This window comes from Desulfosarcina ovata subsp. ovata (assembly GCF_009689005.1).
In the GTDB taxonomy this organism is placed as follows: domain Bacteria; phylum Desulfobacterota; class Desulfobacteria; order Desulfobacterales; family Desulfosarcinaceae; genus Desulfosarcina; species Desulfosarcina ovata.
In genome coordinates this window covers 6870515-6928185 of record NZ_AP021879.1, presented here as the reverse complement: position 1 = coordinate 6928185, position 57671 = coordinate 6870515, and the positions used below count along the sequence as shown (strand labels likewise).

The following is a 57671-nucleotide window of genomic DNA, read 5'->3' as shown; positions in this document are numbered from 1 at the left end:
GGTTTTCTGTCGTCAGCATCGGCGAGCTTCTTTCTGGATTTAAAGGCGGCCGCCGTGAAGCCCAAAACAGGGGTGAATTGAATTTATTCTTAGATTCTCCACGCGTTGTTGTTCATGGTATTGATGCAGGCACAGCGGATTTTTATGCATCCGTTCTCAATAACCTCAAGGCTGCGGGCACTCCCATCCCCACCAATGATATCTGGATTGCAGCCGTGGCGTTCCAGCATGGCTATAAGGTTTTTACCAAAGACAGGCATTTCGATTTCATCCAAGGGCTTGTGCAGTTATAAAGCACTCCGTGAACATCAGGCTATGTTATCGATTTTTTCAACCGGCAGCGGTTGATTATTTTGCGATGAAAATTGATGATGTCTTTAATGGAAACATGCTTTTAACGTAGTGGGTTTAACGATCTTGGTAAACGCATAAAATCATGCCCGTCCCCCACGTCCCCCAAGCTCATGGTGGATGCAGGCATACTGGTGTTCGCCCCCTATAAGGATAGCCGGCGATTCGTGCGGGAATTGATGGCCGACTGGTCCTCTTTCGAGTGCTATGCCAAATCCGCTACCAATAATAAGGGTGCGCGCCCACGCCCCTTTGTTTACCATAAAGTTTTAACGTGTGGATAGGACCGGATTTTTTTATCGGCCGTCAGGATCGTAAAGTTGTTCAGGCGTGCAGTCGCTGCGATGATTCGATCAGCGGGGTCTGCGTGAAAAGCCTCCGGCAGAGAGTAAGCCTCTTCCATGATTTCAAGGCTTATGTTTTGAACCTGCCAGCAATTCAGGTCGATATAGTGCCTGAACCAATTTTTCCAGTGACGATCAATGACGATACGCTCCCTCTCAACCGCACAGGCAATCTCCGCCGCGCTGATCACCGAAACGTATACTTCAGATTCTTCGGCAGCCAAAAGCAGTCTCGCATTCTTGGAAATAGCAAGTGGTTCTGATACGGCCCAAATAATGCAGCAGGTGTCCAGCAGGATCTTCATTTTTTCAACATATCCCAGCTTTCTTCAGGGATCATCGGTTCGGTCAGGTCGCCTTTCACCTCAACGGTCCCCAAGCCGCATCCAAGTTGGGTGCAGTTCCCTGTCTTCTTGGGACCGTGAGGAACCAGCATGGCAATCGGGACGTTGCGCTTGCAGATTTCAACCGCTTCGCCCTGCTCCACCAAGCTGATGAATTTGCTGAGATGATCCTTCAGTTCGCCGATATTTGTTGTTTTCATAGCCAACATATAGGCCAAGAACTTGGCCATGTCAAGCGTCAATCCGAAGCAAATCTCGGTAAAACCGAGTTGGAGGTTGTTGCCGAGGAAATAGAGAAGGGAAATGAAATAGTGAAGGCTTTTCGGATTTGAAAATTGGCATGAATAACCCGCTGTTCCCCTTCAACCGCTAATTGATAACTGTTTATTGATGGGAAACCGAATATCTGAAGAATGTCCCCGAGTCCCGTTGAGGTAAGGTGCTCTGAAGGTAAGTAATCATAATGAATAAATCATCCAAAATATTCATCGCCGGGGCCGCCGGCATGGTCGGCAGCGCCATTGTTCGCAAGCTATTGTCCATGGGCTATACCAATCTTTGTGGCAGCTATCATTCCCGAAAACCCGGTGGAGACAAGTTGCTGACCGGCAGTCTCGAAGCATTGCAATCGGTAAAACTGGACCTGACAAACCAATCTGCCGTAGAGCGTTTTTTTGCCGACGAGAAACCGGCATATGTTTTTCTCGCGGCGGCCCGTGTGGGCGGTATCCATGCCAACAACACCTACCCGGCCCAGTTCATTTACGATAATCTGACCATTCAGGGTAATGTCATCCATGCGGCATATCAGGCCGGTGTGGAACGTCTGTTGTTTTTGGGGTCGTCTTGCATCTATCCCAAAATGGCACCCCAGCCGATGAAGGAGGAACATTTTCTCACCGGTCTGATAGAGCCTACCAACGAGCCTTACGCCATTGCCAAAATTGCCGGCATCAAGATGTGCGAATCATACAACCGGCAGTACGGTACTCGCTTCATGGCGGTGATGCCCACCAACCTTTACGGCATCAACGACAATTTCAACCTCGAGAATTCCCATGTGCTGCCGGCCCTGATCCGTAAATTCCATCTGGCAAAGCTTGCCTTTGAAAGCGATTGGGATGGCATTCAGAAAGACGAGGCCTGCTTCGGAACCATACCGGACGACATCAAAGCGTCCCTTGGAATTCATGGTGTCTCCGGCCCAACCTCCACTTCGTCCTCAGCACTCAGGCCTCAGCACTCGCCCGACCTTCCGCCCGCGGCAGTTACCATCTGGGGCACCGGCTCCCCCAAGCGTGAATTTCTGGATGTGGACGATATGGCTGGCGCCTGTGTCCATATTATGAACCTTGATGAGAAGACCGCCGCGGACGAACTCCTGAATTACCCGCGGCCCTGTTTCGTCAACTTGGGTACCGGTGTTGACTGTACCATCCATGCACTGGCAAGCACCGTACGGGATGTGGTCGGATACAAGGGCGAGATCGTTTACGACCGCACCAAACCGGATGGCACGCCGCAGAAACTGTTGGATGTGTCGCGCCTGTCCGGGTTGGGCTGGCGGGCATCGATCAATTTGGTAGATGGTATTCGACGCACCTACCAATGGTATCTGGGGCAGTACTGATAATTGATGTCCGACGGTTGCCAGGATGTCGACGGTTTGGGGAAGATCGATGGAAACTGAACGATTGTGCCGACCCGGCAATCGATTTTCTTAACCGGTAGCGGTTGATAATTTTGCGTTGAAAATCAATTTTCCTCTTTATCCATAGTGAATATAAATAATTAAGATGCGCCCCCTCGCCCCTCCCACCAAATCATAATCCCCTTCAATTTAATGCCACGCTAACAACTCTTGCGTATATGATTCGGGTCCTTGCCCATCTTGTTGTCCGAGCTGGAGGTGTAATTCAGGCGGCGGAGCTATATTTAAGCTCAACGTCCAAAGGTTGAAGCTGAAACCGGATTGATTGTTGGCGGATAAACTAACTGAACCCAGGCAACCCAACGAATCGAACCAATGAAACTAAACCCTGACATCGTACCCTTCGATCCGATCATCACCCAACAGGATCGCCATGTGATGAATGCCCATAAAAGTGGTCTGGTCTGGTTTTCCGGCCTTTCCGGCAGCGGCAAATCCACCCTGGCGCACCAGGTCGAGGCGAAACTCTACCAGAAGGGTGTTCGCAGCTACGTGCTGGACGGCGACAACGTCCGTAGTGGACTCAACGCCGACCTGAGCCTCAGCCCGGAAGGCCGCAAAGAGAACGTACGGCGCATCGCCGAGGTGGCCAAACTCATGGTGGATGCGGGAATCCTCGTATTCGCCGCCTTTATCGCCCCTTACGAGGAAAGCCGGCGATTTGTTCGCGAATTGATGGCCGATTGGCCCTATTTCGAATGCTATGTCAAATGTTCCCTTGAAGTCTGCGAGCAGCGCGATCCCAAGGGGCTGTATCGCCGTGCCCGACAGGGAGAAATTAAAAACATGACCGGCATCCAGGCACCCTTCGAAGAACCACAACATCCGAATCTTGTGGTTGAAACGGATCAATGTGAATTGAACTCCTGTGTCGATCAGGTGATTGATTTTCTCAATCGGCAGCGGTTGATCATTTTGCGGTGAAAAACCGTTTTTCGCTTTAGCCACCAAAGAATAATCAATATTTAAGATGTGCCCCCTACTTCCTCTTAATTTGTCAACAACTTCCCCGACTTTCTAAGCCATTGCGGATCATCAATAACAGCTAACCATGGATAAAATGAAACATAAAGCAATGATTCAGGCAGGTTTACTACTGGCACTCTTCATCCTCTGCTTCTGGGGGACGCTGGAAGGGGTCGTTCACACTTGGATGGCCAACGATGATTATTCGTATGGATTCCTGATACCAATAATGGCCGGCTACTTCATCTGGGAGGACCGCAAGCAGTTGCAGAAAATCCGGGTTTGTCCAGATTTCCGTGCATTGCCGTTTCTGCTTTTCTTTCTGGTATTTGCCATTTACGGCATCCTGGGCTCCAGCTACTCTGCCGTAAGACCGAGTATTCCCTTTATCCTCATTTTCATAACCCTGCTTTGCTTCGGGATGGACGCTTTGAAAAAGTTGTGGCTCCCTTTAGGATTCCTCATCTTTATGATGCCAATTCCTGGCGTAATGAATCGCTATTTAGGCGGGCCCTTGAAGCTCTTTTCTTCGAAAATTGGAGCCGAGATCATTCGGTTGTGGGGAATCAGCGTACACACCGCCGGCAATATCATTGATTTAGGATTCACGCAACTGCAGGTGGTGGATGCATGCAGCGGCTTGCGGTTTCTTTTCCCCCTCATCGCCTTAGGTGTGGCCTATGCTTATTTTTTCCAGAAATCTCCCTGGAAGAGAGGGATTTCGGTACTGGCCACCATTCCTATTTCCGTCCTGACCAATGGACTGAGGGTAGGTTTGACAGGAATCCTGACCGAGGCCTGGGGGTCGAAAGCGGCTGAAGGATTTTTCCATGCCTTTGAAGGCTGGGCCATTTTCATGGTCGCATTTTTGTTCCTGTTTGCATTTGGATGGTTGCTGCGCTTTTTGCCCGATAGTGACTGGCCATTTAAAAAGAATGAAGATTCACAAAGCCCAAAGCAAGGGCCCCAAACCATAAAAAACAACACGGCCGCATTTATCACTGCCTGCACCCTACTAATTGTTGTAGGCGGACTTTCCTGGAGTACCAGCGCGTTGCCCGCGATTACAATCAAAGGGGGCTTGGAGTCTTTTCCACTGAAAATTAAGGACTGGCAAGGCCATCAGGATTTGATTAGCAAAGATATTGTGATCGCTTCCGGTGCGGAAGAGTCTTTCCATGCCAGTTATAAAAATAGCAGGGGTGAAGTAGTGCATCTTTACTTGGGGTATCGGAGCACACCTTTTTTGGAGAATGAGAACTTCTTCCACACGCCGGAATCCTGCTTTCCTTCTTCTGGCTGGAAAATTCTTGAGAAAAGCACATACGACTTCAAACAACCTCTAAATTTCGGTGATATGTGTGCGACCCGCATGGTAGCGGAAAAAATGGGCAGCAGAGACCTCATCTTTTTCTGGTTCCAAACCAACAGAGAGGCAACCCACAGCAAAAACATAAACCGGTTGCACCTCGCATTACATGCCTTGAAAAGGGACAATACCCATGATCTCTATGTTCGGCTCATTACCCCCGTAATCAATGGGCGTGAAAATGAAGGTGAAGAGGTTCTTGAGAGGTTTGCCAAAGATTTTTCGGAGGCTTGGGAGACTTTTTTCAAAAAGAACAGAATTATCGGAAGCAACTCTTAAATACAATTCTGCTTGTAGCTAAAACTATAATAATTGATATTAAGCAAAGCCAACCGTGTTTAAAATGCACTGTGTCTATCTGCAACGTCCACATACCGAAACTTTGCTCCAAACGACATCGAATAAGCAAAAACCTCGCACTCGGTTGACTTAGTCCACAACACCCCCGACGCGCAGCGCGAACGCAATGTCGTGCGCTTACTATGATTGCAGCAAGCGAAACGTTTGTATAATTTTTCAACAACGTCCCCATATTCCCTACTATGATTGCAGCAAGCGAAACGTTTGTATAATTTTTCAACAACGTCCCCATATTCCCTATGAACAAAAGATTAAATCATCTTGATGTCGCAAAAGGGATTGGAATTATTTTGGTTGTCTACGGCCATGCGGCAGTACAATTGGCAGGGTCTCCTGTATATGAAAAATATTTTGCGACTTCGAGTAAAGTTATTTTCTCTTTTGTGATGCCATTATTTTTTATCATATCAGGAGCCTTCCAGCGTATTAAGTTAAGTTCGAAGACCTTTGACAGAAAAGAGTATTTAGAAAAAATCACAAAATCAATATTAATGCCATTTTACACTTTATCTGTGGTGTTCATGCTCGTAAATTTTGTGGTCCATAACATTATTGATGTGCCATCAGTAAAAGAAATGGTATACGCTTTGTTGGTTGAACAATCGAATGGTGATTTACTTCCATCAGGTGTTCTATGGTTTTTGTTCACTTTGTATTTATTCCAAATGGCAACTTATATTTTCAATAAAAAGCTGAATATAAATGTGTTTTACATTATCATTATTGCGATAATTATTAAGTCTGAACTAAACATTCTTGGTGATAGTCATTTCTTGGCCTTTGACAGATTTTCTAAGTATTTCTTATATTATATCTTTGGGTATTCTTTCTACGAAATAATTGCCATTACTCCTGCTAAGGGAACCCCCTATCTATTCGCACTTTTACTAACTTATTTGGCTGGGTTTTACATTAGCAGTACAGTCCATCCCGATGGATTAGCACGCTATCTTTCCATGGTAATTGATACATTAGGTATTTGCGGGATCGCACTTTCATTGCTTATCATAGGATGGTCTTATGTGGTTTCCTCAAAAGTTTCTAAAAATACTGTTGTGAAGGTACTTTCTTATTATGGAGCTTTTTCAATTATGGTTTATGTTTTTCATATGCCTACCTTTACAATTATGAAAAAGACTGCTTCTTTGATGGGGGTAGGTTCGAATTTTTTATATCATTTACTTTTATTTATACCTGGTATTTTGCTGCCGTTATATTTTGGGAAATTATTGTCTTACAATAAAGTAAGTTATATGATGTTATTAGGCCGATCTCCAAAATAATATGCAGGCAAGTCTATTATTTGGATTAGTATTAGCGACCTCTCCGCAAGCAGCGAGGTGTCAGGACCGTAAAAGGATTTAATCAATTTAACGCCGCAGCGTAGCGGGGTATTATACTCGCGCTTTGAAATTAAGATGCCAAAAACATCTAAATGGTACACTAACAAAAAAGATGAATACGACGATAGCAACATTAATATGCTTTGTAATAGTGCTTGTTATGGGGGCAATGTGGAAAAACCCTGTAAATGTAATATGTTGTTATTTATTTTGTAGGCCGCTTGTCCAACCTTTTGCGGAGATGGGGTATACTCTTTTTGCATTAGTACCATTAACGTCAGTGTTTTCAATATACATAATTTTTTATGGATTGGTGCATTTAATAGCAAATTTCAATCTTCTGCGCACCAGAAATACATTTTTGCTTTTCTTTTTGTTTTTTTGCATGGTGTTCAGCACATTATTTTCAATAAATTATTTCGTATCCATTTCCTTTCTCATTAAATTTCTCTCATACATTTTTTTATACTTGATAGTATTTAGTAGCATAAAAAAGGATTCTGATTTGCATAGAATACTTTATGCTATCCTTATCAGCGCGACCGTTGTGATGCTCTACGGGTACTATCAATATTTCATTAGCGGTGTGAATGACTTGGATGGACGAAAGCGTATAGCAAGCTTGCTCGGCCAATATAACGCATATGGGGAATACCTGGCAATTGCAATTTGCGGTACTATTATTTTATTCTCATCAAAATCGAAATTGAAAAAACGGTATTTCATTTATCCGATCTTTATATCTCTGCTGATTTCTCTTTTTTTATCACTTAACAGAGGTTCTTGGATAGCAATTTTTCTTTCCTTATTGCTTGGCGCTTTCCTATTTAGAAAACACATAAATGTAAAGTGGGTTGTTTGCGGAATCATTATTATTTCAATCGCATTTTCTGGACTTATTATTAGTAGATTTTCCGAGTTAAGTGAAAGTGGCAAGTTCCATAGCAAAAATACTTTTTTCGGCCGCATGGAGCATTGGGGCAATGCATTGCCATTAATTATAGCCCGCCCTTTACGCGGGTATGGTACTGGAACATCTTATTTGGTAATGGGCGAATATGGAAATAAAATAATGGCAATGCACAATGACTACTTGTTGCTGTTTCTTGAGTCAGGTGTAATTGCCCTCTTGTTTTACTTGACATTTCTTTTAAGGAATCTTCTATATTTTATAAGGTATCGGAGCAATATTCCAGAGTTAAATTTTGCAGTATTTACCTGCTGTACATATTTACTTATAATATCAGTGGTTCAAAACATTTTAAACAATGTAACTGTTTTTCCAATGTATCTATGCATAGTAGCATCAGGAATCAAATTGAATATGCTATATATCGAAAACCGCGATAGCAGGAGGATTCACCTCAAGAGTTAACTTGTAAAATACAACCGGTCCCTTAACAAGATTTTCCTCGTATATCATAATCGATAGTTGTTTTTGTAATATGAATGAATTGAACAAAAAATTGAAAAGCTTAATGAATAAGAATAATATTATACCTATGGGTGCCTTAGTAGCCATTGTTTTCATCATTCTTACATTTTTATTTTGGGAGAATTACAGGAAAAATCATCGAGCACAAATTATTTCTATGAAATATCCTAATGTTTCGTCTGTCTCCCATGAAAATCTTTCCTCAACAAAGTGGATTGAGAATAAAACGGGGATTGATTTTGTATGGATTCCATCTGCCCCGTTTGACGGCGATAGGGGAGAGAGTAAAAAAAATGATATTAATGAACTATATATAATGTCACATGAGGTAACCATAAAACAGTTTAGATTCTTTATAAATTATACGAATTATAAAACCACTGCCGAGGTGAAAGGTTGGTCTCTTTTATATGATAAAAGTAAAGGAAAATGGGTTAAGAAAAAGGAAGTGACATGGAAATCACCGGGATTTGAATCCGACGAGAGTCATCCGGTGGTGCACGTTTCTTATCACGATGCATGTTCTATGGCTAAATGGCTTTCAAATATTTATTCTGCAAGCTGTCTATTTCGTTTACCGACAGAAGCTGAGTGGACAAATGTATGCTGCTCTGGTTTTGAAAACATACCGGATTTCAGCAAAGATAATATATGCGATTACGCAAATGTCCATGATTTCCGGTCTCTTCAAGATAACGGGCTGTCATTTCCTAATTTTAATTGTGATGATGGGTTTCCTCTTACTGCTCCGATAAAATCATTTAAACCTAATTTGTTTGGGATTTACGATATGATCGGTAATGTATGGGAATGGACTTTAGATGATTATTCTAAGTATATATTATATCCTATCTCCTCCGTGAAAAATCCGCTTGTTACGTCGTCTGTAAACTCTCAAAGCGTTTTGCGTGGCGGAGGGTGGCCAAGCACTCCTAAGGGTGCGAGTTGTGATTATCGCCTGCATAGAGAAAAAGATAGAACTAACTGCGACTTGGGTTTTAGACTGGTTATGATACCACTAACAGAATTTCCCGTAGTCCCTGTTAAGTAGTAAATATAAAATTTAATAAGACTATGCTTTATTTTACGCAAAAAGTTATTCGGTTCGATAAAAACAGGTGCTGTAATTGTGGCGCGTGTATAGCTATATGCGAAAAAAAAGCTATTTCAGCGATAATAGATGAAAGGGGACTTGCAACAATTGCAGTTTCAAAAGATAGATGTATTTTGTGTTTGAAATGCGTCGCAGTGTGCCCGGCTCACCAACTTCCAAAATTAAAGATAGGAGAGGGGATTTGGAACGGGATAAAGGATTCCGGTTTTGCCTGGCATGCGGATCATCAAGTTCGGAGAGATGCTTCTTCTGGAGGTGCGACCAGGACGATTTTGTCCGGGTGTCTGAAGGATAAGAAATGTGAAGCTGTTTATACGTTGATGAGAAGATCGCGTTACCCATGGGCAGAAGGCGAGTTGATGGAAGGGGAGCTTGATATTTCACAAGTGGCGCCGTCCATGTATCTTCCGATCCTCGCAATGAAAAATCTGCGGCCAAAACAAAATGTAGAATCGATCGCGATTGTGGGAACGACCTGTCAACTCCTGGCGGCCTCCAAATTGTTAAAAGGCCGTGTTGACAAAATTATCCGCATTGCGATCTTTTGCAAACAGCAAAAGCACCTCGGATTTACGCATTTTATTAAAAAACGTTTGCGAATAAACACAAACGAACCTGTTGCCGAGGTGGAATACAGAGGCTCGGGCTGGCCGGGCAAGATGTCAATCAATAAGCACTCTTTAGATTATGAAATGGCAGCTGCCATTCCTTTTGGTAAACGTTTGTGGTGTCTTCCGGCCTGCAATTTTTGCCCAAGTCCCTTTGGTTACAAAGCAGATCTCACGCTTGCAGATCCGTGGGGCATTGAACCCTCTGAAGGATCCGGTAAAACAATGGCAATCGCCTGGACAAGTCTTGGTCAAGAACTGTTAAGAAACACGCTGAACCTTGAGTTTAAGCCAGGGCTGGATATCTCAAGCATTAAAGGCTCCATCGACTGGAAAAGCCTCCTGCGGAAAAATGAACTGACCAAATATTACTTGGGGGAAAAAGTACCGATTGCGCTACAGATTGCGGGCCTTTCTGAAAAAGTCCAAACCCGATTCCTGGAACAAGTTTTATCGTCTATCAGATTGCCGGCACTCCTATATAAAGTTATTGCCCACCTGCCTAACCTTCAAAGCATTATTAGCGCACCCAAATCGGTTAATGAATAAATTTAGCTCAGCTATATTTAAGAATCGGATATTATCCGGTCAATCCGTAAAAAATTATCTGTCGGTCCTTTTAGGTATTGGTTCTGCCAGGATCATAGCATTGTTCAACAACGTGCTTATTGCGCGATTTCTGGGCGCTGAGAAATATGGTCAATTCAGCCTTTTTTATGTAATCATGTTGTTTGCCTGGATCGTTCCGCAATCATTGGATACAACTTTTGTGAAATTTGCCAAGGGGCAAACAACATCGGGGGCGATGTCCAATTATTGGCGGGCAAATGTGCAACTCAAGGTGATCTTCTGCCTATCCATTATTTTGATTTCTTACCCGACTGGCCATTTGCTTGCAGATGTGTTCTTCCAGAAGCCCCAGACCGCATGGTTGATAAGTTATGGTCTGGTTTGCGGGGCGCTTCTGTCGATCATGAACAGCGTGGCGAGCTATTTTCAGGTACGTGAAAAATTTGGTTTTTTTGCCGTGATGCAAGGCCTTTATACAGCAACCGTTTGCATCGGCCTGCTCATTTTATTTTGGATCACAAGTATCCGAAATATTGCCTTTGTCGTATATCTTTACACCGCAATTTCAGGGATGATCGGCGCGGCAAGCCTCGCCATGTTACTTGGGACAATTCCAAATTTCTCTATAATCGAACCTGGCATAATCAGAAATATTATTCAATTCGGGAAGTGGATTTTTTTAACGGCGATCGTTTTTTATGCCTTTCCGCGGATAGATGGGATGGTTTTAACTAGATACCTGAGCATAGAAGCCCTTGGTCATTATAGCGTCGCGTCTCAATTAACAATGGCAATAACAGTTGTTACCGGATCACTGAGTGCTGTGTTTTTACCGAAAGCAATGTCGGTTTCCTTGGAACGGGGATCTTTAGCTTCCTACATCAAGGATGCAGTCCGGCCGGTTAGTCTTATACTGGTGTGTATAGTGCTTCTCGAATTCTTCGCTCCTCTCTTGGTTAAAATAGTTTACGGCCCTCAATACACCAACGCAATCCTGCCGTTGCGAATCTTGTTGATTGGGTACATTTTCAGTTCGATTTATTTGCCGCTTTCATTTCTTTATTACACCATTGATTTGCCACAAATTCGTTTTTTTCTTGAAGCAGGGAAGATGTGCATAGTTGTTATCCTGCTGGTACAACTGACACCATTGTGGGACCTGATCGGGACGGCGATCTCTATGTCCATAGCAATGGCTTCAAACGCACTTTTTTCAGGGGTTCTTATTATTTTGTTATTGCGGAATCGAAAACTGCACAGTCGTCATCAATTTGTACCGGCAGATACGGTTGGAAATAAACCATGATAAAAGTTTTGATTGCAGAAGACATACCAAGCCATAACAAGGGGGAAGCCGCACTTTTTTACGGCTTGAAAGAGTCTCTTCGGCCTTACGCGGATACCGATGTCCGCCTGTTCTCCTTGAATCCTGAAATCGACACTCCTAATTATGCTGGAGACGCGGTTGTAGTGAATGCCCAAGGGGTGGTACCGGAACACATTCTGGACGGATATGGCAGCACTCTCAAAAAAATATACAACTACATTAATTTCATCGGAAAACACTTTGCGTTTGGTGTTTTGCATAAATTGTTAAAGAACAAGGCCTTTTGGTTCATGCGGAGCCCCGTCTGGAGGGCGTATGTTGAGGCCGATATCATATTAATGTCACATGATAGTTTCTATACGCCGCTTTATCATGGCATCCAGGCGCTGCTGTTTGAATCGTTAAAAAAGCAGGCGATCATATATGCTGCGACCATAAAACCGGGAGTAAGAAACAGAAAAAATATCAAGGCAAGAATATTGAATTTTTGGAGCTGTTTTACGCTTAAAAGAGTAAAGTACATCACACTCCGGGAAGGCCAATCAAAAACCTATTTGGCAGACATTGGCGTTTTAAACTCCGGCACGCCGGTGACTGTTTATCCTGATTTGGCGTTTCTTGTTAAGCCGATTCCATCAGAAGATGCCTGGGCACTATTGGAAACGGAAGGAATTCCCGAGAATCGACCCTTAGTTGGGATGGCAGTCAGTCAGAGAAAACTCGACTTCGCATTTCCGGGGAGAAAAATGATGAACCGGCGCAAAGAAGCATTGGCGCCAATTGTCGAAACTGTAAACTTTTTAACGGACAAGCTTCATGCAACGGTTGTCTTCATCCCCCACTCCATTGGGCCAACGGAGGTATTGGATGACCGTATTACCGCAAAAATGATAAAAGACAAGGCTCTGAGTCCCGAAAGGATTCATATTGTAAGTAACGAGTATTCATCCCATGAACTTAAAGGCATGGCAGCATGTCTGGACATGACCATCGGCACCCGTCTCCATTTTACAATTGACGCAGTATGCTCGGCAGTCCCCTCATTGCTGATAACTCATGACGGCGACTTCCGATGTCACGGGATAATCGGCGAGATGATGGGAATGCAGGACTATGTCTACAACATTGATAACATCGAGACGGGTGTTTTAATTAATAAAATTTCTTCGCTTTGGCGAAACAGGGAACAGGTGGCTGAAGAACTGAAAAGCAGAATTGTGAAAATTGAAAAAGAGACTTATCTCCATGGTAAAACAGCGATCGGCCTGATAAACGATATTGAGGGCGGGATTCCATCATGAAAATATTAATTATAGAGGCTTATTCCGCTGCCAATATCGGCTCTGGCGCACTTGTTGAAAATAGCGTTCGACTTCTTAAGAAAAATTTTCCTGGAGTTGCTATTGAAGTCTTGGCGCAAACGCCAGAGTCAATCCATAAATTGACGAAATTACCATGTTATCATGAACTTATCTCTCTTCCACTGAACCAAACGCGGTTACGACAGTTGCTTTGGCTTGCAAGAACGAGTTTTTGGATGATGGTTAATTGTCTCGCGGTTGTCTTAAGGAGGCCCCATATTCATGTGCCAGAGACTCTCTATACATTTAACAATAAAACACTTACCGCCATAAAAAAGGTGAAAGAGTCAGACATTATCGTCAGTGTCGGTGCAGAGCGTATAAACGATAACTTTTATAAGGCGATTCTTTTTTCTTTGTACATGTTGTGGATGGTTAAAAGCTACAATAAGTTTCTGATACTATTTCCGCAAACAATAGGGCCCTTCCATTTCAGACTGACTCGCTATTTATCCAAAATAGTTCTTAATAAATGCGACGTTATATATCTAAGAGACAGAAAGTCGAACGAAACTCTCGAAGATCTCGGTGTTACAAAACCCGTGATAGTTGACACTTGCGATGTGGCAGTGCTGCAGGACGCCATATCGGAAAAAAATTCATGGCGACTATTAAACCAGTACGGTTTGAAAAAAGAAGCTCAACCGTTACTTGGGATGTCTGTCATGCAATGGGACTACATCAAGGCCCAAGGGGAAAGTGGTTACGATGATTATAAAAAAGCAATCGCCACAGTTGCTGATCAATACATCGAAGAGAAAGGCGTGCAAATTCTTTTCATTGCCACCAACGTATTAACGGAGGGATGTCGTGAGGATGACTTGGCGACCGCAAAGGAAATAGCTGACCTCATGAGAAATAAGAAGGGCCTCACTATTTTAGAACGGCTGTATACCCCATCAGAGTTAAAGGGAATAATGGGGCTTCTTGAACTTTGCCTTGTAACCCGTATGCATGCATGTATATTTTCGACGGGGATATTTACCCCTACAGTATCCATTAATTATCAGTTTAAGCTTCGGGAATATATGAAGCTTGTTGGACTAGGAGACTACACTGTAGATATAGACATGGTCTCCACTGAGAATGTGAAAGACATTATTGATCGTGGCTGGAAAGATCGGGCTTCCCATAGAAAAATTCTTGAGGACAAAATCAATTATTGGCGCAACAACCTTGAGGGCTCGATGAGCCAATTGCCGTTTCTTTATGCCCAACATCAATAAAGCATGTAGATTCTATATCTCTTCGGGATTGATAGATCACCCACAAAATTATTTACCTCGATGAAAAGGCGAGTTTTTATAAAAATCGGCACCTCCTTTCTGTTGTCCATGATGTTTCCGTTGCGTCTGCTTGCTGCAAATTCCAAAGTGAATGCAGTGGACAATTTTTGGGCCAGCATTCCCCTCTCCACAGGCAGGATGAAAGAACTAAACATGGCTGGGGGTGATGGCTTCCAATATGTTCATGCTTTAGCTTATGCGCCTAGCAAACCAAACATTGCCTATCTCAGTACTGACCAGTCAGGTGTCTGGAGGTCAACAGATGGTGGAAAAAGCTGGGCTCCGAAATTCAGGGGCTTTTTTGCCTATGGTGCCCGATCAATTGCGGTTGACCCGTATAACCCTGAAACCGTAATAGCCGCGGGGTTTCTCGGCTATGACCGCCAACGGGGTATGAAATACCCCAAACGCTATCAGGGAATTATCCTGACCACGGATGGTGGAGAGAGTTGGAAAATGGTCAGGAGAACAGATTTCTTTAAACAGGTATCTAAAGGAGATTTAATTCTTTTTCAGCCGCCGACAAATGAAAGAGGCCTGCAAAGCCGTTGTCTGAGGGTATGGTGCGCTTCCGCAAGTGAAGGCCTTTTGGAGAGCAGGGACGGCGGTGAAAGCTGGCATCAAACGCAATGCCACGATACCGAAATTCATGACATGGCGCTGTCAATGGATAGAGAGGGGGCAATTTTACTCGCTTCCAGGAAGGGTCTCTTCAGATACCTTAACGATACGATGACGCCTATCGGGGCAGGACTTCCTGCCCCCCCCCGATCAATTGGAAACAGCCCCGCTGCACCTCAATTTGTTTATGCTGCTATGGGGAAGAAAGGTGTTGCGGTTTCCGAGGATTATGGAAAGAGTTTTAGAAAATTGCCCTCGGCTTATCTATGGTCTACCGACATAACTGATATCTATGTCAGCCCGGTGAACGCGAAGAAAATTTACATCAGGGCCGACAAAAGCGGACAACCGCCCTGCTCAAGTGATGACGGTGGGTATACATGGAAAAAGCCTGGCTCTATTGATCCAGAAAATGTGCTTGGGAAGCCGGGATTTTATTTTTCCAGCCCATTTGCGCCCCACCCTACCAAGCCTGAGACCTGCCTGCATGTTACCAATGGCCGAGCCCGAATTATTCGGACAGAAAATGGTGGTGAATCCTGGCATTTTTCCGGATCAGGTTTCACCGGCGCACGGATGGTGGATATTATTTTTCTTGCGCCGGGCCGCATGATCTTTTGCCTGACGGATCATGGTTTATGGGAAACCCGTGACAATTGCCTGACTTTCAGGGAGGTGAGAACCCCTCGGATAGATGGTGCAAAGAGTGTCTCGTCGGCCAGCGCAAGGGGGAAGCATATAGTTATGGGCTTTGGTCAGTGGGGTAAAAAAGGGCTTTTGGTAAGTCATAATTACGGAAAGTCTTTCTCGGAAACTTCCCAATTAAGAGATCGGTTCTATTTTGTCTGCTTTCACCCCACTATTTCAGAACTGGTCTATGCCGGCCCCTTTTTAAGTGTAAATGGAGGGAGCACCTGGCGGCGCATGTCCCAAACCGCGCGAGCTTTATCTACTGACGGAAAAACATTGTATGCGATATGGGAAGCCACTGGCAAACAATGCGAAATTTTATCTTCCATAGACCACGGTGAATCATACCGCCCAAGGGTTAAACTTGATATCCCCGAGAGAGCCATTTTGGATATAAAAATAACGCCCCGAGGCGTCGTATTGCTTGCGACAACAAGGGGCGTATATCGAATTGAAGAGCAGTCAGCTGCACATCGTGATTATCGCCATGGTTTGCGACGGGATTTTTTCGGAACCATGTACACGCAATGCATCAATTATGCACCTGACAACCCCGATCTGGTTTTTGCCGGTCGCCGCGCCTTGGGTTATGGAAACGGGAATGGGGTATTCATGTCCATAGACAATGGTAAAATTTGGCGGGAGGCAAATTTTAATCTGTCGCCCGGCATGACGGTGTTTTCGATAAAATTCGATCCATTTGCGAGCTTTGTATACATTGGCACTTCATATGGAACATACCGAATGGGTTATCGAGAAAAGCCCCAAGCCTTAATTTAGTGTCTAAAATTTCCGTCCTGGTTAGCCTGTTTCTTAAACCGGCCTCAATATTTGCGCTATGAAAATTGTAATTATTAACTCCTACCATCACTTAAGAGGCGGTGACTGCCGATTAGCTTTCGATATGGCGGAATTGTTAAAGAATAGAGGGCATGAAATCCATTTTTTCGCAATGCAAGGAGAAAAGAACATTCCCTGCCTTGATGAACAGTATTTCATAAGCCATATCGACTATAGAGAGTCTCTTAGAAATAAGAGTGTTATCAACACTGTTAAGGTGGTTTCGCGCTCCATTTTTTCAAAAGAGGCCAAACGCAATATTGCTAAACTAATAGATGATATTCGGCCTGACATTGCGCACCTCCACTCTGTTCGTCATCACCTGACCAAATCCTTTCTGCCGGAAATATCTAAACAAGCTATCCCTGTAGTATGGACGCTGCATGACTATAAGGAATTATGCCCCAATACGAATTTCCACGACGGGAAGCAGATTTGTGAAAAGTGTACGGGCAGGCATTTTTTCAACGTGGTTCGGAATAGGTGTAAAAAAGGATCTATGGGCGCCTCGATTGTCACTTATCTTGAGACAGTGTTCAACTCTCGCCCCATCTATGAAAGCTGCATCGATAAATACATCTCCCCCAGCCAGTTTTTAAGAAACAAGTTTGTCGATGCGGGGTACGATCCTAAAAAGTTTCTTCACTTGCCCAATTTTTTGGATGTTGAAAATTTCACACCCCACTACGAGTTTGAAAGCTATCTGCTTTACTTAGGACGTTTAGAAGATATCAAAGGCGTTGGAACATTAATCGATGCATTTATCAGGCTGAAAGGCAGCCTGAACGGCATGCATTTGAAAATTGCCGGGACTGGCAGCTTAGAATCCGAGCTGCAGGCGCGTATCGAGAAATCTGGTGTTCCAAATATCGAACTCCTTGGGTATTTGCAGGGGCATGCACTTGAAAAGGTCATTCAAAATGCGAAGGCAATTGTCATCCCCTCCGAGTGGTATGAAAATTATCCCTATTCGGCACTGGAAGCCATGGCATACGGAAAGCCGGTGATTGCCTCAAAAATCGGGGGAATTTCGGAAATTGTGGATGACGGCGACACAGGTTTGTTGTTTGAACCTTTCATGCCAGAGGAGTTGGCTGGCACTATCGCCAGATTTGACAAAATGCCGCTTTCAGCAATCAAAGCCATGGGCAGGAGGGCGAGAAAAAAGGTAGAGGCGGTTAATAATCCGGAAAGGTTTATTGAAGCAACCCTTGATCTTTACAAAGTATTAATTGAAGCCAAAAAGAACAAAAAAATTGAAAAGTGAAACGTCATGGAATGTGCAGTCATAACCACCTACCGGTGTAACGCCAAATGCGGGATGTGTGACACCTGGAAATATCCCAGCAAGGCCAGTGAGGAGTTCGATCCGAAGATCCTCGAGAAAATCCCCCCCGGCATGACCCGGCTGAATATCACGGGCGGCGAGCCGATGCTGAGAAAGGATATCGGAGACATCGTCCGAATCCTGGACAAAAAGTCGGATCGGCTTGAAATCAGCACTAACGGCTATTTCACGGATCGTATTGAAAGCGTAGCCAGAAAGTTCCCGGATATTACGGTTCGTGTCAGTGTTGAAGGGCTCCCTGCCCTCAATGACCGGCTTCGCGGGATTAAAAACGGATTTGACCGGGCCTTGAGAACAGTCCTACGCCTTAAGAGGATGGGCGTAAAGGATATCGGATTTGCCATGACGATCTCCGGCGACAATTGTCATGATTTGATGGATTTTCATACGCTGGTGAGCGCACTGGATGTTGAATTCGCCAACGCGATCATTCACAATTCGTTCTATTTTCATAAAAACGACAACAAAATTGAAAATGCCGATGAGGTTCAGGACGCCATCATCCGATTCATGGAGGCCCTGCTTCAATCGCCTCGCAGGAATATCAAGCGGCGGTTGAAGGACTGGTTCAGGGCCTACATCAACCTGGGGCTCCTGATGCATCTGAAGGGTGAAGAGCGGCCCATCGCCTGCGGCGCAGCAACGGATACCTTTTTCCTGGATCCGTGGGGCCAGGTGCTTGCCTGCAATGGATCATCGGAGCCCATGATCATGGGAAATCTGGTGGATCAATCCTTTGAAGAAATCTGGAACAGCGAACAGGCAGAAAAAATCCGCAGGCAGGTGAGCGACTGCAAACAAAACTGCTGGATGACCGGCACGGCCGTTCCTGCGATGCGGAAAAAACCGTGGCGGCCCATAAAATGGGTGCTGGAAAACAAATTGAGGTTGTATCGAGGGCAAGAGATATGTCTTTGAAAGGGCATAGGGCGGAGAGCATGGCGCAGAGGGCGAAGGGCAGAGCGTGGAGGATATAGAACTTTTTTCCAATAAGCGGGCATTGAGAAGATGAAGATTGCGATTCTGGGGACAAAAGGCGTACCCGGTCACCATGGTGTGGAGGTGGTCGTTGATTCACTCCTGCCGCATTTGTCCAATCTTGGGTACGAGATCACGGTATACGGATACGACACCTACACCGAAGAGATGTCCGATTACGCCGGAGCACAGGTCAAGGTCGTTCCCGGTTCTTCGTCGGGCAGCCTGGAGATGATCAGCCACATGTGGAACGCTTCAGCTGCCACGAACAAAGAGGCATTTGACATCGTCCATATTCACAGCACCGACCCCTGTTTGCTGGCCTGGAAACCAAAGGCCCGATTCGGCACCATCGCTACCTCTCATGGTCAAGCCTATCTGAGGAAGAAATGGGGCCTGATCCCTCGCACCATGTCCAAAATTGCCGAACGTTTTTTTATCCATGTACCACATAAGATCACTTCCGTATCGAAGCCACTGGCGGACTATTACCAGAAAAAATACAAACAGGACGTTCACTATATTCCGAACGGCATCCTCTTCATGAAGAAGCCCCCAGAAGCCTTCCTTAAAAAGTGGGACCTGAAACCGCAGGGTTTTCTGTTCTGCTCGGCAGGTCGTGTCGAACGGACAAAGGGTTTGCACACTCTGTTCCAGGCGTATGCAGCCCTTGATACGGACCTGCCCCTGGTAATCGCCGGCGGGGGAAGCGGCAGTGATCCGGAATACCTCGATCAGCTGACCCGAAACAAGCCAGATAGGGTGCTGTTCACGGGATTTCTCACCGGGGATGAATTCTATGCCCTGTATGCCCATGCCCGGGTTTTCGTATTCCCTTCCGAGTATGAAGCAATGTCTATGGCTCTCCTTGAGGGACTCTCCTTTGGAACACCAACGGTTTACAGCGATATCCCGGAAAACATTGCGGTGGCGGACGGTCTTGCCTATCCCTTTAAAATGTCTGATGCCAATTCCCTGGCGAGCCAACTGGGTATCGTCCTGGGGCAATATAACGATGCCGTTGCTCTGGGGCAAAAGGCCCGATCGGAGATCCGGCAAAACCATGACTGGGCAAAAATTGCAGCGCAATATCATCAGCTATATCTGGCCATGGCAGCTTCAAAGTAGTTTCTTCCGGCCTATTTCTATCGTACTCCAATAAGAATTCCAGAAAACAAATAGCAGCGATCCTCACGGCCCCGTGTTTTAAACACGGCATGGCAGACGAACCGCCTTAACAACTAAAATGATGGGATTAACAAAATGAATGTTCCTTTTCTCGATCTGAAACAGCAATACGGTGCCATCAAGGATGAAATCGATGCAGTCCTGCAGGAGGTAATCAACACCTGCGCTTTTGCCGGCGGGCCGATGACAAAAAAATTCGAATCACAGTTCGCACCTTTTTGCGGATGTGAATCCGCCATCGGCTGCGGCAGCGGCACCGAGGCTCTGTGGCTGGCTCTGATCGGCCTGGGGGTAGGTCCGGGGGACGAGGTAATCACCACACCGAGCACCTTCATCGCAACCTCCGAGGCGATCAGCTTTTGTGGCGCCACTCCGGTGTTTGTCGATGTTGTCGAATCGACGTGCAATATGAACCCGGCACTGGTGGAGGCGGCAATCACACCTAAAACCAAAGCGATCATTCCTGTGCATCTCTACGGGCAGATGGCTGACATGGATCCACTGATGGACATCGCGGCCAAACATAATCTTGCGGTCGTGGAAGATGCCTGCCAGGCACACGGGGCTACCTACAAAGGGCGGCGGGCCGGTTCCATCGGCAATGCCGGTTGCTTCAGCTTTTACCCGGGAAAGAACCTCGGCGCATACGGCGAGGCCGGGGCCGTTGTGACCAGCGACGAGCAGCTCGCAGAAACCATGGCGACTTTCCGGGACCACGGGCAGGCAAAGAAGTATTTTCATAACATCGTCGGCTGGAATTCGCGAATGGACGGTTTTCAAGGAGCGGTACTGGGTGTCAAGATGAAGTATATCGAGACATGGACCCGGCAGCGGCAGGAAAATGCTGCGCTCTACGCGGAACTGCTCGCAGACATTGAGGGAATCGAAACCCCGATGGTGATCGACGGCGCCGAAAGCGTCTACCACCTCTACGTTATCCAGACGGACAGCCGGGATGAACTTCAGGCCTACCTGCGGGAAAACGGCATCCAAACGGGGCTTCATTACCCAATTCCGCTTCATTTGCAGGAGGCCTACAAAAGCCTTGGATACAAGGCAGGCGGCTTTCCAGTGGCGGAGATAGCGGCCAAGCGGATCTTGTCCTTGCCCATGTATCCGGAGTTGCGGGAGGGGCAGATTCGGTATGTGGGAGAAAAAATCGGAGATTTTTTTAAAAAGGCTTAGGGCGGAGGAATTGGGTTATTGATATGCAGAATCATGATCGGGGTGTAAAGACAACAAGCGCAGCCATTGGCCGTCACGATATGCTACAGCCTGAAATCCCCTGCTGATTCGAAAACTGTAAAGCTTATTATCGCCCGGCCCCCTTTGGGACAGAATAAGCTCCCATTTTAAACCATTATCCGAGTATACCTGTTGCCATGTCATTGCCGCCAGTTTGCGCAGGGTGTTTAAAATGCTACGCTGATTGTTTTTGGTCAGGTTGAATAACTGCCGTTGAAATACCGCACAATGAACTTGAAGACGAATACGAACAGATCATCGACATGCTGAATTCAGTCAGAAAAAATGCTTCCAAATTTTGTTTCTGATCTTTTGAGACTTCGAGCTTCTGATCTTCTGATCTTCTGCTCTTCTGATCTTCTTGGTTTCTGTTTTTCTTTGTCTCTGATTATCTTAATGCACTTCCACACACTAAGGAATATTTCATGACCGACGGCATCAACGTAATCGCCCCGGACGTAAAACTGGGACAGAACGTCAAAATTTACAACTTCGTGAACCTGTATGGCTGCGAGATCGGAGACGACACCCGCATCGGCGCATTCGTTGAAATACAGAAAAACGTGACGGTGGGCAAACGCTGCAAGATTCAAAGCCATACCTTCATCTGTGAAGGCGTGACCATCGAGGATGAAGTCATGGTGGCCCACGGTGTAATGTTCATCAACGACCGCGATCCCTGGGCGGCCAACCCTGAGGGGGCACCCAAAACCGAAGACGAATGGGAGTGCATCCCCACCCGGATCTGCAAACGGGCCTCCATCGGCTCCAACGCCACCATCTTGTGCGGGATCACCATTGGCGAAAACGCCCTTGTCGGAGCCGGCGCCGTGGTGACCCGGGACGTTCCCCCCAATACCGTCGTTGTCGGCAATCCGGCCAAAGTACTCAGAAAAAGAACATGAAATTTAAAAAGCCGCCGTTCAAATACATATTTCTGGCCGTCGATGTTGCGCTGTTGACCATCGCCTATTTCTACGCCATTACCCGCATCAACGTCATTGAAATCGATTTTTCCTTTGACAGCGCGTACAGTTGTTTGTCTCACCTGTTTTTGTATGCGGTTTTTATCGTTATTTTCGTTTTCTCTTTTCGGTACACCAGCCTGTATAAACGCAATGTGGTAATCACCCACCTCAAACAATTGGCCAAATTGCTCAACGCATTGATCGGCGGTTCTATTGCCCTCATCGTATTCATGGCCCTGTCCAACTTCTACTACCTGATTTATAATGGACGCGAACTGCTGATCGATTTCTATCTGATCGCCCTGCCCGTTTTTGTCCTTTACCGGCCGATACTGGGGAAGTCGCTGTATCGATACCTGACACGAAAAAAAATCCAGCGACGCAAGGTGCTCATCGTCGGTGGAGACCAGGCGGGCATATTTGCAGCCAAATCCCTGATGGCGGACGAATTTTCCGATTTTATCATCGTGGGCTTCCTGGACGATTACAAAGCCAAAGGGATCGACATCTTTAATGGATACAAAAACATAGGCCATCTGGACGGTCTCGGGGATGCCATCCGGAACTTGGATGTCGATGAGATCCTGATCGCCATCGACCATGCGCCCTACAATCGGCTGATTCATATCGTGGAATCCTGCCTGGCAACCGCTGTGGCGGTTCGGATCTATTCCGACTTTCTGGCGGTAATCGCCAAAAAAATGGACGTGGAACTCTATGCCAACATCCCGGTCATCGACCTGCCCCAAAAGCCGTTGGATGGCAATTCCTGGAAGGACAAGCGAACTTTCGACATCCTGCTGTCCACCGTTGCCCTGGCTGTCCTGTCGCCGCTTTTTCTCATCATCGCCGCAGGCATCAAGCTCTCCTCCAAAGGACCTGTTATTTTCAAGCAGACGCGCATCGGCAAAAACGGTTGCCCGTTCGACTTTTACAAGTTCCGGTCCATGCATGTCGGCAACAGCAGCAACATCCACAAGGATTATGTGACCAACTTCATCAAGGGTAATCTAGAATGTGCCACCGGCAAGGATATCAACGTGTTCAAGATCACCGACGATCCCCGGATATTCAAATTCGGCAAGTTCATCCGCAAGACCAGCCTGGATGAATTCCCCCAGTTTTACAACGTGCTCGTCGGCGACATGGGGCTGGTCGGTCCCCGACCCTGCCTACCCTATGAGTGGGACTGCTATGAAGACTGGCACAAAAAGCGACTGAACGTGCTGCCGGGCTGCACCGGATTGTGGCAGGCGTTGGGACGCAGCGCGGTTACGTTCGAAGAAATGGTCATTCTGGACCTGTACTATATCAGCAACGCAAGCCTCTGGCTGGACTTTAAAATTGTTCTGCAAACCTTTCCGGTGATCTTTTTCGGTAAGGGCGGCCACTAAGAGCAGGAGACGACGATGATTCGAGTAGGCATTATCGGATGTGGATACTGGGGCCCCAACCTGATCAGGAATTTTATGCAAATCGGCCGTAGCAATGTGGTCCGCGTTGCGGATTTGGATCAGGATCGATTGAATCACATGAAAACACTCTACCCTTCTATCGAGGTGACGACGAACCATGAGGAGATCATCGATGACGCGTCCATTGATGCCGTAGCCATTGCCACGCCTGTGCATACCCACCACAAGCTGGCCAAACAGGCCCTGACCGCCGACAAGCATGTATTTGTTGAAAAACCCATTACATCAACTTCGGAACAGGCCCGGGAACTGATCGACCTGGCCGGCCAAAACGGCAGCAAGCTGATGGTCGGGCACACTTTTCTGTTCACCGCTGCGGTGCAAAAAATGAAAGCCATCATCGAATCGGGAGAACTGGGCGATATCTATTACATCAGTTCCCAGCGGCTCAACCTGGGGCTTTTTCAGCCGGACATCAATGTGATCTGGGATCTGGCGCCCCACGATATCTCCATCATCACCTATCTGCTGGGCCGCCAGCCTCATACGATCACCGCCGTGGGCACCCCCCACGTCAACGACACCATCGAGGATGTGGCCCAGATGACCATGCAATTTCCGGGAAGCCTGCTGGCTTTTCTCAGCGTCAGTTGGCTGGACCCTGATAAGGTCCGGCGCATGACCGTTGTGGGCAGCAAAAAGATGATGGTATACGATGACGTGCAGCCCACGGAAAAAATCCGACTGTACGACAAGGGGGTCGAGGGCCCCAAGCACTACGACAGCTTTGCCGAGTTTCACTACTCGTACAAATACGGGGACATCGTGATTCCCAAAATCGAAGGCAAGGAGCCCATCAATGTGGAGCTGAACCATTTTCTCGATGCCATCGAGAACGATACCCAGCCAATTTGCAACGGTTTACGCGGGCTGGAGGTCGTCAAAATCCTGGAGGCCAGTCAGCAGTCGTTGCAAAACGGGAACGTGCCGGTGCAGTTGGAAAAGTAAGAAGAGCGGAAGGTTAGAAGGGAAGAAATGCGGAAAAGCAGGGGGGGCTGAGGCATGGGGCGGAGGGCTGTGAGTTGATATTTAATCTCAACAGACTTTAGATCTTTTCCGTCGTCTATTATGATATCTATCTCATGCCTATTTTTGGTACGCCAGAATTTAATATACGCGGGGGGCATCCCGTTTTGATGAGTTCTGAAATGACAAAACCTTCAAACAGAAATGAAGTATCCGTTCTGATATTCGCCGGATTGAAATTGTTGACAAATTACATGACATTGCTCTGGAATATCACGAAATCCGTTGCGCTGGATTTTACCTTTTTGGCCGCTGGCTTGTATTTCTATAGCGGGCTACAATTTTCGCGAGATTTTGTTGGCTATTTCGCCCTGATCACTTTTTTCTTGCTCCTGACTGCTCGAATCAGCGGACAACTTTATCTCGATTATTTTTCTCCCAAGGGATTCAATGTGCAACGGATTCTGATCGTCGGGGATCAAGAAAGAGGTGAATTGGTCAAACGGGTTCTTGAAACGCAAATCAGCTGGGGGCACGAAATCGTGGGCCTTGTCAGCATTGGCGCTGAGCCGGACAACACCTCTGATATTGTCTACACCATCGACGAACTGCCTACCATTTTACGGCAGCAATCAATCGATGAAGTCGTATTTGCCATTCCTGGCGACCGAACTCTGGAGCTCAAGCCTCACTTGAACTATTGCCGCAAAATCGGTTTACCGGTGCGTATCCTGCCGGCCATGTGGCATCAGTATAGTTGCCAACTATCCATGGAGGTGTGCCAGGGTATCCCTTTTCTCACCATGCAAACGGACAATTTCAATGCCGCGGGCCTTTTATACAAACGCCTTTTGGACATCGCCGGCGGGCTGGTCGGTTGTCTTCTCTTCTTGTTAATGTATCCATTTATTGCCGTTGCCATCAAGCTGGGTTCAAAAGGGCCGGTATTATTCCGACAGAAACGCATGGGCCAACATGGACGGGTATTCGAATTGATCAAATTCCGCACCATGTGCGCGGATGCCGAAGCCAAAAAGGTCGAGCTTTTAAAGCATAATCAGATGAACGGCGCCATCTTCAAACTGAACATCTCCGGCGCATTTCCGCCAAGCCCGGACTCACCGGCATGTGGCAGGTGTCGGGGCGCAATAAGATCACCGATTTTGAAAAAATTGTCGAATTGGATTGCCAATACCTGGACAGTTGGCGATTCTTCGACGATTTGAAAATCATTCTGCAGACCATCATCATCGTCCTTCAGCGAAAAGGTGCAATATGAACAATGAGATCAACCGATTCATACGGAATAGCCTGGTATTCATGATCGTGGCGTGCGCTGTTGCCGGCCTTTGCCTCTCGTGCAGTTCCAAGGAAGAAAAAACGGCAAAATTCTACAACAAAGGAAAGGCGCTTTTTGAGAAAGACGATTATGTACGCGCGAAGCTGGAATTGAAAAACGCCCTGCAGATCGACCCCAAATTTGCCGACGCTTACTACATGCTAGGCAAGGTGGCGATCAAGGAGAAGGAGCTCAAACAGGCTTACGGACTGTTTAGCAAGGCGGTGGAACTTAATCCGGGCCTTCTTGAGGCCCAAGTGGAACTGGCACGCATTTTCATTGCGGCCAAAGCCATTGAGCGGGCAGAGGAAAAAGTTACCCTGGTGCTGGCCAAGGAACCCCAAAACAAGGATATGCGTCTTGTGCAGGCCAGGCTTTACTTGATCAATAAAAAAATTGACGACGCCAGCACCATTTTGGAAGACCTGTACAAAAACGGCGAGACGTCGGCAGAACTGTACCTCATGCTGGCAACCATCTATGAAGCCCATAAGAAATATGATGCGGCCGAAGCCATGCTGCGCGAGAGCATCCAGAAAAACCCCAAAACCATGGGGTTGCGCCGGGTATTGGCGGATTTCTACCTGAAAAAGGGCAAGTTGGAAGCGTGTGAGGCCCTGTTGAAAGAAAACATCCAATTGGAACCGGAAGCCGCCGCGCATCGATTGGTCCTGGCCACCTTTTATTGGAAGACGGATAAAAAAGACCAGGCCCTGGCTACCCTGAATGCGCTTACCATGATCGAGAAGAATCGCGAAGCCAATGTGATTGCCGCCACCCAATTTCTGCTGAAACAAAAGGAGGTGGATCAGGCAGAGCAAATGCTGCGCAAGAGTATCGCGGACACACCCAAAAGCTTTAGGTTCCGAGAAGCGCTGGCCGACCTGTTTGTTATCAAGAAGAATCTGCCGCAAGCCATCGCCACCCTTACCGAGAGCCTATCCCTGTCCAGTGACCCGGCCAATCCCGGCATTCTGACCGCCAAAACAAAAATGGCCGGCATTCTTCTGATGCAGCGGGAGGGCGGCAAGGCCGAGGCACTTGTCGACGAGGTTCTCAAGGAGAACGCCAAGAGTATCGATGCCAATTTTATTAAAGGCCAATTATATCTGTTGGCGGGGCGTGGTGCCGATGCGGTAACCACCTTTAGAACCGTCGTCGCTGAAGCTCCGCAGAACGTCAAAGGCTTTTTAATGCTTGGTCGGGCCCACCTGATAAACAAGAATATCCCACTGGCCATTGATACTCTCAGCCAGGGAATTCGCCAGAATCCGTCATCCAAGGAGATTCGCCGTTTCCTTGCACGGGTCTACATGGCCAATAAAGACACGACTTCGGCCGAGGAACAGCTGGTCAAAATCACGGAAATCGCTCCCAAGGATGTCAGCGCGATGGGTGACCTGGGTGATTTCAAAATGGCTCGAAGTGCCTATGAAGGGGCTCGGGAGCAATACACACGGATGATCGAGACATCGCCCAATGTTCCGGCCGGATACCTGAAGCTATCCCACTATTTTGAAGTCCGTGGTGATCGAGATTCCGCAGTCGGTATACTTGAGAAAGGCTATGCCAAAAGCTCCGATTCGATGCCCCTTTTGGCGGCACTGGTGAAAGCCTACATCCTGGAAGACAAGACCGACACCGCAAAAAAAATGTGCGATGAGAAAATTGCCGCTTATCCGGACAATGCCTTCACCTACAACTTAATGGCCCAGGTCTACCTGGCCCAAAAGGATGCGGATAGCGCCGAAGCGTCTCTTAAAGCGGCAATTCAGCGCAGTCCCGAGTGGAATGTCCCCCATGACAATCTGGCCCGCCTGTACCTTTCCCAGGGCAAAACCGATCAAGCCATCGCCAACCTCGAAACCGCCATCACTCAAAATGACAAGAATACCGCCGCATTCATGACCCTGGCCCTACTTTATCAAAAAACAAACAAGGAGGAAAAAGCCAAGGCCGTCTATGAAAAGGCCCTATCGGTCGATCCCCAGCGCTGGGCAGCCGCGAACAACCTGGCCTTTATCCTGTCGGCGTCAACGATCCCCGCCGATCTGGAACGAGCCCTTGAGCTGGCTCAACAAGCCGAGAAAATCAGACCCGAAGAGGCTACCATACTGGACACGCTTGGATGGATCCATTATAAGCAGGGCTATGACCAATTGGCCGTCGCCGCACTGGAAAAGGCCTTGGAAAAAAGTCCGGACAATGGCACGATCAACTTCCATCTAGCACAAGTATTAATCGACAGCAACCGGCCGGATGAGGCCCGTGAGAAACTGGAACAGGCATTGTCGGCGGAGGGCAACTATCCGGAACGTGCCGAGGCAGAGGCCCTGTTGAAGCAGATAAAGGGCTCCTGACGGAAGCTGTTGAATTGTCCATTGTCCATGACCGCTCCCCCCCCCTACTTCCGGAGAAAATCTACAACGCGTTATATCAGCCCATATATTCGATAAGGATCCGATATGATGATACACAGACCATCCTTTCCGTTTTTTCGCCCGATGAGGGAACTTCTCGTTTTTGGTTGCATGCTGGCAATAACGGCCATCGGCTGCACCCACGCCGCACCGGCATTGGAAACGATCCCCACTCCGGCACCCGCTCAAACGGAAACCGTCGTGCAGCCCTTGACTGATGCCACTCCTGATTACGCCATGGGCGCCGGTGATATACTCGAAATCAGTGTCTGGAAAGATCCGGCACTCACGCGTCAGGTCGTGATCCTTCCCGACGGGACCTTCTCGTTTCCCCTGGTGGGACGCTTCCGCGCCGCCGGCAAAACGATCGACCAGCTCAAATCGGAGATGGAATTCGCCTTGGTGCGCTTTATTCCCGAACCGGACTTGAGCGTAATCGTCCAGCAGGTCAACAGCCAAGTGGTCTACGTGATCGGCAAAGTCAACCGACCCGGTCATTTTCCGCTGAATCGCAACATCGACGTCCTCCAGGCACTGGCCATGGCCGGCGGCGTGAATATTTTTGCCGACACACGGGATATCCGCATTTTCCGCAAGACGGACAAGCAGACCATGGTGATCCCCTTCGACTATAAAGCCGTAACGGAAGAGAACCAGTTGGACGGGAACATCCAGCTGCAGCGGGGAGACGTGGTCGTGGTGAAGTGACTCAGCGGGTTCACTGACGCATCAGCAAATTGTAGTATTTAATGCTATAGCAGACCTATTCCCCCATTTACCCCATATGGATCGCTGATAACTTGATAAAGCCATTGAATCAAAACGGCGGCTTGGCATTGACGTTTTTTTTTGTCATCATTGCGTTGTTGGCAACCCTGGCAACTTGGTTTTGCTTTTCCCCGCATGCATTGGCGGCCGATTATAAACTACTGACATCGGTGGCAACGAGCTACGCGTACAATGACAATATTCTGCTTACCGACGAGAACGTTTTATCGGACAGCATCTATACCGTCGCTCCCAAACTGGAATGGGCGCGCAACGGGGAACGCCTTTCGGCCAAAGTCGATGGCACGGCGGAATGGTATCGTTACCAAGACAATGACGAATACGACGATACCGACCAGTGGTACAACGCAATACTGAGCTATCGGCCCACGGAACGCTGGCAGCTGGAAATACAGGGGCATGCCAGTGACGACAATCGGCCGGACCGCGACATCGAAACCACCGGGATGGTGCTGAAAAATACCCGCCGCAAACGATTCAATACCTCTGCCACGGCAAGCTACATATTTTCGGAAGTGACTTCCGGCGGTATCTTCGCAGCCCTCAACCGCGAGGATTTTGATGATCCGGAAACGTCGGATCGCCGGGATTACAGTATTTTCCTATTCATGAACCGCAGCCTGGAAGCGTGGATCGCGCGTACCACCGGCCACATGAATGCCGGATTCAGTCATTACAATTTCGATCGGGAATATGATTTTACAAAAAGTGCGGGATCCTATGACTTCACGTATATGCTCGATGACGAGTATACGGTTGACAATTACTCCTTTACATTGGGAACCGAATCGGCGCTTTCGGAAAAACTGAATTTCTCGATTGACCTGGGTGGACGTTATAGTCAATCGGAATCGGAGTCAACGAGCCGGCAACGGATAAGCCTTTATTCAATGGAAACCGATCCCTTGAAAGAGAGTGAAAGCTACAGTAGTTGGGGGGCTGTCGGCACCCTGGAAATTTCCTACCAGGGTGAACGCAGCAACGCCAGTCTGCTTGTTTCTCACGACCTGACACCGGTGAGTGGTGAGAACGGCACCGCCAACCGGACCACGGTAAGAATCGGCGGCAGCATGAAACTGCTGGAAAATTTACGTGGTAATGTCGCGTTTCAATGGTACCAGAATAAAAGCGACAAGGAGGATTCCACGCAAAACGATATCGACACCCAGACCTGGAATTTCCAGACCGGAATACGCTGGGAACTGAACCGAAAGGTGGCGATAAGCGGAAAGTATTTCTATACGATCTACGATAAGCGTGAGGCGGGCACAACTGCCGAGCGCAACAAGTTCCTGATCCAGGTGGTTGCCGAGCACGACTGGCTGGAGTGATGGATTGGATTTTGCCTGAAGCCAATCCCCCTCACCCTGTCCCTCTCCCCAAGGGGCGAGGGAACGCAGACAACCCGCTTGTTAGGCAAGAGGGCCGCATCCATACACACCCTCTCCCCTCAGGGGAGAGGGTCGGGGTGAGGGGTAAAAATCGTTGGTCATTCCCATTAACCATCAAAAGAAGACGAAAGGCAACATAGCGCACATGGAAGATACCCCCCTGGCACTTGGAGATTATGTCGACATCCTCAACCGTCGCAAATGGTCTCTGATCATCCCATCCGTTCTCGTTGTATTGGTTGCCGGACTGGTGGCCTTGCTGCTGCCGTCGATATACAAGTCCAGTGCCACCATTCTCATCGAAGAGCAGGATATTCCGGCCGACTTCGTCATGAGCACGGTCACCGGGTATGCCGAACAGCGCATCCAGTCCACCCAGCAGCGCATCATGAGCACCGGACGCCTGGTTGAGATCATCAATCGTTTCAATCTCTACCCTGAATATAAAGACCGTTGGACCACCGAAGAAATCGTCGAGAAAATGCGTGAGGATATCCACCTTGACCTGATCAGCGTGGACACCATCGATCGTCGTACCGGTCGGCCCACCGCTGCCACGATTGCCTTCACCCTCTCCTATGAAGGCAAAAACGCCGCCACGGTCCAGCGGGTGACCGATACGCTGGTCTCGCTTTTCCTCAGCGAAAACCTCGAGGTACGCAAGCGCCAAACCACCGAGACCACCGAATTTTTAAAAGAGGAAACCGATCGGGTACGCGCCCAGTTAGCCGAGCTGGAGGAAAAAATCACCACTTTCAAGGCCCAGCATGTCAACGCCCTGCCCGAGATGCTGCAGGTCAACCTGCAGTCCCTCAACAGCATGGAGACCAACCTCCAACGCATGGACGACCAGATACGATCCCTCAGGGAACGCGAAGGTTATCTTGAAACCCAACTGGCCAGCATCCCGAAAATGGAAGACCCGCAAAAGCAGCGCCTCAAGGCTGCGGAGATCGAATTGGTCAACCTGCGTAGCAAGTTCACCGACGACTATCCAGATGTTAAGAAACTGCACCTCGAAATCGATGAATTGAAAAAACGGATGGCCAATAAACCGGACGGTGGGCTGGAGCAGCCGGACAACACCGCCTATATCACCCTGGCCGCCCAGCTTTCCAGCACCCGCGCCGAGATCAAGTCCCTGCTGCAGCAAAAAACGGCGATGATGGAAAAAGCGGAAGATTACCGCCAACGGATCGAGACCACCCCCAAAATCGAGCAAACCTACAATGCCCTGTTGGTGGATCGCAACAATACCCAGGCCAAGTACGAGGATCTTCTCCGAAAAGCCATGGAAGCCAACGTGGCCCTGGGGCTGGAAAAGGAGCAAAAAGGCGAACGCTTCACCCTGATCGACCCGGCGCGGCTACCGGAAAAACCCTTCAAGCCCAACCGGCTGGCCATCAGTTTGATCGGTGTGGTGCTGGGAATCGGGGCTGGCGTCGGGTTTGCCGCCTTGCGGGAGTTCTCCGACCAGTCCATCCACGCCCCCCAGGATCTGGCCAGGCTCTCAAACCTGCCCCTTCTGGTAAGCATCCCCACCATCATGACGCCGTCGGATCGCCGCATACGGAACCGCAAGCGCATGCTGGTGGGGCTGGTGTGCGTTTTGGCGTGCGTGGCCGGCATTTTGGCATTCCATTTTCTGGTCATGGACCTGGACGTTTTCTGGGCCAAATTAATGCGGCGCCTGCCGCCGATGTAAAGGATTTTTTGCCAATGAACCTGAGAAAAGCACTGGACAAGGCCAAACGGGAACGAGACAGCCATGGCGGAGGCAAAGGTCCGCTTTCCCCTGGGGCGTCCCCATCATTTCCGGCAGCCCGCCCCGGATCGGATTGGCACGCACCCGTGTACTCCGAATCAAAGACCGCCGCTATCGATCTTGAGACTGCGGTCAGCAACCACTGTGTAGCTTTATCCGCCGATTTTGCAGAAGTAGACTATTACAAGGTTCTCCGAACGCAACTGAGGCAAATCGGGAGGGAAAAGACCTGGAATACGATCATGGTCACCAGCGTCGCTCCCGGCGAGGGCAAGACGGTCACGGCCATCAACCTGGCAGCCACCTTCGCACGGGAATACAACCAAACCGTGCTCCTGGTGGATGCGGATTTGCGCCGCCAATCGATTCACCACTATCTGGGCTATCCCAGTTCATCGGGTCTGCGGGACTACCTGGAAGAACGGGTGCCCATGAATGATATCATCACTTGGCCGGGAATCGAGAAATTCACCGTTATTTCCGGTGGCCAGCCGGTTCACGAGAGTGCCGAACTGATGGGTTCGCCGCGCATGCAGACGCTGGTGGCTGAACTTAAAAACCGCTATGCGGACCGTTATGTCATCTTCGACGTGCCGCCGGTCATGGGAGGTGCGGACGCACTGACATTCGCCCCCCTGGTGGATTGCATTATCCTGGTCGTCGGGGTGGGAATCACCCGCCGGCAAGATCTCACCCAGGCCCTCGAAATGCTTCCCCAGGAAAAAATGGCCGGATTCGTTCTCAACCAGTTCAACCGGGCCACAGCGCATCGGTACGGTCATTGACGGGTATTTTATGAGGGTTGGGCGCAACACCCGGTTTTTCATTGGATCTTAACCGATCCACCGTTAGTTTTCTCTCATCGTGTGCAAAAGGCGAGTATATTTGGCCATCAGTTCATCGTTGCGCCTACGTTCGTTGATAAGCAGTTCCTGGTATTTGACAAACAGTTGATTATAGACCTCTTGGCTAAGAGTAGCCAGGTCTTGTTTGAGTTCAGCAAGGCTACGCTCGATAACACTGACACGCTCGGCAAGTCGGTCGATCTCCGATGCGCCAGGCCCAGGAATCGTCGGCTCGGCAACCGGTGGCAAAGCAGGCACCGCCGCCAGGCAAATCTCGTCGGCCAAGACTTTTTCGATCACGTTTTCATCGATCGTTTTCAAGTCTTCGGCATATCCGTAAACCAATGCCGAGTCACAGAGCAGATTGATGGTGCGGGGAATGCCGCCGGCATGGCGATGAATGCTGGCAATCGCCTCTGGAGAGAAAAGATCTGCGCATCCTCCGGCCGTGTCGATTCGATAGGCGATGTAGTTCCGGGTCTGATCCAGATCCAAAGGGCCAAGATGGTAGTGCACGGCAATGCGTTGGGCCAGTTGGCGGAAATCCGGCATCTGCAACCGTTTCTTCAGTTCCGGCTGGCCGACCAGCATGATCTGGATCAGCATGTGATCATCGGTTTGCAGGTTTGAGAGCATACGGACATCTTCCAGGGCCGTCGGTGGAAGATTCTGAGCCTCGTCAATGACCAAAAGGACTTGTCGACCGGCGGCATACCGGTCGATCAGGAAGTGGAAAAGCGTCTTCAAATGGCGGTCTTTCCTCAGTCCGGCGAAGGGGACATCGAATTCACTGAGGATCAGCCGGAAAAGCTCGTCGGAGGAGAAATTGGTGTTGAAAATAAACGCAACGTCCATCTGATTGTCCACGCGTTGCATCATATGTCGGATGAGGCTAGTTTTACCAATGCCGATTTCCCCCGTCAGCAGAATGAAGCCCACGCGTTCGGACAGTCCATATTCCAGGTAGGTCAGGGCGTTTTCGTGATTTTTACTGAGAAACAAGACTTCCGGGTTGGGCACGATGCTAAATGGTTTGCCGGAAAGCCCGTAGTAATGTTCGTACATGTGATTTTCCCCTCCCCTTCGGAATTACGATAGCCGCGATCGAATGGATTAATCACCGTATCGAATCGTTCGCACAAGATCAATGTAAAAGGGCCGATCCGTAAGGATCGGCCCTTTTCTTTTTCTCGAGTGAGGGGCCGCGATGGATGCGGATAAAGATGAAAGACGGCCTACCTAATTCAACTTTTGGATCCAAGCTTCTTGAGCATGGCCTCGGCGCGCTCGCGCCCCATGAACGCGGTATCGCCACGGGTGGCGGTCTTCAGCCGTTTTCTGGCCGACTCGATATCTCCGTCTTTTTCCAACACCGCACCCATATGGTAGTTAATCAACGGATCTTCGGGAGCCGCCGCAATTAACTTCTCATAAAGTGCCAGGGCTTGTTCGGTTTCCCCTTTTTTGTAATGGATCCATCCCAGGGTATCGACGATCATCCCCTCTCCGGGTTTCATCCGAAAGGCCGCAGAGGCGATCTTTTGAGCCTCATCCAGCGTTTCCATGGATGTGGTCCGGTCCGCTATGAGAAAGGCCAGGCGATTGGCCGCCGTCCAGAAACCGGGAACCTGGCCGACGCCTTTTTTATAAATTTCAATGGCTTTCTCATACTCCCGCTTATCTTCATACAACTTTCCCAAAGTAAGATAGGCCACCGGGTTCTTAGGATTGTCGGCAAGCGCTTTCCTGAATTGAGCGATGGCTTCCTTCCGCTTATCCTGCAGGATAAAAAGCGCTGCGAGATCGTTGCCTGCCTGAGGCCATTTGGGTTCCAATGCAACGGCTTTTTCAAAAGCCTTTTGGGCAGCCTTGAATTTCTTCATCCGTGTCATGACCTTGCCTTTAAGATCGTGGGCCAGGGCTTCATCGGGTTTTTCGTTCAGACGCGCATCGCACAGGGCCATGGCGTCGTCATATTGTTCGGCGGTCAGCAGGGCGGTAATCAATTCGGCGGCCAGCAGCGGGTTTTTGCCGCCTTGTTGATACCCTTTGCGCAGCTGGGCCACCGCGCTCGCTTTCTTACCCTGGCGCAGGTATAAACGGGCCAGCTTGATATACCCGATGGGAGAACGGGGGGCCTTGAGCACGATTTCGCTGTATTCCCGGCGGGCACTGCTCTCATCATTCAGCGCCAGATAGAAATCGCCCAACTCGGCCTGGGCGTCGACGGCATCCGGGGATTCTTCCACCAGGGTACGCAGGTGGGTTTCGGCCTGTTTGTAATCTTTATCTTTCAGATTGACCCGGTAGGCGGCCATGAGCAGTTCGCGGTTATGCGGTGCCAGGTGAAGCCCCTTGTCCAGTGTCTCCCTGGCGGCCTGAAGCTGGCGGCGCATCACATAGGCATCGGCCAGTTGAATATACCCCCCCAGAAAATCCGGTTGGCGGGCCAGCACCTGATTGAAGTCGACAATCGCGGCTTGCGGATTCCCGGTCGCCTTCAGGGCCATGCCCCGCGATGCAAGGGCCTGAAGGTTGTGCGGGTCATTGGCCAGAACCGCCTCAACATAGGTCTTGGCCGTCGCGGGATCCCTGGCAGCGATATAGATTTTGGCCAGCGCATTGCGCAACTGATTCCGTTCCGTCTCGCCGGCGGTTTGGTTTTGTTCAAGGTCGCTTTTAAGAAGATCGACAGCCGCCTGGGCGTTGCCGGTTTTGATGTACAATTCACCCAGGGCCAGCTTCAGTGCCACCCCGGGATCTCCGGCCGCAATTCCTGCCAAAAGGATGTCCCTGGCCGGGTCGATCTGCTTTTCTTCGAGATAGAAGTTGGCAATGGCAATCCTTCCGGGCGCATCGGCCGGATTCTGTTCCAGGCTGCGCGCCAAAAGGTGTTCGGCCTTCTCCTTATCCTGGGTCTGCCAATAGAGCCGAGCCAGGGCGATGGCATGGGCAGCGTTGTCCGGATCGATCTTCACCACTGTTTCCATGGTCGCCTGGGCATTCTTGAGATCGCCGCGCCTCAAGAGGAAATTGGCCAGCTGAAGGTGCAACAATGTCGATTGGGGATGTTTGGCAATCCCCGATTCGAGGATTTTTTTCCCATTGTCGGGATCGGCTTTTTTGAAATACGCGCTGGAAAGCAACACAATCAGGTTCACATCGCGCTGCCCTTTGGCATAAAGCGGATCGAGCAGTCGGATGGCATCGCCGGTTCTTTTCTCGAGCAGCAATGCAGATCCTTTGACCAGGATGGCATCCAGATTATCCGGCTGGCGTTTCAGGATCGTATCCACCCGCTGAAGGGCCGCTTCCGGCTTGCGGGCGGCCAGGTATATCCGGCCCAACGCCAACTGGGCGTCGGCGTGCGCCGGATCGATGGACGTCGCTTTGGCAAAGTCGCTGACCGCCTCTTGAAGTTTCTTCTCTTTCAAGGCGACATTGCCTAACTTGAAATAGGCATCTGCATAGGACGGATAGTTCTCGATCGCCTTTTGCAGATTGGTCCTGGCGCCATCGAAATCGGACTTTTCAAACGCATCGGTACCCTTTTTGTAGTACTTTCTGGCCGTGCGGTCCGGACCGTCAGAGGCCAGGGCGCCGAATGAAAGGCAGAGCAATAAAACCAGGCTTACGATTGTGGATCGGGTGATCATCATGTTACCTCTCCTCAGAGGGTTGGAATGGATAAGGATTCTCTTATGTGCGGATGCGCCGGCGTATTCCGGTCAACGCGGCAATACCCGACAAGAATAAGAAAAAGGATGCCGGCAATGGAAATTGTGTTATGAGTGTTGTCCAATCCCGGACAGGTCGATGAGGGCTTGGACTTCGGGGGGCATGGCAAACCAACGGTCTGCGACCTGCCCATTATGGATAAAAAGATACTGCGGCAATGGTTCATCGCCCATCAGCGCAATCAAGCTCTTCTCTTCGACGGCCAGCACCGGATAAAAGGTACAGTTCTCTTCTACGAACCGGTCAATGTCCGGTTTCGGATTGGCTGCCACCGCATACACGGGAATGCGTTCGCCCATTTCGGCGGTGATGTCATTGAGCAGGGGTACGACCTCGCGGCAGTGCCCGCACTCCGTGGACATCAGGACAAGCAGGAAGTTTTCCCCTGAAAAAGCGATCGGCTGTCCATCCAGTGACTGAAGCTGGATGCTTTCCGGCCTGTCAACCACCTTCAGGTCACTATCCATGACACCCGTGGTCAGAGGCAAAATCATTGACAGTATGCCCGCCGTGGCAACCGCCCAGCCTTTCGCCGGATGCCGGATGTGTGTGCTCGCGGTTCTCAATTGCCAGGCCGCCAACGCGGCGGCCAACATCAACCCATCTTCGAACAGCGCCTGGACCGGTCCCCTGCGGGCTGCCGGACCAAAACAGCCACAGTCGGAAATATTGCCCTGAAACATGGCCCAGGCCAGCGCTCCGATGAACAGGGCCAGCAATCCGGCGGTGATGCGCAGACAGGTTCGGGGATGCCAGTTAACCAGCAGCGCCGCACCAAGGAGCATTTCCACGTCCACCATCAGCCAGGCCACGCCGGTGAGGAGCCGGATATCACCTGGGAAAATACCATACTGGCCGATCTGGACGGCAAAACGGCTCAAGTCGAGTCCCTTGATGATCCCCGCAGCCAGGAAAACCGTGCCAAGAACAATACAAATGAACCGATAAGTTAATTGGAGGGTCTTGGTCATTGGTAAAGGACTCATGATTCTCTACTCACTGTCCCGGAGGGTCTGGTCGTCAATCTGATCCAAGTAATCCTGGATCAGTTTTTCCAGTTCCACTTTCTTGAGCTGGGTAAACGGTTCCACCTGCATGATGGCCGTGGCGAAGACGCCCTTCTCGTCGTATCGGGCCAGGATGGATTTGGCCGTGGCGGCCATCTTTTGATTTTCGGACAGATACCGGTCCCGGGTGCGGCTGGCGAACTCAAGCTCGGATTCGAGTTGTCGCGTGTTCTCGGCCATATCCTCAATCTTCTCGTCACGCTGACGCAGGGTCTGCTTCGCCTGCCGTAACGAATCCGTTAAGGCGGAATGGGACGCTTTCCACTTGGCGATCACGTCGTCCTTTTCGGTCAGCCGCGCCTCAAGGGCAGCGATCCGGCCGTTCTGTTTTTGTTCAATGGATGCCATTTCGGCCTTCATCGCTTCCATCTGCTCGGCCAGTGCGTCTGCTTTCATCTCGGCCTGACGCTTTAGTCCCTCGACGGTCAGCTTGGCCCGCTGGAAGGCGGCGGCTTGGGCTTTCTGCTCGGCGTATTTGTGCTGCAGCAATTCGGCCCGGTGGCTCATGCCGGATAGTTCTTCGACAGTCGCCGCATGGGCCTTGGACAGTGTATACAGGCGATATCCGAAAAAACCGGTTGAAACGACCAGAATGGCGATTACGAAAATTAGGGTAATTTTTTTTCTCAATGGTGCGCCTTGCATGATATGGATCAGAATCAGAATCGGGCGTTGACATCCACTTGCAGGGTATCCACACCCAATTGAGGGCCTTCGATTTCATCAGACGAAAGCCAGCGGCCGGTCAGCCAGAGATTGCGATACAGGCCGTATTCGCCTTTGAGGATCCAGCCCTTGGCATTGGTTCCGCCCAAGTGAAAGTCCGAATCGGTAAAGGCGTCAAGCACGGCATCGGCGCCCAGGTATTTATATTTCAGCCCAATATTCCACTCCCCGAAATTGACGATTTTCGGATACCCGACCGTGGCCCCGAACATATAGCCATCGGTGTCTTCTACCGGGCTGTCGTCGCCGGTGACTTCGGCCACGCGATCCGTGTCAAAGCCGAAATTCTTGACATATTGCGCGTCCAGGATGATGTGGACCGGATGGAAAATCCCGATATCGGTCTTGAGATAAACGTCCAAGATGTCATAATCCGTGGCCAGGGCAGTCTGGATGTCATCCGTCGGGTCGATATCCATCAGCGTATTACCCTTCTGCTGGTACCCAGGTGCCGTAAAATCATACAGGTCGGAATTTGCAGCATTCTGAATCCCTTCGATCTCCCGGTAGTCGTAATATGCGATCCCCACGGTAAAGGCCATGTCGTAGCGCGGTAAATACTCGAATCCCACTTGCGCCCCCCATAACCATTTGTCGCGGCTCGAAAACGCTTCTTCCTCCAAGGGGAAAATTCCAGCGGTCAGGAACATGTTGAAGGGCCGCATCTGCTCGGTATCGGTCTCGTAACTGACCGCAAGTCCTTCAAAGTTCAGATCCCCATCCCACACCAGATCCGTGGAGAACCAGGGATTGGCAAACCGCCCACCGACAATGCTGATCTGCGGCATTCGATCGAACCACGGATTGATGGGATGCCACTTCCACTTGAGATAGGCCCGGTCGAAGACAAAGCTGTCCCGATTGAAGTAGTCGCCCATGGTGTCGTTGGTGGAAACCGGGTCGTCCTCATTACCGGTAGTAAACCGGAAACCGGCCTCCAGCTTACCCACGTTGGCCTCGCGATAATCGAGCAGTTTGGCCTTCATGCCCAGACGAGCCCGATATCTGAAACGATAGCGGTCTTCTGTGGTATTCATCACACTATCCGTATCATCCGGGTTGACGAACGTTGCATTGTCATCCACGAAAGTGTCCTGCTGGTAACGCAGGCGCACATCACCACTGATCGAGATACGCTGGGTCCATTCGGATTTTATGGATTTGTCAACCAACTGATCGATAACACCGGATTCCATATCGTCGATGCGCCGCGTCAGCAACCGGTGGTCGAGCATGGTGGCCTCGCTGGTCCGTCGGACTTTCTCTTCGAGGCTGGCGAGATCTTTCTTGGTCGCCGGTTCGGAAGGGGGTTCTTGAGCGATGATAGGTGCGTTCGGTGCCGTGGCCACATCACCGGCACCGTCGATCCGTTCCATGAAGGCTGTTGCCTCGTCTTCAGTAAGAATGCCTTTTTCCTTCAAAAGGTCGATAATCGCCCGCGCCTGATCGTTAGTCAATCCAGCCGAAGTCTGCTCCTGGGCAGAGAGCATGCCGGCAAAAAAAAGCAGTAGAAACCCAGCAATAAGAACGGCAGCTGTAAATCGTCTGTGCATGGAAAGGCTCCTGATTTTATCAATGTATCGGTTTAGTTGGCAATGGTCGCAATGCGATGGTCACGGCCCCTTAATTTCGGCGACCAGTGATGGTTGGAGAAATCGACTATAGGCTATCCTTTGGCGGAGATTTTCAGCTTGATGGTGCGGGGCATTCCCCTGGGAGGGGGTTCGTCGATGGTTGCCAGTTTCAGGGCACTGACCACGGCATCGTCCATTTTGGAATTTCCCGAGGACCGGGTCAGACGATAATCGACAATTTTGCCGTATTCATCCAGTCGGATCTGAATCATCGTTTTCAGATCGCCGTCGGGGATACCGCCGTTCTCCTCCATGTGGCGTTTCATACGTTTGCTCAGTTCGTCCTGAACCATTCGGGTGTACCAGGCATAGCGGCGCATCAGGGATACGGAGTCCCCCCCCCCTCCGATCAACGCCCGTCCGCCCTTGTTGGCCCGCAACCCGAAACCGTCCGATCCGGCGGTACCGTCGGCGTCCAGACCCAGGTCCTCTCCGGGCGGGGCTTCATCCGGAGGCTGGTCATCAAGTGCTTCAGGAGGCATCTCCTCGGGTTCCGGGTTGATGATCTCTTCTTTTTTCTTTACTTCCGGTTCCGGTGGTTTTTCTTTAACTTTCGGCGGAGGCGGCGGCTTAACCACAGTGACCATTTGAATCCGGCGCTGTCGGTGGCGGGAGTCATCCTTGAGCAGATACTTGACCCCGAGCACAGTGCCCGTTGCGACAAGAAGAACAATGAAAACAATGGCAACAACAACAACTGGCTGGCCTGATCGGTTATTTTTTTTCCCCATCTGTTCGCTCGCTGGATATAATCTAAGATGCCGAAACGGTTTCAACCTGAAGATCGCCTTCTACAAGCTGAATGTTTGGGGAATGTTAGGTGTATGCAAAAACTGATCAGCCGACAGGTGTGTTCCGGGCACACAAGGTGCGCTGAAGACTTGTCTGCATCAAAAACAGCAGTGCAATGACTGCTGGCAGAAGGTAGACACAAACGTTGTATACAATTTGCGCAACCGCATTCATCCACCCCATCTGAAAGGCCGTAATCCATAGGTTGCACAACCGGAACGCGAGTTGAAACAGGGTGATCACCACAAAACCGATGCCGGCCCAGCGTATCCGTTGGGCCAGGCCAGCGCCTTTGGCCGCCATCAGCAGACTGCCCAGCGCGATCAGACTGAACGTCTGAGAGTACAGATGGTGGGCATGCGGCATTTCCAGGTGAAGCGAAACCAGGCTGAAAAGCCACTGGATCAGCGTATCGATGATTATGATATACAGTCGGTTGAGTGGTACCCAAAGCAGAAAAGGCAAACTGGAGATAATCAGAAACCGGATCAGGAAACCGATCGGGCGATCCATTTGTCCTGGATCGGCGAGCCAGTGACACCATAACAGGCAGACGACCACCATTGCCACAAGCATGCCCAGCTGCCCCAGGTAGATGTGAACCAGGTCGAACCGATGCGGAAAATACCGGCCAACCAGGGCCACGATCGCAATCCGGATGATATTCAGGGCCATCAGCACAGCGGTGCCGGCTGCAAAGCCGATCCATTTCTCGGCGCGGGTTGCCGGAAAAGCAAGCACAAAGGCCGTATACAAGGCAAACAGATGAATGGCCGAACACTCGGCGATAATAGTGACACTGAACCCGTCGACGCTGACATAGTTACCGTGAACAACCGTTCCTATCGGCAACAATCGCAGCAAATTGCCAACCATCAGGGCGGTGACCCGGTTGATTGGGCCAAACCAGGCTTCCGGCATCAAGCTGATGGGAATCAGCATCAACCCGGCGATCAGCAGGAGTTTACGGCCGAACCCCAGCAACTGCCTGTTGGATGCATTACCTTGCCCACACGGAGGAGCGATTCGGCCGGCCCGTCTGATCGCTTTGGCCCGTTTCGCACGCATTATTTTCTTGTTCTATCGTTTGGTGCGTTGGGTTCATCCGGTTTTTTGCCAGCGCGACCCCGCACGACACCGGACAGAGGCAACGTTGCCGTCCCCTTCCCCCGCGGACACTCACGGTTCACTTCTCAAAGTCCGCCTATTTCACCAGCCGCTGGGTAACCAAGCCCATCTGGGTGATCTCCAACCGCTGCATCAGGTCCAATACGTCGACCACTTTTTCATAGTAAATTTTCGCATCTCCCTTGATGACCACCGGGAAATCGGGGTCCACTGCTTTGTATTGGCGCAGGCGCGTTTCCATTTCCGCAAGGGTGACCGGATAGGCATCCAGGTAAAACTGGCCGCTGGCGTCGATGGTAATTGCTTTGGTCTTTGGTTTGACCAGGCTTGGCGTATTGCTGGCCTTGGGAAGGTTGACTTTGATACCCTGGATGGATGCCGTAACGGCGATGATAAAAACAACAAGGAGGGTCCAGGCCAGGTCAAGCAATGGGGTGACGTTGATTTCGTCAAATCCCTGGAGATCGAAAAGGTCTCTTCTCATGCTGTGTCTCCGCTTCCGTTTTCAGCCTTGAGGGCAAATTCATCGACAAAAACCGTCAGATCCACGGTAATGTCCTTAATCCGGCTGACCAGAAAGTTGTAGGCGAAAAGGGCCGGAATGGCCACGATGAGCCCGACGACAGTTGTGGACAGGGCCGATGCCACACCCGGGGCAATGGCCATGATGTTGGCCTCACCGGCCTCGGCCATGGCGGCAAACGTGTTCATGACGCCCCATACGGTTCCCAGCAACCCCAGAAAAGGACCGCCGGAGATGGCCATGGTAAGCACGGTGAGATTGCTGTTGAGCCGCTTGGTCTCATTGATGAAGTTCTTCTCCAGCTCCGTTCGCAGGGTTTTCAGGGTTGGGCCGGACAAACCGGCGCCAGTGGCGTCAGCGGATCCAGCCTTCTCTGACCGCAAATATTTTTCGATCACCGCATATCCGGCCCGGTAGATGCGGTAAAGGTTGGAATTATTAAGCTTGCCGCCCTCGATCAGCGTCCCCGCCGGATCGTCGCTGGCCTTATAAGCGGCCAGGAAGTTCCTGTTCTCACGGCCCGCCAGGTAGAGAAAACCGGTTTTACTCAAAAACACCAGCCAGCTGATGATGGAAAGCACCATTAACAGGCCGATAACGATCAGGCCGTCCATGGTGATGTTTCTCAAAATCGTCCCCAGGTAAAACGCGGGCACGCCACCACCACCGCCCATGATTTCCGGGCCGTAAGCCAGCATCAGGCCTTCGGGGCCCTGAGTGGCAAAAGAAGTTCTGATACGGTCGTTGGAAAGCGGCTGGGTATATATTCCCACCTCATCCAGATCGCCAATGAAACCATGCTCGCCAGCGTCGGCATCGCCGATGACGATGTCCCCACCCGGCAGGGAAAAATCTCGGGGCAAATCGGTCCAGGTCATCTCCATCCCGTCGAGATGGATCGACAGCCGGCCGCCTGGCGTGCCGGTAACCGTGACCAGATGCCAGGAACCCAACGCCAGGTCGGTGCTCTGGTCGGTAGCGACCTTTCGGCTTCCATCCGCAACGGTAATCTCAGCATACACCTTGGTGCCATCGATACCCACCACAAAAGCCGTATCACTGTCCTGCCGGGAGAAAAGCCAGGCATCGGTCTGGGACAGGTTGATGCGCACCCAGGCCGAAAGGCTGAAGCCGGCCGACCAATCCATGGACGGCGCGGCGGCGATTTCCATACGGTCACCGGCCCCGTTTAGCGCAACGCCGTTACCGATTACACCGGGAAGTCCCTGACCACCGGAGAAGACGACGGCATGGTTGGTGTTGGCCGTGGCATCTTGGGGCAGTCCCTCCACCTCTCCCAGGTGATACGCCCCCACCTGGCTGGCTCCGAAACTACCACCGGAATCCTGCCCGCCGAGCGCGTTTTCGTTGCCGTAATACATCCAGATAAATCCCTGGTCGCTGCCGCCGCCGATCCGCGGCACCTTCACCCAGATCAGCGCGATTTCATCCAGGGTGTCGATTCTTTCTATGTGGTGCTTAAGCAAAGTGGTGTCGTCGCCGGCGACAAAACGGATGTCTCCCCCGTCGTCACGGGCGCTGGTAAAACTGAAATTGCCCGAATGCAGCCGTACCAGCACCGGCACGTCACTGAGGTTCTCCTGGATGTCCGCACCCGTCGGTGTGGTATTGAAACTGATCTTGCGCCGATACTGCCAGCCCTCGTTCCACCACCCCTCTTCGGCCGAGCAGATGTTCGGCAGGGTTGTAAAGCCCATGGTTATCAATACCAGCCAACATAGAAATGCCGCGATTGTTCTTCTCACACATGCCTCCGCATTAGAACTGCCGAATCGGCAATTAACCACTAGTCATTGACGGAATCTTCACTCGACGAATCGGTTGTGTCATCCGTCTCTCCGAAACCGACCACCTCCACGGCGATCCACTTGGGTACCAGATTCCCGGAGATGTCTTCGACGAATTTTGAAAAGCGTTCCTGGGCATTGGCCAACCCCGCTTGTTCCTCTGCGATTTTGCTGGTCTCGGAAACCGCCCCCGATCCGGCAAGGGCGCCCAGGCTGGTCGCGGCCAGGGAGGTGTCGGGAACCCCCACAGCGGTTCCGCCCACTTCAATATTTTGGACGTTGACAACCTCGATCGCCGCCAGGATGATATTGCTTCCTGCAATGCCCGCCTCGCCAGCATCGATCTCACCGGCAGGTGCGAACAGGTAGATATCTCCCGCATCGGGTTGATCTATTGGCCCTTCAGGGCCGTCCGGATCGTAGGTCAGACAACGTATGCCGCTGCCCACCGATGGGGGAGACCATTGTATTTTAAGTTCGCCGTTTTCATCTTCTACAAGTTTCGGCGAAGATGCCGTGATCGCTGTTTTAGACCCTTTACCCGCGTTAATATTTCCTTCCTGCGACCAAACGGTGATGTCTCCCATATCGTCTTCCCCACCGAGGAATGTCATAATACGAGACTCATTGACATTAATGTCCCCGTTGGCAAAGATATTGATGGCACCGCCGGAGGTGGTGTAAATACCTGTATTTGAACCTTCATCGCTGGACGAAGAGATTGTGGATTTGCCGACGTTGATTTCCCCGGTAGCCACGATATAAATATCACCCACCCCGACTTTTGCGTTGATCTCAGAATTGACCATATCTATGTTGCCTGTTATTCCACTGTCTTCTGCAGCCGTCCCGGCAAAGTAAGAATCGATAATAGTAGCGTTGATCTCATCGAGAATTTCTTGCGCGTTAATGTCGTCTCCTTCAGCCAAAGCCTCACTGTATACCTCGCCTTCTTCTCTAAGGCTTTCAAAAAACATCGCCGTGTCACCGACCAGGTCTATAATCGCTTCTGCATCCAGCCCAAGCCCAGCGAAAATATAGAGCGTCATTTCCGAGTTCGACAGTGCCGTGTTATAGCTGCTGCTGACCAGTCTAATTCCTTCGGAACTTCCCAGGTCGATGCTGTCTCCGGCGGCGACGATCACGGTACCAGGCCCGCCGATTTCGATACCGCTGTTATACGTCGTTATAATAGAAGTCGTGTAGATGATATCCCCGCCGGCATATACGATCGTAAGGTCATCCGCATCAATGTTTTGCCCAAAGAGAAACAGGTTCTGAATGTCGCCGCCGGCAATGATTTCCGAGGCCTTGGGAATGTTCACATTCAGGTTGCGGATATCTCCGCCGGCGGTAATGACAACCGGTATCTCATCATCCAAATGCAAAATGGAGTCAGCATGTTCCGATTTACTGGCAGAGACGAGTGCATCGGCGATATCTTTTGCATTGAAATCGCCATAGATCGAACAATAAACGAACGACAGGGCCATATCGGACATATATACCGTATACGATCGGTCCGCGTCGGAATCGGCCCGAATATCGCCACCGGCGGTTAACGAAAGGTTCCCCGTCGCCGATGGCACCATGTAAAAAGAGTTCTCCAAAATGATATCGCCGGCGGCATCGATGGTCAGCGAGGCGGGCAGTATCCGTCCCCTCGACATCTGTTTCTCCTGGGAGTACGAATAAAACCTTGATATCCCGGTAAGGGTGACATCACCACGTATCGAGGAAAGCGACACAGCGGTTTCCGTGGTATAACCCAACATCCATGATGCGTCATAATTGAAATCGTCATTGGCGATGGTCGGGTTCAGTATCGTCCCCAGGGTAATGCTGCCCTGGGCGGTCAGTTCGACCTCGGCACCGAATACCTCGATGGGCTGATTTTCAAGTCCTTCGAGCAGGCCGAAGTTTTCCATGGTGTTCAGGCTGGCACGTCCGTCGTTGATCAGAAACCGGCCGTTGAGATCGCCGCCCGCATTGATGCTCAGATCACCCTGGCCGAAGGTTCCTGCGGCGCAGGTGACGTCTCCTGCGGCGTCGATGGCGATACTGCCGCCCGCCATGGTGACGATGCCCCTAGCGCCTCCGTCCGAATAATCCGCATGGTAGTAGATATCGAGTGAACTAGCGTCCCAGGCATCTTTTTTCAATGTACGTCCATTGATATCCCCGCCGATATTCAGGACGATATCCCCCCCGTTGGTATATTCCCAATAGAAGAGAGCCATTTCTGCGGGTGTCGCTTCGGGGAAAGTCTCGGAAGTCATAGGTGCTTCGCCGATCGTACGAATCGCTCCCGTGTAGTTGCCGCTGGTAAGGGAGAGATCCCCTTCGACGACCAGTCGAATGTCCCCGGTAGCGGTTTGAATGCCGCTTCCATTGTTGCGGTCGGCTTTGATTATTAGATCTCCCCCGGTGTAGCCGTACACCGACCCGCTGAACGATCCGATGTTGTAATCCATTGAAGAATTACTCATGGGATCCAGTGATCCGGCGGTGCCCACTATCGTGTCACCGGCCGAAGCGAAACGAATAGCATCGCTTTCGGTATAGACCAACACGCCGTCTGCAATCGTCAGCGTTCCTGTAACAGTGGACGCATCTGTCGCCAGCGGGTCACTGCTCGTCAGGTTCGCACCGGCGATCAGATTGATCCTCCAAGTGTCTTGTGCCGTATCTTCCCGCAGTGTTGTTAAATCGACAGTGCGAATATCGGTGATGTTCTCGTCGATTGTCAGGTCGGCGGCACTGCGCAGGGTCAAAACGCCATAACCGATTTGACTTTCGTAATCGGAGAGATCAACAGCCTCGCTGACGCTCAGATCGGTTTCCGAATCGATCTCAATGCCCGCGATGACCGTGAAGATATCGTCGACGCCTTCCGCTGTGTATGTAAAATTGAGGTTGGTTAGCCAATTAGCAGCATCGCTGACGAGTCCGTCGAGGTAAGTCGAGGTAACCGTGGTGCTTTCATCCGCCGCGTATCCTTCAACGGTGATCTTTGAAGCACCCGTGATATCGCCGGCAAGGGAGACCTTCAGGCTGTCGCTGGTTCTCAGGGCACGCAGATACAAACTCCCGCCAGTGGCATTCTCTCCAGAACTGCTCAGGATAATTTCAGAGCCGGAACGAATATCGATGGACCCTTGCGTTGAATAAAGACCAATTTCCCCGCCGTCGCCCGCATCCGTGGCCTGGGCATTGAGCATGCCGCTGATCACGATATCCTGGCCGGCGTCGATCTCCAGAGACCCGCCACCGTAGGCACCGGATGCGTCCAGGGTGCCCGCCACGGTCACGCTGCCCGTATCGGCGACCAGGGTAATCGTGGAGGCGGCCAGACTGTCCGTGGTGTCAATCGCGATATCGCCTGTGCGTGCCCGCAGATCGATATCCTCGCTGAATCCACTGCCGGTCAACAAATCGGACAGGAGAGCGAAATCGTCGATGGTCAGGTTGTCCAGCACGAAGCTGCCCCCCGTTCCACCATTGGCCTGACCGTAGAAATTGCCCAACAGTTGCACGCTGCCGTTCCGGGCCACAACGGAAACGGTTCCCGCGTCCCCCTGATCGCCGGCCGAGACATCCACCACAGCCCCGATTGCTACCTCCACAGCCCCCTGACTGCTTTCCAGGTTCACTGTACCCCCTGCGGCGTTCTCCGTGCCGGCCGCATCCAGGGTCGATCCAGAGCGCAAGACGACATTGTCGCCGGAATCCGAACCCGTGGCCGCCAGCGTAATCGTGCCCGAAGGGCTTAAAATCGTCCCGCCATGGTCAATTGAGACACCCTGTAAGGTGATCGCTCCGCCGTAGCCGGTGTCCGTGTCGGCCGTGTTGCCGTTGGAAGCGGTGGTAATGGTTCCCGTGCTGCTGGCCAGGACGATATTGGCCGCCGTTATCTCCGTGGTATCGTCCGCCTCATCGCCGGTTGTTTCAATCAGGGTTGTGACGATGGCAGCCGATTCGATTTCCAAGTCACCTTCGGTGGACAGTGTGCCCTCGCCGGCCACCACCAGGTTGTTGGTAACGGTGATGCTCAGGTCGGCGGCCCCCAAAATCGCCAGGCTGTTATAGGCATCGTCATCGGCGTCATCATCGGCCATTTCCCCAAGCGTGATGGTCATGTCGTCGGCGGCAAACGAGATCGACCCCGTATCACACGAGGAAGTCCCGGAAATATCGGAAAAGGTCTCCCCGGTCAGGCTGGTGTTCTGCAGGATGATTTGGGATGCTGCTACGGTCACGCTGCCGCCGTCAAGAACGATGCTGTCGCTGTCCAGGATCAGGATGCCGTCGGCCGCCAGGTTCACATCGCCCATGAAGTCGATCTCCGATCGGCTGGACAGATTGATAGTGTCAATCGCTTTGATTTTTTCCCATAGCTCATCGTCGATGATCAAACCATCCAGGGACACCAGGCCGCCGCTATCGGAAGAAATGACAATTGTATCGCCAAGGAGGCTTAAAAGACTGTTGTCCACGACAACGTCTCCGTCAAGGTCGATGGCGGAGGTATCGATTGCGATTTCATTGGTGGCATGAAGGGTGGCGGATTCGGCAACCGTTATGCTTCCATCCGAGGAATCGAGCGTGAGCACGCCCCCGTCTTCGTCAGTGGCGCTGAGCGAACTGTCCGCCTCGACAACAATACTGTCGGTGGCCGTGACGGTGATGTTGGCCGCCTCCAGGGAAGAACCAGATTCAAAAACCACGCTCTCGGTAAGACTCACGTCGCCGAGCGTAACGTCATTAAAGCCGCCGTCACTGATCTCGTTCGCATCGATGTACAGGCTTCCCGCCACATCGTCCGGTAATTGGTTGGTGTAAGCGAAATCGTCGGGCAGACTGGAACCAACCGTGCTGATTATAATGTTGGTGCTGGCCATGGATAGTGTGCCGCCCTCGTAACTGTCGTCCAGGGCCGAGGCCTCGAAGGTGCCGTCGAGCACGATCGTATCGGCCGTGACCGAGAAATCACCGCCGTCGCCAACGGTAATCCGCTCGATGCTGAAAGTTCCCTCGGCCAAGACATCCGTAGCTTCACGAACACTGTAGAAATGCTGCTGGGAGGCGGTGAAATCGGTTCCTGCGATAATCGTATATCCTGTGCTCACCGCATAACCGTCATCGGACTGGGTCGTATTGAAAGCGTTTGTGACCGTCCCCAGGTCCTCAATGATCATCGCTCCTTCCAAGAAAGCGTAGGATTCGTCGAGAAGCGTATAAACGCCCGCTTCGATCAGTTCGTTGCCCGCCAGGTAGACGGCCTCGCCAGGGAGAGAATCCGAATAACCGGGAATAATCACAGAAACCCCATCCAGCGGGTCCGAGGAGCCATTGACACTGGCAAGCCATTGGTACCCAAAAATCTCGCCGCCGCCCGAAATATCTACACTGGCACCATCCTGCAGGATCACCTCTTCTCCGATCAAAGTTACCGCCGTCTCCGGGGCCACATCGACCGTGGTGGATAGACCTGTGGTGGCGCTTTTGTCCGTCACCTGCCAGACGATGCCCTCATCGTCAAAAAAGCCGTAGTTGACCGATGTCTCTCCGGACACGGAAAGGACACTGTCGCTGTCCAGGTAGATGCGTCCGTCTTCGCCGGTAGCGGTCAGTTCGAGTTGGCCCATGGGGGCGTACCAGCGCCCCTTGTGTTGGATGTTGGCGGCCTCCAGGGTTAGGCTGCCGTACGCGGAATAGACCGGATTGGTCGAGTCATCGGCTGTGGTTGCCAGGGTGGTGACATCGCCTGTGGTCACAATGGAAAAAAGGGTTGCGGTTGTAGGATAGACCCGGTCGGCGTCAATAAGCATGTCCGCCCCGGTTTCGAGAAGCCCCCACCATTCGTTCAAATCGCTGGTGGTGTAATAATAATCCTCAAGACGCAGATCATCACCGGCCTCCAGGCTTACAGTCGCAAAACCGGAGAGCGTCACGGCACCTTCAACGTCGATCCAGTCGGCGGAAAGGCTCAAATCACCGGACTCCACAGTGGGCGATGTCTCGTCATCGGGCAGGTAGGTATTGGTCAGTACGAGCCACGGGGCGGTCAGGGTAACAGTCTGGCCGCTCGTCGAGATTACCGGAGCGTCCAGGGTCAGTTTACGCTCGAGACTCACGTCCACGTCGTCAGTAAAAATCAATTCGCAGGCACTAGCCATGGTGATGTCGTCGAATCCGGACCGGATGTAGGTCTCAAGCACTGCAGATTGAAGTTCATAAGCCTCGTTCACGGCGGACTTATACACGGAGAGGGTCCCGCCGTGCATGCTGTCCAGCGTAGCCTCTCCCCGAAGTTCGCCTTCCAGTATAAATTCATCGAGGTAGGTAATCTCAATGGTCCCCGGCGCCCCGGCGACGGTTTGGGATTGATAGGTACCATCTGCAGTTAGATACAGGGAACCCACCGGTTCAGATCCGGACACGTCCAGGACGGCCTCCGCCATCACGATCAGGTCTCCGGCTGAAGTGAGAGAAATCGTTCCACCGTCTAAGGCTTCGTACGCCGCGTCCGACGCAGTCGTTAGGGTTTGCTCGACCGGCAGGTTGTCGGCGGTAGCTGAAACCAGCGCACCAGACTGGATTGTCAAGGCCATGCCGCTATCCGCTGATGTGGCCTCAAGTTCGATGGTGCCTGCCGGGGCCGATACCTGCCCGGCAATGTCCACGGACGGAGCAGTAATGTCGATGGTGCCTTGGGGCGCAACCGTCACGATGGTTTCGGCATCAATGCGCACCGTGGCCAGTTCATTCTGATCGGTCAGTTCGTTTGGAAGGATGTACTCGCAGTTAGAACTGCTCAACGTCTTTCCTGCACGAAGGGAGATGGCCGATTCGCCGACCTCGTCAAGCGTCACCCGAACAATTGCCTCGCCGTTACCTGCCGTGAGGGATGTCTCAGCCGCGGTATAATTCGCCGCATCCTCCTCGTCGGTGCTGTCGGCGCTCAGTTCCGGGCCGGTCAGTCTCAAGGTGGACGGCGTCAGAACCACTCCGTCTTCGACGACCAAGTCGGTCACGCTCGTCAGATTGATCACCGAAGCCCCCGTGATGTCGATCTGATCGTCGCTAATGGCCAGGAATTCAGCGATATCATCGGTCAATGGATCGGTGGCCCCGAAATCCTCAGGCAGAGCCGACACCTGGGTCTCCGCCGTCACGGTAATCCCTTCGGTATGCAGATCGAGAGTGCCCCCATCAGCATCGGAAAGTGCGTAGGCGTAAAGGTCACCATTCAGGTAAATCGATGAACCTGAGATCTCGATCGTTCCGGCATTGCCGCCGCTGATTGTCCCATCCCCGTCGATCCGCCATCCGCCGCTGACATCGATCGCTGCCTCCGGCATGACCATCACACCCTCACCAGAATCGGTCCAATCCGCCAGGATGACCGTGCCGCCGTCGATCTGCCCCGGATCCGAAGCTACACCATCCAGTTGCGCCACCTCGGTCAAATCGACTTGCTCCCCGGAGACGTCGATGAGGCTGCCTGTGCCCAGATAAATTCTTTCGTATCCAAGGGCTTCGGCATCGACGTACGAATCGCTGTCTTCATCGGCACTCTTGTTGTTGGACAGAACCAGGCTGACATTGCCCTCGGGAATGATAATTTCGCCATAATGTTCGATATGCCGTCCGGCCAGCGTCAGGGAACCGGTCGAATCCAACTCGATTACTGCATCGGCCTCGACAACGACGCTTTCACGGACCGATAGGGTGATGTCGTTTAATCCCGATTCGCTTAAAAGCTCAGCCGATACAATGGATTCGCCGGACCAATTGTCTATATAATTCGCTAAATATTCCGAAAGATGGGTGGACGAATCGAAATCGTCTCCCAGCAGGCAGCTCTCCGATGAGATGGTAATCGCGGTAATCACCGGGTCTCGATCTTCCCAATAGCCGCCGGAGTAAGCCCCGCCGACAATCAGCTGGCCCGCCTCGGGACGTTCAATTCCGAGGGTACTCTGGTAACCGTTTTCATCACTGTCCTCGGAATCCTCGGTCTGGTAGACGCCGGTCGTGACCGATCCGTCCAACGTACCATTGAGCAACACGACCGGTGCAATGACGGTCAGCGAACCGGCATCATCTCCCTGAATATACCCCTCAAAATAGTTTCCGACGGCACTGGCTGACCCGGTATGGTAGACACCGTCGTAGGATGTGGACATGCCGAAACGTTCATTGGTGTCGGTAACTAGGTTGTCGGGGCCGATTATGGTGTCGTAATCCAAACTATCGGGTGCATCCGCAATGGTATAGACATCGGTTCCCGAAATCAGAATCGTTGTATTGGTCACACCATCGAGATAAACCCATCCGCCTCCCGAAAAGTCGATGGTCGACCCGGACCGGGCGATGACGTCGCCGTTCGCAGAGGTAATCTCGATGCTGCCGCCGGCCGTGCTGCGCTCTAGGGCGGTTTTCTCATCCGTGGTCAGCGTACCGGAGACATCGCCGATGCTCGACCCTTCCACCAGATTGAAATAAATCGTCTGCCCTTGCAGGATGCTGTCCTTCTGGGCGTAGTCGTCCTTGAGTTCGACGCTGTTGAGCTGAACACTGGCCACCGCCTCTTCGGCCGGCAAAACCACCCAACTGCCGCTGACGTCAACCAGGGCGTTCGAATCCAGATACACCCGCTCATCGCCGCTCAAAACGATATCGCCGGACGGTGCGACGATCGATCCCTTAACGTCGATGGTGCCTTCGCTTTCCAGGGTAATTTTTCCGGTCGAAAAAGTCGAAGACTCCGTAACGGTTTCATCCGATTCGGATATGGGGCTGCTGGTGAGGCTGCCTTCGGCGAGAACCAGTGCCTCCTTGGCTTTTAACACGACCTGGCCCTTCTGGCGGATGGCCGTCACCGCCTTGACCAGCCCCTCTTGATTGACCACTTGTCCGAACATGCCAATATAGCCACTGTATGCATCCAGGGAGCCGTCGGCGAAATTAACGGCTTGGTCGGTGGCGGATCCGCTATAGCTGACCGTATAGGTTTCCCCGCCGGTCGTTTCATTTTCCGTAACCGCGACCTCGGACCCGGCCGCCAAAATGATGGTGCCCAAAGGAGCAGTAATGGTGCCATTGTTCTCCACGGTGGATGCGATGAGCATCACCGTACCGTCGTTGTCCGTTTCTATTGTTCCGTGATTGGAAACCGCCACGGCCGATGCGTCGTAACCTTCCACCCCCTGGTAATTTTCGGCGGCAAAGGTCATCAAATCGTCCTCGAACGCATCCTGAGCGATGTTCAAGGAGGAAGCCACCAGCCCATGCACATCCACGCTCGACCCCTGGCTGAAAAGAATGCCGTTCTGGTTGATCAGGTAAACGCTTCCATCGGCGGTCAGTCGCCCGAAGATCTGACTGGGATTTTGATCGTAAATACGGTTGAGGGCCGACCAATTGGTATTGCCCTGTTGGTCAAAGTGGGTCCAGGCATTGGCACCGATGTCGAATGACTTCCACTCCAGAACGGCTTTATCATTCGTTTGGTGAACGATCAGCTTGTTATTCCCCACTTGCTCCAGACTGGATACGTTGCTGACGATACTCTGGATCACCGGCAGTTGGTTGGCCGATGGCTGCACCAGAGTGCCTGAGGACCCATAAAAACCGGGAATATTTTGCGCGGCGAGGGTCATCGGGAAAATAATCAGGTCAAGCGCCAGTATGAAAGCCAACAGCCGCTTCAGTAAAAATGACGGTTTCATCGCTTAATTTCTCAGCTGAGGGTGCTTTTTCGCATTGATATCGACAATCGCTTTCATCAAAACTGAAATTTGGTTAAAAAATGGACCACATGATCCCCATAATCGGTATCCGCGGTGGATTCCAGTGCCATGCCCCAATCCACCACGGCTTCGAATTGGTTGTCCCAGGCCAGCCGCAGACCGGCACCCGCCCCCTGCAATTTGGTTTCGCCATCTTCTCCGGGCAGGGGGTCGATTTTGGACAGATAGGCCACATCGTAAAAGGCCTTGAGGTTGATCTTAAACCGGCTATCGGCAATAAAAGGGCCGGCCAGATCCGGGCTGTTCAGAACGGCGTTGCCGAGTACCCCGTTGTCTCCGCTGGCTTCGCTCTCCCTGAATCCGTGAACGCTCATCATGCCGCCGGCGGTGAACTGTTCGTTGGAAATCAACGGCTGATCGGCAAGTTGCCCGTTGGCCTTGACCTGCAGGCTCATGCCGCCGGGAAGGTTCTGGGCCCGTTCCAGCCCCGCGCTCAAGACCACGTAGTTACCCCGGGCATTGTAGCGCTTGTATTCGAATTCACTCTCGTCGCTCACCAGCCCCCTTAATGCCAGGCCCAATCCGAGGTTGAAACGGGTGACACCGGTCTCCCCCTTCAAAGAGGAACTGTAGGAAAGGCTGAGCGGAAGGTAACTGACGGGGACGGTTTCGGATTCCTCACCGAACTGTTGATCTTCATCGAAATCTTTGTAATCCACGCCCAAAGACAGGTTGTGCGCATAATCACCGATGCCGGTTAGGGGGATGATCTCGCGAAATCCGACGATGGCCCCTTTTCCGACCACGGTAAAGTCCCCCCCGAAGGCCGTATCGCTGTCCGATATCACCCCGTAAAGCACACTCATGTTATCTTTACCGAAAAAGGATGGCCACACATAGGAGCCGGAAAAGAGTTCTACCTCCTGAGTGTCCTGGGGTGAGGTTTGAAACTGAACGGATATGGTATGGTCCTTCTGCCACAAATTGTCGTAGCGCAGCATGCCGTTGAGCCGCAGTTCCGTGGTGGCGTGGGTGTTGCGGTTGTTGAGTTCCAGGCTGCCGTGCAGGGGTAGCTTGTCCTTGACCTTGAGCTCCACATCGATGGTGCCCAGTTCCTTGCCCGGCATGAGCACCGGCGCCACCTTGAGGTCCGGGTTGCGGTTCAGTTCGGCCAATTCGGTCTGCACGTTGGGAACATATAGAATTTTTCCTTCCTGGAAGGTGGGCAGGGCGTTCAAGATCTTCTCCATGGTGAAAAAGCGGTTGCCGGTGATGCGTACCCGCCGGATCTTGCTCTCGATCACCTCTAGGCGGATAATGCCGCCTTCCACGGTCTGTTCTGGGATATTGGCCAGGGCGGTGGGGTATCCTTTCTGGTGGTAGTAGCGTTCCAGGGCAGCGCGGGCCTTTTCCACATCTTCAGCGGTTTTGTCGCCTCCCTGGTATTGGCGCAATGCGTCCAGCAGCGTTGATTCGGAAAAGATGGTGTTGCCGGTGATCTCGAAGGCCTTGATGTCGAACCGGGCCATATCCTCCTCTGATTGAGCCCATCCGGGACGACTGATGCAAAGGATGAGAATCACCAGAAAGCCACTAAACCAGCTGAATAAGAATTTCCGACAGAAACTACCGAGCCGCCACGTTGAATGGGTCTTCGTCATATCTCTCCGCAATTCGATGTGAAACAGGTTTATATTTTAATCATTCGCCCTGTCGGAAAGTATTTCCAGGCTGACCGGATTCACCTTACAAGAGAAACCAATCGAACCTGCAGAACCGGCAAATACTCACAAGGTAAAAGTATTTGGGTTTGCTTTCAGTTTTTCGCGGGCATGGTCCGTTCCTACAGATCTGACAATGGATATACATCGTTTTCTTGTAGGAGCTGGCCATGCCTGCGACCATATTTTCAAAATGGGTTTCACATGCGGCAACCTTGCCAGCAAACATTAGTCCGCGGACTTGCAATGCTGCGATGAAGCAGTAGATTGCTGCTTGGCATGAACGATGGCTTTCGCAAGAGTCTTCCCCGTCAGTATGTTCTCCAGATACAAAGCAAGCGTGCCGCCGTCCTGGAAACCGCCTATTTTTTCCAGGATGTCTCCCTGACTATTCATCAGGACGATCATGGGATAATTCTCTTGACCGAAGATTTCTTTATACACCTGCTCTTTATCGGAATCGATCTTCAGCCAAACGAATCGATCATGGAACCGTTTGATGCGCGGGTCCCGGAACGTATTGGTAAGCAATCGCTGACTCCAATGGCACCATTCGGCGTAAAGCACCAATACCACCGGTTTGTTCTCCTGTTCGGCAAGCGCCATGGCCGTGTTGTTATCTATATTCCAGGGAATTTGGATTTTCTCGAACTCACTGAATTTTTGAAGGCGGTGAACCGCAACATCAAAAATCAGATTCGTACCGGCCAGCGGATGATTGTAGTCCACATAAAAATGATCTGCATCTTTCTTAGTGATAACCCCCCGCTTTCCCTCTGCGTCGAAAATCGCTCCAATCAACGGTTCTAGGGTGATCAGGACACTATCTTCTTGAACCGAAACCGTAGCTGCGCCGAAATCGTCCTGGTAGGTCTTGCCATCTGCGGCCATGCTTTCCAGAGTGACGATCCCGTTCTGCACACCGGTGACCCGGGATGGGAAGTATGTGGAAAAATTGACCGCTTTTCCAGTCTCCGGCGCACTTTTGAAGTTTTCCAGGTAGCTGTTTACGGTCAATCTGGCAATTTTCGGCAGCACCCGTCGCCGCGAATAGGCCTTCACCTTTTTTTCCTCTCTGGCACCGAATCCTTTTTCTGGAGTAACCTCAGTTTTCTTCCTCTCTCCCGAATGCATACCCAGGACAGCATGACCGATACCTGGAAAAAGCCCTGCAAAGCCTGCCAACACAGTTTCCGCGCCGGTTGCCTTTCCAGACTGTCCAAACAAATCGGCATACCTTTCGTCCATTCGCGCAAACATTTCTTCTTTAGTGGAGTAGACCACTTGCCCCTGTTGATCGACGACCGTGTAGTCCACCTCCACCATATCCGCCGGTTGAACTATATTCGGATCTTCCTTCAGCTCAATAAAAATTTCCTTCTGACCTTTTTCTTCTGCTTCTTCAATGGATTGTTTAAG

40 protein-coding genes and 1 pseudogene (2 of these 41 running past the window's edge) are annotated in these 57671 nt (G+C 50.9%); 26 read left to right on the top strand and 15 right to left on the bottom strand.

Annotation, left to right across the window (positions count from 1 at the left end; all coding sequences use genetic code 11):
* Positions 1-293 carry the 3' portion of a type II toxin-antitoxin system VapC family toxin gene (locus GN112_RS30370; protein ID WP_155313575.1) on the top strand. It extends 94 nt beyond the left edge of the window, so 293 of the gene's 387 nt are visible here — the last part of the coding sequence; the start codon falls outside the window, past its left edge; it ends in the stop codon at positions 291-293.
* Between the two features lie 314 nt (positions 294-607).
* Here the strand turns inward: GN112_RS30370 and GN112_RS30365 are convergent, their stop codons facing one another.
* The gene (locus GN112_RS30365; RefSeq protein ID WP_155313574.1) at positions 608-1000 is read right to left on the bottom strand and encodes a type II toxin-antitoxin system VapC family toxin; all 393 of its coding nucleotides are present in this window, start codon (positions 998-1000) and stop codon (positions 608-610) included.
* Positions 997-1269 carry a type II toxin-antitoxin system Phd/YefM family antitoxin gene (locus tag GN112_RS30360; protein WP_155313573.1) on the bottom strand — a complete coding sequence of 91 codons (273 nt, stop codon included), beginning with the start codon at positions 1267-1269 and terminating at the stop codon, positions 997-999. The genes GN112_RS30365 and GN112_RS30360 overlap by 4 nt, the downstream gene beginning before the upstream one ends.
* A 233-nt stretch (positions 1270-1502) precedes the next feature.
* On the opposite strand from GN112_RS30360, the gene GN112_RS30355 reads away from it, so the two are divergent.
* The 25 genes and pseudogenes from GN112_RS30355 to GN112_RS30235 all read left to right on the top strand — a co-directional run bounded on the left by GN112_RS30355 (position 1503) and on the right by GN112_RS30235 (position 33297).
* Positions 1503-2669 carry a GDP-L-fucose synthase family protein gene (locus GN112_RS30355; RefSeq protein ID WP_155313572.1) on the top strand — a complete coding sequence of 389 codons (1167 nt, stop codon included), beginning with the start codon at positions 1503-1505 and terminating at the stop codon, positions 2667-2669.
* Between the two features lie 396 nt (positions 2670-3065).
* A complete protein-coding gene (cysC, locus tag GN112_RS30350; RefSeq protein WP_155313571.1) occupies positions 3066-3674 on the top strand; it encodes an adenylyl-sulfate kinase in 609 nt (202 codons plus the stop codon).
* Between the two features lie 127 nt (positions 3675-3801).
* Entirely contained in the window at positions 3802-5364 is a 1563-nt protein-coding gene (locus GN112_RS30345) for an exosortase C-terminal domain/associated protein EpsI (protein ID WP_155313570.1), read from the top strand.
* A 320-nt stretch (positions 5365-5684) separates the two neighbouring features.
* Entirely contained in the window at positions 5685-6728 is a 1044-nt protein-coding gene (locus GN112_RS30340) for an acyltransferase family protein (RefSeq protein ID WP_155313569.1), read from the top strand.
* A gap of 565 nt (positions 6729-7293) precedes the next feature.
* Positions 7294-8163: an O-antigen ligase family protein gene (locus GN112_RS30335; protein ID WP_162459185.1), complete on the top strand. Its 870-nt coding sequence runs from the start codon at positions 7294-7296 to the stop codon at positions 8161-8163.
* A gap of 70 nt (positions 8164-8233) precedes the next feature.
* Entirely contained in the window at positions 8234-9274 is a 1041-nt protein-coding gene (locus tag GN112_RS30330; RefSeq protein ID WP_155313567.1) for a formylglycine-generating enzyme family protein, read from the top strand.
* A 23-nt stretch (positions 9275-9297) separates the two neighbouring features.
* Positions 9298-10494: a Coenzyme F420 hydrogenase/dehydrogenase, beta subunit C-terminal domain gene (locus tag GN112_RS30325; protein ID WP_155313566.1), complete on the top strand. Its 1197-nt coding sequence runs from the start codon at positions 9298-9300 to the stop codon at positions 10492-10494.
* Entirely contained in the window at positions 10487-11821 is a 1335-nt protein-coding gene (locus tag GN112_RS30320) for an oligosaccharide flippase family protein (protein WP_155313565.1), read from the top strand. The genes GN112_RS30325 and GN112_RS30320 overlap by 8 nt, the downstream gene beginning before the upstream one ends.
* Entirely contained in the window at positions 11818-13143 is a 1326-nt protein-coding gene (locus GN112_RS30315; RefSeq protein WP_155313564.1) for a polysaccharide pyruvyl transferase family protein, read from the top strand. Before GN112_RS30320 ends, GN112_RS30315 begins: the two co-directional genes overlap by 4 nt.
* Positions 13140-14429 carry a polysaccharide pyruvyl transferase family protein gene (locus tag GN112_RS30310; protein WP_155313563.1) on the top strand — a complete coding sequence of 430 codons (1290 nt, stop codon included), beginning with the start codon at positions 13140-13142 and terminating at the stop codon, positions 14427-14429. Before GN112_RS30315 ends, GN112_RS30310 begins: the two co-directional genes overlap by 4 nt.
* A gap of 60 nt (positions 14430-14489) precedes the next feature.
* Positions 14490-16580 carry a WD40/YVTN/BNR-like repeat-containing protein gene (locus GN112_RS30305; protein ID WP_155313562.1) on the top strand — a complete coding sequence of 697 codons (2091 nt, stop codon included), beginning with the start codon at positions 14490-14492 and terminating at the stop codon, positions 16578-16580.
* A gap of 58 nt (positions 16581-16638) precedes the next feature.
* The gene (locus GN112_RS30300; RefSeq protein WP_155313561.1) at positions 16639-17907 is read left to right on the top strand and encodes a glycosyltransferase family 4 protein; all 1269 of its coding nucleotides are present in this window, start codon (positions 16639-16641) and stop codon (positions 17905-17907) included.
* A gap of 6 nt (positions 17908-17913) precedes the next feature.
* On the top strand, positions 17914-18906 hold the full coding sequence (locus tag GN112_RS30295; RefSeq protein WP_155313560.1) for a radical SAM protein: 993 nt from the start codon (positions 17914-17916) through the stop codon (positions 18904-18906).
* 90 nt (positions 18907-18996) lie between these two features.
* Positions 18997-20094, top strand: coding sequence for a glycosyltransferase family 4 protein (locus GN112_RS30290; protein ID WP_155313559.1), 1098 nt, complete (start codon positions 18997-18999; stop codon positions 20092-20094).
* Positions 20095-20229: 135 nt separating this feature from the next.
* The gene (locus GN112_RS30285; RefSeq protein ID WP_155313558.1) at positions 20230-21339 is read left to right on the top strand and encodes a DegT/DnrJ/EryC1/StrS family aminotransferase; all 1110 of its coding nucleotides are present in this window, start codon (positions 20230-20232) and stop codon (positions 21337-21339) included.
* 485 nt (positions 21340-21824) lie between these two features.
* Positions 21825-22304, top strand: a complete 480-nt coding sequence (locus tag GN112_RS34965; protein ID WP_155313557.1) for an acyltransferase — start codon at positions 21825-21827, stop codon at positions 22302-22304.
* Positions 22301-23761 carry a sugar transferase gene (locus tag GN112_RS30275; RefSeq protein ID WP_155313556.1) on the top strand — a complete coding sequence of 487 codons (1461 nt, stop codon included), beginning with the start codon at positions 22301-22303 and terminating at the stop codon, positions 23759-23761. The genes GN112_RS34965 and GN112_RS30275 overlap by 4 nt, the downstream gene beginning before the upstream one ends.
* 15 nt (positions 23762-23776) lie before the next feature.
* Positions 23777-24790 (top strand): Gfo/Idh/MocA family protein, encoded by a 1014-nt coding sequence (locus tag GN112_RS30270; protein ID WP_155313555.1) that lies wholly within the window; start codon positions 23777-23779, stop codon positions 24788-24790.
* A gap of 134 nt (positions 24791-24924) precedes the next feature.
* Positions 24925-25854, top strand: a pseudogene (locus GN112_RS30265) (sugar transferase); the annotation flags it as partial.
* 80 nt (positions 25855-25934) lie between these two features.
* Positions 25935-26087: a sugar transferase gene (locus tag GN112_RS35500; protein WP_155313553.1), complete on the top strand. Its 153-nt coding sequence runs from the start codon at positions 25935-25937 to the stop codon at positions 26085-26087.
* Positions 26084-28507, top strand: a complete 2424-nt coding sequence (locus GN112_RS30255) for a tetratricopeptide repeat protein (RefSeq protein WP_155313552.1) — start codon at positions 26084-26086, stop codon at positions 28505-28507. The genes GN112_RS35500 and GN112_RS30255 overlap by 4 nt, the downstream gene beginning before the upstream one ends.
* A gap of 105 nt (positions 28508-28612) precedes the next feature.
* Positions 28613-29275, top strand: coding sequence for a polysaccharide biosynthesis/export family protein (locus GN112_RS30250; RefSeq protein ID WP_155313551.1), 663 nt, complete (start codon positions 28613-28615; stop codon positions 29273-29275).
* A gap of 230 nt (positions 29276-29505) precedes the next feature.
* Complete coding sequence (locus GN112_RS30245) at positions 29506-30687, top strand: porin family protein (protein WP_162459183.1); 1182 nt, start codon at positions 29506-29508, stop codon at positions 30685-30687.
* Between the two features lie 205 nt (positions 30688-30892).
* The gene (locus GN112_RS30240; RefSeq protein WP_155313549.1) at positions 30893-32452 is read left to right on the top strand and encodes a GumC family protein; all 1560 of its coding nucleotides are present in this window, start codon (positions 30893-30895) and stop codon (positions 32450-32452) included.
* A gap of 14 nt (positions 32453-32466) precedes the next feature.
* Complete coding sequence (locus GN112_RS30235) at positions 32467-33297, top strand: CpsD/CapB family tyrosine-protein kinase (protein WP_155313548.1); 831 nt, start codon at positions 32467-32469, stop codon at positions 33295-33297.
* Positions 33298-33360: 63 nt separating this feature from the next.
* Here the strand turns inward: GN112_RS30235 and GN112_RS30230 are convergent, their stop codons facing one another.
* From GN112_RS30230 to GN112_RS30170, 13 genes are all read right to left on the bottom strand, one after another.
* The gene (locus GN112_RS30230; protein WP_155313547.1) at positions 33361-34422 is read right to left on the bottom strand and encodes an ExeA family protein; all 1062 of its coding nucleotides are present in this window, start codon (positions 34420-34422) and stop codon (positions 33361-33363) included.
* Between the two features lie 179 nt (positions 34423-34601).
* Complete coding sequence (locus GN112_RS30225) at positions 34602-37016, bottom strand: tetratricopeptide repeat protein (protein WP_155313546.1); 2415 nt, start codon at positions 37014-37016, stop codon at positions 34602-34604.
* A 40-nt stretch (positions 37017-37056) separates the two neighbouring features.
* Positions 37057-37131, bottom strand: a complete 75-nt coding sequence (locus tag GN112_RS35495; protein ID WP_414736157.1) for a VPLPA-CTERM sorting domain-containing protein — start codon at positions 37129-37131, stop codon at positions 37057-37059.
* A gap of 11 nt (positions 37132-37142) precedes the next feature.
* On the bottom strand, positions 37143-38066 hold the full coding sequence (locus GN112_RS30215) for a TlpA family protein disulfide reductase (RefSeq protein WP_162459182.1): 924 nt from the start codon (positions 38064-38066) through the stop codon (positions 37143-37145).
* 21 nt (positions 38067-38087) lie between these two features.
* The gene (locus tag GN112_RS30210) at positions 38088-38792 is read right to left on the bottom strand and encodes a hypothetical protein (protein ID WP_155313543.1); all 705 of its coding nucleotides are present in this window, start codon (positions 38790-38792) and stop codon (positions 38088-38090) included.
* A 29-nt stretch (positions 38793-38821) separates the two neighbouring features.
* Positions 38822-40441: a putative porin gene (locus GN112_RS30205; RefSeq protein WP_155313542.1), complete on the bottom strand. Its 1620-nt coding sequence runs from the start codon at positions 40439-40441 to the stop codon at positions 38822-38824.
* A 113-nt stretch (positions 40442-40554) separates the two neighbouring features.
* The gene (locus GN112_RS30200; RefSeq protein WP_155313541.1) at positions 40555-41253 is read right to left on the bottom strand and encodes an energy transducer TonB; all 699 of its coding nucleotides are present in this window, start codon (positions 41251-41253) and stop codon (positions 40555-40557) included.
* 106 nt (positions 41254-41359) lie between these two features.
* Complete coding sequence (locus GN112_RS30195; protein ID WP_155313540.1) at positions 41360-42382, bottom strand: archaeosortase/exosortase family protein; 1023 nt, start codon at positions 42380-42382, stop codon at positions 41360-41362.
* 136 nt (positions 42383-42518) lie between these two features.
* Positions 42519-42926, bottom strand: a complete 408-nt coding sequence (locus tag GN112_RS30190; protein WP_155313539.1) for an ExbD/TolR family protein — start codon at positions 42924-42926, stop codon at positions 42519-42521.
* Entirely contained in the window at positions 42923-44731 is a 1809-nt protein-coding gene (locus GN112_RS30185) for a DUF2341 domain-containing protein (RefSeq protein ID WP_155313538.1), read from the bottom strand. The genes GN112_RS30190 and GN112_RS30185 overlap by 4 nt, the downstream gene beginning before the upstream one ends.
* Before the next feature lie 41 nt (positions 44732-44772).
* The gene (locus GN112_RS30180) at positions 44773-54510 is read right to left on the bottom strand and encodes a filamentous hemagglutinin family protein (protein WP_155313537.1); all 9738 of its coding nucleotides are present in this window, start codon (positions 54508-54510) and stop codon (positions 44773-44775) included.
* Between the two features lie 56 nt (positions 54511-54566).
* Positions 54567-56060, bottom strand: a complete 1494-nt coding sequence (locus GN112_RS30175; RefSeq protein WP_162459181.1) for a ShlB/FhaC/HecB family hemolysin secretion/activation protein — start codon at positions 56058-56060, stop codon at positions 54567-54569.
* A gap of 420 nt (positions 56061-56480) precedes the next feature.
* Positions 56481-57671 carry the 3' portion of a thioredoxin family protein gene (locus tag GN112_RS30170; RefSeq protein ID WP_155313535.1) on the bottom strand. 159 nt of this gene lie beyond the right edge of the window, so the window shows 1191 of its 1350 coding nt (coding positions 160-1350); its start codon lies off the right edge, out of view; it ends in the stop codon at positions 56481-56483.

What these genes read in the sequence shown, in the direction of transcription:
- GN112_RS30365 (WP_155313574.1), bottom strand. Translation starts at nt 1,000, where the DNA reads ATGAAGATCCTGCTGGACACCTGCTGCATTATTTGGGCCGTATCAGAA.
- GN112_RS30360 (WP_155313573.1), bottom strand. Translation starts at nt 1,269, where the DNA reads ATGGCCAAGTTCTTGGCCTATATGTTGGCTATGAAAACAACAAATATC.
- GN112_RS30355 (WP_155313572.1), top strand. Translation starts at nt 1,503, where the DNA reads ATGAATAAATCATCCAAAATATTCATCGCCGGGGCCGCCGGCATGGTC.
- cysC (WP_155313571.1), top strand. Translation starts at nt 3,066, where the DNA reads ATGAAACTAAACCCTGACATCGTACCCTTCGATCCGATCATCACCCAA.
- GN112_RS30345 (WP_155313570.1), top strand. Translation starts at nt 3,802, where the DNA reads ATGGATAAAATGAAACATAAAGCAATGATTCAGGCAGGTTTACTACTG.
- GN112_RS30340 (WP_155313569.1), top strand. Translation starts at nt 5,685, where the DNA reads ATGAACAAAAGATTAAATCATCTTGATGTCGCAAAAGGGATTGGAATT.
- GN112_RS30330 (WP_155313567.1), top strand. Translation starts at nt 8,234, where the DNA reads ATGAATGAATTGAACAAAAAATTGAAAAGCTTAATGAATAAGAATAAT.
- GN112_RS30325 (WP_155313566.1), top strand. Translation starts at nt 9,298, where the DNA reads ATGCTTTATTTTACGCAAAAAGTTATTCGGTTCGATAAAAACAGGTGC.
- GN112_RS30320 (WP_155313565.1), top strand. Translation starts at nt 10,487, where the DNA reads ATGAATAAATTTAGCTCAGCTATATTTAAGAATCGGATATTATCCGGT.
- GN112_RS30315 (WP_155313564.1), top strand. Translation starts at nt 11,818, where the DNA reads ATGATAAAAGTTTTGATTGCAGAAGACATACCAAGCCATAACAAGGGG.
- GN112_RS30310 (WP_155313563.1), top strand. Translation starts at nt 13,140, where the DNA reads ATGAAAATATTAATTATAGAGGCTTATTCCGCTGCCAATATCGGCTCT.
- GN112_RS30305 (WP_155313562.1), top strand. Translation starts at nt 14,490, where the DNA reads ATGAAAAGGCGAGTTTTTATAAAAATCGGCACCTCCTTTCTGTTGTCC.
- GN112_RS30300 (WP_155313561.1), top strand. Translation starts at nt 16,639, where the DNA reads ATGAAAATTGTAATTATTAACTCCTACCATCACTTAAGAGGCGGTGAC.
- GN112_RS30295 (WP_155313560.1), top strand. Translation starts at nt 17,914, where the DNA reads ATGGAATGTGCAGTCATAACCACCTACCGGTGTAACGCCAAATGCGGG.
- GN112_RS30290 (WP_155313559.1), top strand. Translation starts at nt 18,997, where the DNA reads ATGAAGATTGCGATTCTGGGGACAAAAGGCGTACCCGGTCACCATGGT.
- GN112_RS30285 (WP_155313558.1), top strand. Translation starts at nt 20,230, where the DNA reads ATGAATGTTCCTTTTCTCGATCTGAAACAGCAATACGGTGCCATCAAG.
- GN112_RS34965 (WP_155313557.1), top strand. Translation starts at nt 21,825, where the DNA reads ATGACCGACGGCATCAACGTAATCGCCCCGGACGTAAAACTGGGACAG.
- GN112_RS30275 (WP_155313556.1), top strand. Translation starts at nt 22,301, where the DNA reads ATGAAATTTAAAAAGCCGCCGTTCAAATACATATTTCTGGCCGTCGAT.
- GN112_RS30270 (WP_155313555.1), top strand. Translation starts at nt 23,777, where the DNA reads ATGATTCGAGTAGGCATTATCGGATGTGGATACTGGGGCCCCAACCTG.
- GN112_RS35500 (WP_155313553.1), top strand. Translation starts at nt 25,935, where the DNA reads ATGTGGCAGGTGTCGGGGCGCAATAAGATCACCGATTTTGAAAAAATT.
- GN112_RS30255 (WP_155313552.1), top strand. Translation starts at nt 26,084, where the DNA reads ATGAACAATGAGATCAACCGATTCATACGGAATAGCCTGGTATTCATG.
- GN112_RS30250 (WP_155313551.1), top strand. Translation starts at nt 28,613, where the DNA reads ATGATGATACACAGACCATCCTTTCCGTTTTTTCGCCCGATGAGGGAA.
- GN112_RS30240 (WP_155313549.1), top strand. Translation starts at nt 30,893, where the DNA reads ATGGAAGATACCCCCCTGGCACTTGGAGATTATGTCGACATCCTCAAC.
- GN112_RS30235 (WP_155313548.1), top strand. Translation starts at nt 32,467, where the DNA reads ATGAACCTGAGAAAAGCACTGGACAAGGCCAAACGGGAACGAGACAGC.
- GN112_RS30230 (WP_155313547.1), bottom strand. Translation starts at nt 34,422, where the DNA reads ATGTACGAACATTACTACGGGCTTTCCGGCAAACCATTTAGCATCGTG.
- GN112_RS30225 (WP_155313546.1), bottom strand. Translation starts at nt 37,016, where the DNA reads ATGATGATCACCCGATCCACAATCGTAAGCCTGGTTTTATTGCTCTGC.
- GN112_RS30215 (WP_162459182.1), bottom strand. Translation starts at nt 38,066, where the DNA reads ATGACCAAGACCCTCCAATTAACTTATCGGTTCATTTGTATTGTTCTT.
- GN112_RS30205 (WP_155313542.1), bottom strand. Translation starts at nt 40,441, where the DNA reads ATGCACAGACGATTTACAGCTGCCGTTCTTATTGCTGGGTTTCTACTG.
- GN112_RS30200 (WP_155313541.1), bottom strand. Translation starts at nt 41,253, where the DNA reads ATGGGGAAAAAAAATAACCGATCAGGCCAGCCAGTTGTTGTTGTTGCC.
- GN112_RS30195 (WP_155313540.1), bottom strand. Translation starts at nt 42,382, where the DNA reads ATGCGTGCGAAACGGGCCAAAGCGATCAGACGGGCCGGCCGAATCGCT.
- GN112_RS30190 (WP_155313539.1), bottom strand. Translation starts at nt 42,926, where the DNA reads ATGAGAAGAGACCTTTTCGATCTCCAGGGATTTGACGAAATCAACGTC.
- GN112_RS30180 (WP_155313537.1), bottom strand. Translation starts at nt 54,510, where the DNA reads ATGAAACCGTCATTTTTACTGAAGCGGCTGTTGGCTTTCATACTGGCG.
- GN112_RS30175 (WP_162459181.1), bottom strand. Translation starts at nt 56,060, where the DNA reads ATGGCCCGGTTCGACATCAAGGCCTTCGAGATCACCGGCAACACCATC.